Source organism: Streptomyces rhizoryzae, from assembly GCF_023155275.1.
Classification (GTDB): Bacteria; Actinomycetota; Actinomycetes; order Streptomycetales; family Streptomycetaceae; genus Streptomyces; species Streptomyces rhizoryzae.
Window position 1 is genome coordinate 54,964 of sequence record NZ_JALMUV010000013.1, and the last position, 56,705, is coordinate 111,668.

The window sequence follows — 56,705 nt, forward strand, 5'->3', positions numbered from 1 at the left end:
GCACGCCGACCCGGCCCGGCTGGACTCGCTGCGCCGGCTGCTGGCCACCCGGGAGCGACGCGAGGGCGACTGATCCCGGCAATCCCCCGCCGCCCGTACGGCGTACGGGCATAATCACCTTTCGTACCAGGACCGGTCTTGTCCGGACCGGGCCGGTCGGAAGCGGTCATCCGGCGGAAGCGGTCACCGAGCGGACGGAGGCAAGGCGATATGGCGTGGCTGCTGGTCGTGGTGGCGGGGCTGCTGGAGACCGGCTTCGCGGTCTGCCTCAAGCTCTCGCACGGCTTCACCCGGCTCTACCCGACCATCGCCTTCGCGGTCTTCGCCCTCGGCAGCTTCGGCCTGCTGACCCTGGCGCTGCGCAAGCTCGACGTCGGCCCGGCGTACGCGGTGTGGACCGGCATCGGCGCGGCCGGCACCGCGATCTACGGCATGGTCTTCCTCGACGACCTGGTCTCCACCCTGAAGATCGTCTCGATCACGCTGGTCATCGTCGGGGTGATCGGTCTCCAGCTGTCCGGTTCGGCGCACTGACCCCGCCGGGCCCCGGGCCGTCGCCGGCGCCCGCCGCGAGACCGGCGAACACGCCCCTGACCAGCCGGGACACCGCCTCCGCCTCGGGCTCCCGCGGCCCCCGCTGCCGGGGTACCGCCGGTGCGCCGCGGCCGGGCGGGCGCTCGGGGGCCGGCTCCGGGACCGCCGGGGCGATCACCCACGACAGCGTCAGCCGGACCGCGGTCTCGCACGCGGCGCCCAGGGCCGGCAGCTCCTCCCGGGGGCGACCGGGGGCCAGCGCCGCCACCGCCCGTTCGCACAACCGGCCCACCAGTTCGGCGGGCCCGGTCCGCCCGGCCGGCAGCCGGTCGTCCCAGCAGCCCGTCAGCGCCGCCCTGACCAGCGGGTTCGCGCGCGCGGTACGGACCGTCCAGGCAGCCGCGGCGGCCACCCGCGCGGCCGCGTCGCCGCCCGCCGCCCCGGGGCCGCCGGCGGCCAGCGCCCGCTCCACCCCGGCCAGATAGTTCTCGGTCTCCCGCCGGACCAGGGCGCGGGCCAGGCCGTCCTTGCCGCCGAACTCGTTGTAGAGCGTCTGCCGGGACACCCCGGCCGCGGCGGCCACCTCCACCATGCGGATGGCCGTCCAGGGCCGGGCCAGCAGCGCCGTGTACGCGGCGTCCAGCAGCGCCTCGCGCGCCGACGGCATCCGCCACCTCCCCGACCCCGCACCGAAAATGTGTGCCACGTCACAGAATTGACGTGCCGTCAGGGGCTGTCAAGGGCGGCCGGGGGCACCCGTGGAGCGGACCGGCCCCGGCGGCCGCCGCCGGACCACCCCACGGCCCCGGCATGGCCGTGTGGATCCCGCCCGGACCAGTGGATACTGTTCGCCCATGCCCGACTATCACGATGATCTCCGCCTCGCGCACGTCCTGGCCGACGCCGCGGACGCCGCGACCATGGAGCGGTTCAAGGCGCTCGACCTCAAGGTCGAGACCAAACCGGACATGACCCCGGTGACCGAGGCGGACAAGTCCGCCGAGGAGCTGATCCGCGCCCACCTCCAGCGCGCCCGGCCCCGGGACGCGGTGCTGGGCGAGGAGTTCGGCAACGAGGGCTCCGGGCCGCGCCGCTGGATCATCGACCCGATCGACGGCACCAAGAACTACGTGCGCGGCGTCCCGGTCTGGGCCACGCTGATCGCACTGATGGAGCGCGGCGAGGGCGGCGACCGCCCGGTGGTCGGCCTGGTCTCCGCCCCGGCGCTCAACCGCCGCTGGTGGGCCGCGGAGGGCCTGGGCGCCTTCACCGGCCGCAGCCTGACCTCGGCGTCCCGGCTCCACACCTCCCAGGTGGGCCGCATCGAGGACGCGTCGTTCGCGTACTCCTCGCTGACCGGCTGGGAGGAGCGCGGCGCGCTCCCCGGCTTCCTGGGCCTCTCCCGGGACTGCTGGCGCACCCGCGCCTACGGCGACTTCTGGCCCTACATGATGGTCGCCGAGGGGACGGTGGACATCTGCGCGGAGCCGGAGCTGTCGCTGTGGGACATGGCGGCCTGCGCGGTGATCGTCCAGGAGGCCGGCGGCCGCTTCACCGGACTGGACGGCAGGCCGGGCCCGCACAGCGGCAACGCCGCGGCGTCCAACGGGCTGCTGCACGAGGACCTGCTGTCATACGTCGGCGACAGCCGGGGCTGACCGCCGGCGGCCGGCCACAACCGGTCGCCCGCACATCCTGATCCCCGCCCGCACCGACTCCGACCTGCGCGGGGGCGGCTTTTCGGACGGCTGTCCAACAACTAACCCTTGTTGTGCGCCCGGGAGCATGTGAACATGAGAAACCTCCACTTTGTGAACTTGTGAAGCACTTCGCATGCTCACATACACCGAGGAGGTGGCTCCGCTCCATGCCCCAGCTCGTCAAAGACGCCATGAGCACGGTGGTCCTGACCATCGGGCCGGCTCACACCCTCCGCCAGGCGGCACGCCTGATGGCCGCCCGCCGCATCGGCGCGGCCGTGGTACTCGACCAGGACACCTGCGGCATCGGCATCCTCACCGAGCGCGACATCCTCAACTCCCTGGGTGCGGGCGAGAATCCCGACCGCGAGACCGCCCAGGGCCACACCACGTCCGACGTGGTCTTCGCGACCCCGGACTGGACGCTGGACGACGCGGCGGGCGCCATGGTGCGCGGCGGCTTCCGCCACCTCGTCGTCCTCGACGACCTCGAACCGGTCGGCATCGTCTCGGTCCGCGACATCATGCGCTGCTGGTCGGCCGTCCCGGAGCGGGCCGCCGCGGCGGCGTGAGGGGCGCCCGGCAGCCGGGCGCGGCGTACGCCCCGTAGCGCACGCGGGCGGGCGGACGCACGAAGAGGCCGGAGCCCCAGCGGCATCCGGCCTCTTCGGCATGTACGGCAAGCGGCGGCAGCGGCCACCGCGCGGCGGACCGCCGGCCCCGCGGGGACGGCGGCGCGCCGCGCGGGACCGTCAGCCGCGCAGGGCCTGGACCGCGGCCTCCAGCCGCTTGCCGTAGTCCGCGTCCGCCTGGCGGAAGTTCTCGATCGCGCGCTGGACGATGTCGTCGCGGGAGACCTTGGCGATGAAGCCCGCCAGGTTGTTGATCAGGCGCTCCTTCTCGTCCTCGGTCATCAGGCGGTAGAGGTTGCCGGCCTGGACGAAGTCGTTGTCCTCGGCGTGCACCGGGGCCGCGCTCTCGCCGGTCTGGCCGGTCACCGCGAACGGCTGCCACAGCGGCCGGCCGGTCTCGGTCGGACCGCCGAAGCTGTTCGGCTCGTAGTTCTTCTGGCGGCCGTGGCGGCCGTCGTAGAGCACGCCGTCGCGGCCGTGGGAGCGCGCCTCGGTGGCGTGCGGGCGGTTCACCGGCAGGTGGTCGGCGTTGATGCCGACGCGGTAGCGGTGCGCGTCGCCGTACGCGAACAGGCGGCCCTGGAGCATCTTGTCGGGGGACGGGCCGATGCCCGGCACGAAGTGGTGCGGGGAGAAGATCGACTGCTCGACCTCGGCGAAGATGTTCTCCGGGTTGCGGTTGAGCTCCAGCTTGCCGATCTCGATCGGCGGGTAGTCCGCGTGCGGCCAGACCTTGGTCAGGTCGAACGGGTTGAAGCGGTAGGAGGCGGCGTCGGCCGCCGGCATGATCTGGACCTGGACCGTCCAGCTCGGGAACTCCCCGCGCTCGATCGACTCGCGCAGATCGCGCTGGTGGCTGTCCGGGTCCTCGCCGGCGAGCTTGTTGGCCTCGGCCTGGGTGAGGTTCTTGATGCCCTGGTCGGTCTTGAAGTGGTACTTGACCCAGAAGACCTCGCCCGCCTCGTTGTTCCACTGGAAGGTGTGCGAGCCGAAGCCGTCCATGTGGCGGTAGGAGGCCGGGATGCCGCGGTCGCCGAACAGCCAGGTCACCTGGTGGGTGGCCTCGGGCGACAGGCTCCAGAAGTCCCAGACGTTGTCCGCCTCCTGCGAGCCGGTGTACGGGTCGCGCTTCTGGGTGTGGATGAAGTCGGGGAACTTGATGGCGTCCTTGATGAAGAACACCGGGGTGTTGTTGCCGACGAGGTCGTAGTTGCCCTCTTCGGTGTAGAACTTCAGCGCGAAGCCGCGGGGGTCGCGCACCGCGTCGGCCGCGCCGAGGTTGCCCGCGACGGTCGAGAAGCGCAGGAAGACCTCGGTCTGCTTGCCGATCTCGGAGAGGAACTTCGCGCGGGTGTACTGCGTCACGTCCGCGGTGACGGTGAAGGTGCCGTACGCGCCGGCGCCCCGGGCGTGCACGATGCGCTCCGGGATGCGCTCGCGGTTGAAGTGCGCGAGCTTCTCGATGAGGAGCTGGTCCTGGATGAGACCGGGACCCCCGACGCCGGCCGTCTCGCTGTTCTGGTTGTCCGCGACCGGGGCACCGGTCTCCGTGGTCAGCGGTCCGGTGATGCTCTCTACCGACACGTGCGCCTCCTGATGTCTTCTCCACCTGCCCTTGGCTTTCGCCGAGCCCGATCCTACATTGGACAGTGTCTAAGTCAAGAAGTGACCGAAAGTCGTACCCGATCCGGTGATGGACCACCGCTGCTACCCTGGTGTCTATCTGACTGATAGGTGATTGGCATGAGTGACCTGCTCGAACGACTCCGGGGACGCGGCTGGCGGCTGACCGCACAGCGCCGCGTCGTCGCCGAGGTCCTGGACGGGGACCACGTCCACTACACCGCCGACGAAGTCCACGCCAAGGCGTCCGAACGCCTCCCCGAGATCTCCCGCGCCACGGTCTACAACACCCTCGGCGAGCTGGTCTCGCTCGGCGAGGTGATCGAGGTGAGCACCGACGGCCGCGCCAAGCGCTACGACCCGAACGCCCACCACGACCACCAGCACCTCGTCTGCTCGCGCTGCGGCACCATCCGCGACGTCCACCTGCACGGCGACCCGCTCTCCGCACTGCCCGAGCCCGAGCGCTACGGCTTCGAGGTCTCCGAGGTCACGGTGACCTACCGGGGCATCTGCCCCAACTGCACCGCCGCCGCCTGACCCCGGCCCGGCCCCCGTCCGGGCCGCGCACCGGTCAGCCGCACCCCCTCCCCCGGCGACCGCCCGGCCCCTCCGCAGGAGCGCCCGGCGGCGCTTCGCCATGTCCGGCGGCCCGCGAACCCCGCCCGCGCACACCCCTTGCCGGTATCTGACGACCCGTCATATCGTCGGTGCAGCGCGCTTTTCGGCCATCGGGGCCGGCCGCACCCCGGGGCACCCGGGCCACCGGCCGGCCCCGGCGGCACGCCGTCCGCACTCCGCGAGGAGCCCCCGTGGGAGAGCCGCACCCGTCCCCCGCCCCGACGCCCCCGTCCTCCACCCCCGCCGGACCGCCCCCGCACCCCGGCCCCCGCACCCCGCCGTCCCCGCCCGCCCCGGCCCTCCGCGCCCGCAACCTGGCGCGGACGTTCGGCCGGGGCCGCACCGCACTGGCCGCGCTCGGACCGGTGGACGCCGAGATCGCCGCCGGGGAGTTCGTGTGCGTGGTCGGGCCCTCCGGCTGCGGCAAATCCACCCTGCTGCGGATCGCGGCGGGCCTGGTGCGGCCCAGCGCCGGGGAGCTGGAGCTGCGGACCGGCGCCGGCCGCCCGACCGCGATGATCTTCCAGGACTACGGCATCTACGACTGGAAGACCGTCCTGGCCAACGTCCGCTTCGGCCTCGACATCCAGCGCGTGCCCCGCAGGGAGGCCGACCGGCGCGCCCGGTCCTGGCTGGCCCGGACGGGGCTCGCCGACTTCGCCGGCGCCTATCCGTCCGCTCTCTCCGGCGGGATGCGGCAGCGCGTCGCGCTCGCCCGCGCCCTGGCCGTCGAACCCGGCCTCCTGCTGATGGACGAGCCGTTCGCCGCCCTGGACGCCCAGCTGCGGACCCTCCTCCAGGACGAACTGCTCGCCCTCACCCAGACCACCCGCACCACCACCCTCTTCATCACCCACAGCCTCGAAGAGGCCCTGGTCCTCGGCGACCGGGTCCTGGTGATGTCCGCCCGGCCCGGCCGGATCATCGCCGAGCGCCGCCCGCCGTTCCCCCGCTCGCGCACCGGAGAGGTCCGCGCCACCCCCGCATTCGCCGCGCTCAAGGCCGAGTTGTGGGAGCTGCTGCGCGGCGAGGTCGCCGGCCGGGACGCCACCGACCCCGAGGGGGCCACGCCCGCATGACCGCCGACCGGACGGACAGACCCGGCCCCGACCGCGTGGTGGTCCGCCGGCCCGGCCCCCGGGAGCTGCGGCCGGACCGCGCCCACCGCCGCCGGCGCGCCCTCGAAGTCGCCCTCGCGGTCGCCGTCCCGCTGCTGCTGGTCCTGTGGTGGCAGCTGGCCGCGGCCCGCTCCTGGATCGACGCCCGGGTCTACCCCGCGCCCGGCACGATCCTCGCGGACGGCTGGCACCGGGCGCTCGCCGGCGACCTGTGGCCGGATGTCCGCGCCACGCTCCAGCGGGTGCTCGCCGGTTACGCCGCCGGCACCGCCGGCGGCTACCTGCTGGGCCTGCTGATGGGCTCGCTCTCCCTGGTCCGGGCCGCCCTGGAGCCGCTCCTGGACGCCCTGTACGTGGTCCCCAAACTGGCCCTGCTGCCGGTCTTCCTCAACATGTTCGGGCTCGGCGAGGGCCCGCAGATCGCCCTGGTGGCCGCCACCGTCTTCTTCTTCGTGTGGATCTCCACGATGGCCGCGGTGCTCGCCGTACCGGACGGCCACCGGGACGCCGGCCGGGTCTTCGGCGCGAACCGGTGGCAGATGTTCCGGCACGTCCTGCTGCCCGCGTCGCTGCCCGCCGTCCTCGTGGGCGCGCGGATCGCCGCGGGGGTCGCCGTCCTGGTGATCGTCGCCTCGGAGCAGATCGCCGCGGCCGACGGACTCGGCCACCTGATCTTCGACTCCCGGGCGCTGTTCCAGAACGACGTGATGTTCACCGGCATCGTCTGCGTCGCCGTCCTGGGGGTGGTCTTCTCCGAACTGGTGCGGCTGGCCGGGCGGTTGCTCACCCCGTGGGCGCCGCGCGACCGCGGCCGCGGCCAGAGCTGACGCCCCGCCCGTACGCCGCCCCGGGCACCCCCAGGCCCCCGATCCCCGGTACACCGGCCCGCACGGAGGTCCCATGCGCACCCGCCCCCGCCGTCCCGCCCGCCGTCCCCGCACCCGCCGTACCACCGCCGTCCTGGCCGCCGCCCTGGCCCTCAGCGCGGGCTGCGCGGCCGGGCCGGACACCGCCGCCCCCGCCGCGCCCCGCACCATCAAGCCCGTACGCGGCTGCGGCGCCTCTTCCTGGACCGACCCCGCCGACCTCTCCCCCGGGCGCGCCCCGGCCCGCTGCGCCAGAGGGGCCCCGGCCCCCGTCCCGCTCACCGGGCACCGCACCCTGACGATCGCCACCGGCACCCTCACCGCCGAGTACACCGCACCGCTGCGGGTCGCCCTGGCCAAGGGCGAGTTCCGCAAGGAGGGCCTGGACGTCCGGCTCAAGGTGCTGCCGACCCCGGACGCCCTGCCGCTGCTGGCCCGGGGCGAGCTGGACGCGCTGTGGGCGGCCCCCGAGGCGGCCGTGGTCAACGGCGTGCACGGCGGCTTCGACATCCGCTGGGTGGCCGGGAACTTCTCCCCCGCCCCGGGTTCCCGCAGCGGCCTGTGGGTGCGGATCGAGAACGGGGAGCGCGCCTCGGCGGTCTCCCTCAAGGGCACCACGCTGGGCACCATGATCGGCAAGGGTTCGGTGATCATGTACCCGATGGCCAGGGCGTTCGCCGCACACGGCGCCGCCCTGGACGCGGTCACCTTCCGGCAGCTCGGCCCGGCCGACGTCCTCACCGCGCTGACCGGCGGCGGGGTGGACTCGGCCTGGCTGCTCGACCCCGTATGGCGCCAGGTCGACGGCAGCGCCCGGTACGCGTTCCTCGGCGGCCAGCCGCAGGGCGAACCGCTCGGCGGCGCGCTGTACGGCCCGAACCTCCTGACGAAGGACCCGGACGCCGGCGTCGCCCTCCTGCGCGCCTACGTCCGCACCGTCAACACCTACTTCGCCGGCGATTACAAGGCGGACAAGGCGTTCACCGGTGAGCTGGCGCGGCTGCTGGGCGTGGACCGGGCGGTCCTGGAGGCGGTGCCGGCGCTCCGGATGGACTGGGAGATCAGGAAGGGCACCACCGACCGCCTCCAGCGGGCCTACCGGGACGCGGGGGTGGTCAAGGGCGATCCGCTGCCGGAGAACCGGCTCGTCGACCGCCGGCTGTACGCGGAGGCGGTCGGGCACCGGATGTGAGCCGCCGCACCGGACCGCGGCGGCCGGGGCCCCGGCGACCGGAGCGCGGAAACACCGAAGGCCCGGATCCTGGGATCCGGGCCTTCGGCTTGCAGTAGCGGGGACAGGATTTGAACCTGCGACCTCTGGGTTATGAGCCCAGCGAGCTACCGAGCTGCTCCACCCCGCGTCGTTGTGTCTCAACTTTAACCCCACCGCGACGACCAGCGCAAATCCGTTCCGGCGGCCCAGGAGCGGGGCGGGCGGGCCGCCCCCGGGCACGGGCCCGCGGGCCCGTGCCGCCGTTACGCGCTCAGCTCCTCCTGGAGCGCCGTCCGCAGCCGGGCCGCCCGCTCGGCGACCTCCGGCGGCCCCAGCTCCACCGCCCGGGCGCACCACCGCTGCGCCTCGGCGAGCGCCCCGCGCCGGGCCGCGATCAGCGCCAGCCGCAGCGCCGCCCGGCCGTGGCCGCGCTCGGCGGCCCGCTGCCACCACAGGGCGGCCTCCGGGAGGCTGCCCTCCCGGGCCAGCAGCAGCCCGAGGTTGAAGGCGCCGTTGCGGCTGCCGGCCTCGGCCGCCTCGCGGTACCACGCCGCGGCCTCGGTGGCGTCCCCGCGAGCCGCCGCGAACATGCCAACCCGGACCTGGGCCCGGCGGTGCCCCTGCCGGGCCGCCCGCTCGTACCACTGCCGGCTCTCGTCGTCCCCGGACCGCTCGCCGTCCGCCTCCGCGGCCCGGCGGTCGAGCAGGTCGGCGAGCCGGAACGCGGCCTCCGCGCTGCCGCCCCCGGCCGCGCAGCGCAGGTTCCGCTCCGCTCCACCGAGGTCGCCGTCCCGCAGCTGCGCTATGGCGACCTGGAGCGCGGCATCGGTGTGCCCGGCGGCCGCCGCCCGCTCGTACCAGGCGCGCGCCAGCCGCTCCTCGCCGCGGCCGGCGAAGAGGATGCCGAGGTTGAACGCGGCGTCCACGCTGCCCGCTTCGGCCGCCTTGGAGAACCACGGCTCGGCCCCGGAGGCGTCGCCGCGCTGGAGCAGCAGGATGGCCAGCGCGTTGGCGGCCTCCCGGTGGCCCGTGTAGGCGGCGCGGCGGTACCACTGCTCGCCCCGGTCCGGGCGGCCCTGCTCGGCGCAGAGCAGGCCGAGGTTGTAGGCGCCGTTGACGTCCCCGGCGTCCAGGGCGGCGCGGTACCAGCGCTCGGCGGTCTGGAGCTCCCCGCGGTCGGCGTGCAGCGCGCCCAGCGCGTTGGCGGCGTTGCCGTCGCCGTCCTGGGCGGCCCGGCGCCACCACTCCGCCGCGCTCTCCTCGTCCCCGGCGTCGCGCAGCAGGAAGCCCAGCGCGCAGGCCGCGCGGGCCTCGCCGTCCTTGGCCGCGGAGAGGTACCAGCGGCCGGCCTCCTGGAGGTCGCCGCGCTCCTCCAGCAGCGCGCCGAGCTGGAGCGCGGCCCGCCGGTGGCCGCGCGCGGCGGCCTGGCGGTACCACTGCTCGGCCTCGGCCTGCTGGGTCAGCTCCCCGTAGGCGGGCACCGCGCGGCGGTCGGTGTCCCGGCCGTCCTCGATGAGCCGGGCCAGGCGGTACGCGGCCTCGCGGTGGCCGCGCTCGGCGGCGGCCCGGAACCAGCGCTCGGCGCCGATGTCGCCGCGGTGCTCCAGGAGGTCGGCGAGCGCGTACGCGCCCAGGCAGTGGCCGGACTCGGCGGACTGGCGCAGCCAGTACTCGGCGGCCGGTTCGTCACCGCGCTCGCGGTAGTGCCGCCCCAGGGCGTGCGCGGCGGCGGCGGAGCCGGCGACCGCGGCGATCCGCCACCAGCCGGCGGCCTCCTCGCCGTAGCCCCGCTGGTGCAGGAGGACGCCGAGGTTGTTGGCCGCGGCCCGGTCGCCGGCGGCGGCCGCGGAACGCAGATGGGGTTCGGCGCCGTCGAGGTCGGCGCGGCGCAGCAGCATCGCACCCAGGGCACTCATCGCGGCGGTGTCGCCCGCCTCGGCGGCGCGGCGGTAGCCGGACTCGGTCACCACATCGGACGCCTCGGCCGTCCCGTCGGCCTCCATCGCGTCCATCGCCATGTCGGAATCGCGCCCGTCGTCGGGCACCTGCACAAACCGGTCCGTCTCCAACAACCTTGCCTTGTCCCCCATAAGAACCATCGTCGCATCACCTGTAACCCGCGTACACCCGGTATACCGCAGCCGGTGAGGTCACTACAGCGGTTTGTCGACTTCCCGACACGGCGACATGCCAAACTCAAGCACACCGCTTTCCCTCAGGGGTTGTCCGACCCGCCGTCCCGCGGCTTCGACCCGAACGCATGACAAAGGCCCGGATTCTCAAGGAATCCGGGCCTTGGTCTTTTCAGTAGCGGGGACAGGATTTGAACCTGCGACCTCTGGGTTATGAGCCCAGCGAGCTACCGAGCTGCTCCACCCCGCGTCGTTGTGACTCCAACGTATCACGTCGCGGGGCCTGTGGTTGACACGCGGTGCCCGGTGACCGCCGGCACGGGCCGGCGGTCACCGGGGGCGGGGGCCCGCCGCGGCGGCTCAGCCGCCCGCCGCACCGCCCTTCCCGGACGCCTTGGCGGCCCGGTCCAGCGCGGCCTTCAGCTTCTTCTGGGCCTCGCCGTACGCGGCCCAGTCGCCCGCCACCCGCGCCTGCTCGCCCTCGTCGTACGCCTTCTCGGCGTCCGTCAGGGCCTGCTGGACGGTCTGGCCGGACGGCGGCGGCTGCTCGCCGGTCTGGCCGCCGCCGGGCGGCGGGGTCTGGCCGCCGGTGCTCGGCGCCTTCTTGCCGAACACGACGTCGAGCGCGTCCCCCAGGGAGTTCTCCAGGACGGGCTTGCTGTCGCCGTAGCTGACCAGCACCTTCTTCAGCAGCGGGTAGTTGGTGTTGGCACCGCGCAGATAGACCGGTTCGACGTAGAGCAGCCCGCCGTCCAACGGGACGGTCAGGAGGTTGCCGTACTCGATCTCCGAGTCGCCGAACTTCTTCAGGATGTTCAGCTCATTGGCGATCGTAGGATCGGAGTTGAACTTCGACTGGGCCAGCTGCGGGCCGGGCACCGGTGTCTGCGCGGGCAGCTTCAGCAGTCTGATCCGGCCGTAGTCGCCGCTCGTCGCATCGGCGTCGACCGCCATGAAGGCGCCCAGGTTGTCCTTCTTGTTGGGCGTGAAGGTGGTCGTCAGCGAGAACGCCCGGTCCTTCTGGTCCGGCATCTTCATGCTGAGGTAGTACGGCGGCACCGCGTTGCCCGACTTGGTGGTCGGGTCGCTGGGGATCTGCCAGCGCTCCGAACCGGTGTAGAAGGTGTCCGGGTCGGTGACGTGGTACGTGGTCAGCAGCTGGCGCTGCACCTTGAAGAGGTCCTGCGGGTAGCGCAGGTGGGCCAGCAGGTCCGGGCTGATGGCGCTCTTCTTCTCGACCGTGCCGGGGAACGCCTTCATCCAGGTCTTCAGGACCGGGTCCTTGGTGTCCCACTGGTAGAGCTTGACCGTGCCGTCGTAGGCGTCGACCGTCGCCTTGACGGAGTTGCGGATGTAGTTGACCTGGTTCTGCTGGGCCACCACCGCCCGCTGGCCGTTGGTGAGCGAGTCGGCGGTGCTGTCCCCCAGGGTGGTGCGGGAGGCATACGGGTAGCCGTTGCTGGTGGTGTACGCGTCCACGATCCACTGGATGCGGCCGTCGATCACCGCCGGGTAGGCGTCGCCGTCGATGGTCAGCCAGGGTGCGACGGACTCGACGCGCTCCTTGGGCGTGCGGTTGTACAGGATCCGCGAACCGTCGCCGATCGCGCCGGAGTAGAGGATCTGCGGCTCGCCGAACGCCACCGCGTAGGCGGCGCGGTTGAGCGGGTTGGACAGGCTGACCCCGCTCTTGCCCCGGTAGCGGTAGCTCTTCTCACCGCTGTCGTCGGAGTAGTCCAGCTCCTTCTGCGGGCCGCCCACGATGGAGTACTGGGTGGTCTTCTCGCCGTAGTAGACGCGCTGTTCGTACGTCGGGAGCTGGCCGCGGGAGGGGAGGTTGGCCTCGGTGTAGGCGGGGCCGCCGCCCTCGGCGGTCTCGGTGCCCTTGGCGGTCACCGCGCCGTAGCCGTGGGTGTACTTGAAGTGGTCGTTGATCCAGTTGCGCTCGGGGATGCCGGCGATGTTGAGCTCGCGCAGGCCGATGACGGTGTCCTGCTCCTTGCCGTCCTTGTCCTTGTACCGGTCGACGTCCAGGGTGGACGGGAACTGGTAGTAGGACCGCACCTGCTGCTGTTGCTGGAAGGCCGGGGAGACCACGTTCGGGTCGAGCAGCCGCATGCTGGCGGTGCTGTCGGCGGCGTCCCGCAGCCGCTGCTTGTCCCCGTCGGACCCGGGCTTGTAGTCGCCCTTGTAGGGCTTCACCTCGGCGTCCCGGATGTCGTACGCGTCCCGGGTCGCCTTGATGTTCTGCGCGATGTACGGCGCTTCCTTGGCCTGCTCGTTCGGCTGGACCTGGAACTTCTGGACGATCGCCGGGTACAGCCCGCCGATCAGGACGGCGGAGAGCACCATCAGGCCGAAGCCGATCACCGGCAGCTGCCAGGTGCGGCGCCAGAGGGTGGCGAAGAACAGCACCGCGCAGATCGCCGCGATGAAGAACAGGATGGTCTTCGCGGGGAGGTAGGCGTTGGCATCGACGTAGCGCAGACCGGTCCAGTTGTCGGCCGACTTCAGACCGCTGGACTTCACCGCCAGGCCGTACCGGTCGAGCCAGTACGCGACCGCCTTGAGCGAGACGAACACGCCCAGCAGCACCGAGAGATGGCCGGTGGCGGCGGCGGTGGCCCGCGAACCGGGGCTGGTCAGCCGCAGCCCGCCGTAGAGGTAGTGGGTGAGGGCCGCGGCCACCAGGGAGAGCACCGTGCAGGCGAAGCCGAAGCTCAACAGGAAGCGGTACCAGGGCAGGTCGAAGGCGTAGAACGAGACGTCCTTGTGGAACTGCGGGTCCGTCGTGCCGAACGGGACGCCGTTGACCCACTGGAGCCAGGTGCGCCACTCACCGGAGGCCGAGGCCCCGGCGATCAGGCCGATCACCGCGGTGACCGCGACCAGCGCCCACTTCTTGAACGGGGCGATGCCCATGCGGTAGCGGTCCAGGCTCTGCTGCTCCATGGACATCGCGCTGAGCGGCGGCCGCAACCGGTGCGCCAGCCAGATGTTGAGGCCCACGGCCACCGCCATCACGGCGCCGAAGGCGAAGAACAGACCGATCTTGGTCCACAGGGTGGTGGTGAAGACCGAGGAGAAGTGGACCGAGCGGTACCAGAGCCAGTCGGTCCAGAACCCCGAGAACATCACGAAGAGCATGGCCAGCACGGCCAGTACGCCCAGCGTCATGAGCAGGGTTCGGAACCGCCGCGACGGTCGGCCGACTCTGATCCGCGGCCCGGTGGGGCCTCCGCCGCGGTCCGGCATCTGGAAAGCCAAGGTGCGCACCTCGAAGTTCGCTGTCGTGTGGAGCAGGCCCGGCGATAGTAGGACCCAGTGATGCAACTTACGACGGCTTTACTCGGTTCCCGATTTCCGGGGTTCACAGGGCACGATGTTGGACATGACCAACCTCCCCGTTGACGGCACCCCCCTCGCCGCCGACCCGCTGACCCGCGCCGTGCTCGAAATCGACGAGTACGCCGCCGGGCTCGGCTGGGACCAGCCCGCCCGTTTGTTCGCCCTCGTCGACACCGTCAAGCTCCGTGAGCAGGAGCCCGCGCTCGCCGCGCAGCTCGGCATCGACGACTCCACCGGAAGTTCCCTGACCCCCATCGAGCAGGACGAGATCCCGGCCGGCGCCCCGCTGGACGAGTTCCTCGCCACCATCGCCTGGCCGGACGCCGTCACCGGCTGCGCGCTGACCGTGGAGCGGCTGATGCTCCCGCCCTCCGCCGAGGACGCCGAGCCGGCGGGCATGACCGAGAAGCAGCTCGCCGCGTGGGTGGCCGAGCACCCCGACCGGCAGGAGGTCCGGATGACGGTGGCCGTCCTGCGGGACGGCTCCCGGGAGTCGGCGCTGCGGCTGCGGGAGAAGGACTCCACGTCCGAGGTGCTGACCGGCAAGGCGCTGGTCCCGGGCCTCGCGGACGCGCTGGCGGCGACCTTCGAGGAGTGACCCGTGCCGGGCGGGCGGGCCGGCGGTCCGCCCGCCGGCGCGCTACCGGCCGGCTACCGGCCGGCCGGGCCGCAGCTCCGCAGGCCGGCGAGGTCGTTCTTGCGGATCTTCTCCAGGGCCTGCACGGCGTCCCCTATGGAGCCGACCTTGACCAGCCGCAGGCCGCCGGGGGTGTCCTTGGCGGCGGCGGCGCAGTTGTCCTTGGGCGTCAGGAAGAACTGGGCGCCCTTGTCCCGCGCACCGATCGTCTTCATCGAGATGCCGCCGATCGGGCCGACCTTGCCCTGCTCGTCGATGGTGCCCGTCCCGGCGACGAACTTGCCGCCCGTCAGGTCGCCACCCGGGGTGAGCTTGTCGACGATGCCGAGCGCGAACATCAGTCCGGCGCTGGGGCCGCCGACGTCGGCGAGCTTGACGTCGATGGGGAACGGGAAGATGTGGTCCACCTGGGCCTGGATGCCCACGATGGCGCGGCCGCCGTCCGCGGCGGTGGTGATCGAGACCTGCTTGGCGGGGCCCTCGGGCCGCCGGCCCTGCTTCTCCGCCGCGGCCGCCTCCTTGGCCGGGATGACGGTGAAGACCACCTTCTGGCCCGGCTTGTGGCGGGTGACGAGCTTGGCCACGTCGCCGGCCTGGCGGACCTCCTGGCCGTCCACCGCCTTGATCACGTCGCCGGCGTGCAGCAGCCCGTCGGCCGGCTTGCCCTTCACCACGGTGCCGACGACGGTCTGGGTGGCGACCGGGATGTGCAGCTGCTTGAGCGCCGCGGCCTTCGCGCTCTCCTGGGACTGGCTGAACTCCTCGGCGTTCTGCTGGTCGGCCTGCTCGGCGGTCTGCCCCTCGGGGTAGAGCGTCTTGTGCGGCACCACCGCGCTGTCCGGGTCCAGCCAGCCGTAGACCGCCTCGAAGAGGTTCATGCGGTAGTCCGGGCCGGTGACCCGGACGGTGGTCATGTTCAGATTGCCGGTCGTCGGGTACGTCTTCCGGCCGGAGATCTGGAGGACCGGCTCGCCGTTGTGCTCACCGAGCGTGTTGACCGTCGGCCCCGGGGACATCTCCGCGTACGGCACGGGAATCAGCACACCGGCGCAGAGCAGCGCGATCAGCATCAGGGTCGAGGCGAGCAGCGTCGCGGTGCGGCGTGGCATGGAACGACAGTACGGGACGGGTATGACAACCGGCCCGCGGGGCCGTCCGTACGGGTCCGGCGGCCGGCGGCGGTCCGGCACGCCGGGCGTCAGGCCGGGTCGGAGGCGTGCTCGGGGGCGGTCGCGGTGGGGGCAGGGGTGGTGTGCTGCTTCTCCATCGCGGCGCGGAAGCGGGCGTAGCCGGCCAGCTCCGCGACGTCCCCGGTCCTGCGGTTGCGCAGGGTCCAGCTGCTCCACAGGGCAGCGGCCAGCCCGGCCAGAACCGGAATCAGCAGCCAGAGGAGCGCTCCCATGGCGACCTCCCTCCACCGTGCGCCCGCGTTCGACGAATAAGCAGATTAACCATCCGCCCGGTCAACGCTGGTGCCGGGGAGCGGGTTACGCAACCGGAACACGACGTACCGGTTCGGCCGCAAGCGGGGGCGCGGGGCGGCCGTCAGGAGGCGACGTCCACACGATCACCGGAAGACGGCGCTACACGCCGACCCGCCCGCCCGTCACCCGACCACCACCCCCGGAAGACGGCGCTACGCGCCGACCCATTCTTCGGTGCCGTCCGAGAAGGTCTGGTGCTTCCAGATGGGGACCTCGTGCTTGAGGTCGTCGATGAGCTTGCGGCAGGCCGCGAACGCCTCGGCCCGGTGGGGGCAGGAGACCGCGACGACCACGGCCAGCTCGCCGATGGCCAGCTCGCCCACCCGGTGGACGGCGGCCAGCGCGCGGACCGGGTAGTCGGCGACGACCTTCTCGGCGACCCGGCGCAGCTCCTCCTCGGCGGACGGGTGCGCGGAGTAGCCCAGGCCGTCGACGTCGGAGCCGCCGTCGTGCGAGCGGACGGTGCCGACGAAGAGCGCCGTACCGCCCGCCGCCCGGTCCCCGACGGCCGCGAAGACCTCGTCCACGGACAGCGCGGTGTCGCGGATCGCCAGCAGGCGGATGGGGTCCTCGGCGCCCTGCTCGCCAGGGTGGTCGCGGCCGGTGGACGGACGGGAATGCGTGCCAGACATGGTCCCATCGTGCCGTACCGGGAGGGCCGCGGGGAATGGCCGTTTCCACCGGGCGTCCGCGGCCCCGTATGGAGGCTCGTACAGTCCTCCGGGCCGGGCGGGGCGCTCAGAGGCGGCGGCGGGCCTTGCGGGCGCGGCGGACCAGGGCCGCGGTGCCCAGCAGGGCGACCGTCGCGCCGGCGGCGCCCGCGGCGGTGGCGTCCTTGCGGCCGAGCCGGCGGCCGGCGACGGTGTGCCGTCCGGCGACCTCCTCCAGCAGCTCGGCGAGCACCTCCTCGTTCGTCCACCGGGGCCGCCAGCCCGCGTCGTGCAGCCGGCTGCCGCTGACCACCCAGGGGTGCATGGTGTACGCGAGGTCCCCGGCGGGCGAGGGGGTCAGGCCGATCCGGTGGAGGCGGGCGGCGGCGCCCAGCGCCACCGAGGACGGCAGCTCCATGCGCCGGATACCGGACAGCTCCTCGACCTCCTCCTGCTCCAGCCAGCCGTCGCAGCCCACCGCCAGCTCCCCGTCGACCTTCTCCAGGGCGGCGTACTCCAGGGCGCTGACCAGGTCCTCCACGTGGCAGAACTGCCAGGCCGGGCGGGACCCGGCGACGACCAGGAGGCGCGGCGACTCGAAGTAGCGGGTCAGCGCGGTGTCGGTACCGCCCACCAGGACGGCCGGGCGCAGCACGGTGACGTTCAGGCCGGGGTGGGCGCGCGGGGCGCGGCGGGCCAGGTGCTCGATCTCCAGCAGGTCGCCGACGCCGGTGGCGTCCGCGGTGGCGCGCAGCTCGGCGTCCTCGGCCAGCGGAACATCGTTGTCGGGCAGTGCCCCGTAGACCATCGCGGAGGTGCACAGCACCACCCGGTGGACGCCGGCGGCCGCCGCGGCGGTCAGCACGGTCTGGGTGCCGCGGACGTTGTACGCGGTGCGGGCGGCGGCGTCGGTCTCCAGGTCGAGGTCGAGCGCGAGATGGACGACGACGTCCGTTCCGCGCAGTTTGTCGGCGATGGCGGGGTCGCGGACGTCCAGGACGTGCCACCGGGCCTCGGCGACGTCACCGGGCCGCTCGTCGATGGCCACCACCTCCTTGACCTCGTCGGACGCGGCCAGGGCACGGGTGAGCAGCGCGCCGACCCCGGAGGCGGCTCCGGTGACGGCGACGACGGGGCGGCGCAGCGGCCGGCCGGCGCCGCTCACGGCGTGGTCGGCCTTCTCGGCGGTGGCGGCAGCGTTTCGCGCTGCGCGAACGGTCGGATCTGGGGAACTCACCGGGCGTCTCCAGCGGTTGTCTTCAGTGCGGGCCCGTCGTACGGGCCCGCACCAGGTGGCGTCCATCCTGCCGCAGCCACCGCGACAGCGAAGCACCGAGCCCCAGGGCGGCGCGAGTGTCTACGCTGGAGGTGATGTCGGGCAGCCGCCGTCGGCGTAGGGCCGGCGGCCCTACGAGCCGAGGAAACCCGTGAGTGACACCCCATTCGGATTCGGCCTTCCGCCGGAGGAGCCGGAGGACGGCGACAACGGCAAGCAGAAGGGCGGCCAGGGAGGTAGCCAGGGCCCCGCGAACCCCTTCGGGTTCGGTGGCGGGAGCGGCGGCGCGGACAATCCGTTCGCGGCGCTCTTCGGCGGCATGGGGGGACCCGGCGGCCAGATGAACCCCGGCGACCTCGGCGCCGCCTTCCAGCGCCTGGGCCAGATGCTCTCCTACGAGGGCGGGCCGGTGAACTGGGACATGGCCAAGGACATCGCGCGGCAGACCGTCGCGCAGGGCGCCGAGGACGGCAGCAAGGACGCCAGCGTCTCCCCCGGTGAGCGCTCGGCGGTCCAGGACGCCGTCCGGCTCGCCGACCTGTGGCTGGACGGGGTGACGTCGCTCCCGTCGGGCGCCGGCTCGGTGGTGGCCTGGAGCCGCGCCGAGTGGGTCGAGGAGACCCTGCCGGTGTGGAAGGACCTGGTCGACCCGCTCGCCGAGCGGGTCGGCTCCGCGATGGGCGACGTGCTGCCCCAGGAGATGCAGGCCATGGCCGGCCCGCTGCTCGGCATGATGCGCTCCATGGGCGGCGCGATGTTCGGCACCCAGATCGGGCAGGCACTGGGCGTGCTGGCCTCCGAGGTCGTGGGGTCCACGGACATCGGTCTGCCGCTGGGCCCGGCCGGCAAGGCCGCGCTGCTGCCGGCCAACGTCGCGGCGTTCGGCGCCGGCCTCGGCGTCCCGGAGGAGGAGGTGCGGCTCTACCTCGCCCTGCGCGAGGCCGCCCACCAGCGCCTCTTCGCGCACGTGCCGTGGCTGCGCTCGCACCTGTTCGGCGCCGTCGAGGGCTACGCCCGCGGCATCAAGGTCGACACCACCAAGCTGGAGGACATGGTCGGCCAGCTCGACCCGCAGCACCCCGAGGAGCTCCAGAACGCCCTCCAGCAGGGCATGTTCCAGCCCGAGGACACCCCGGAGCAGAAGGCCGCGCTGGCCCGTCTGGAGACCGCGCTGGCGCTCGTCGAGGGCTGGGTGGACGCGGTGGTGCACGCCGCCGCCAAGCCGCACCTGCCGTCCGCGGACAAGCTCCGGGAGACGCTGCGGCGGCGCCGGGCCACCGGCGGCCCGGCCGAGCAGACCTTCGCCACGCTGATCGGCCTCCAGCTGCGGCCGCGCCGGCTGCGGGACGCCTCCCGGCTATGGGCGTCGCTCACCGACGCCCGGGGCCTGGACGGCCGCGACGGCCTGTGGGAGCACCCCGACATGCTGCCGACGGCGGCCGACCTGGACGACCCGGACGGCTTCGTCCACCACGAGCACGCCGACTTCTCCGAACTCGACAAGATGCTGGGCGAGGCGGCCGGCGGCGGTGCGCCGGACCTGACCAAGCACGACGGCGGCACCCCCGGCCCGGAGGCCGCGGACGGCCGGGACGACGACGAGCCGCGCGGCCCCGAGGACGAGGGCAGGGGAGACGGCACCAAGTGAGCCTTCGGGAGGATGCGGCGCGGGTGCTCAAGGAGTGGCCCGCGCCGTCGGCGGAGCAGGAGCAGCTGCGGCTGGCCTATCTGGACCACCTCGCCGCCCACCGGGACGGCATGTGGAAGCCGTGCAAGGCCGGGCACCTCACGGCCAGTGCGCTGGTGATCGACCCCGCGGGCGGCCGGGTGCTGCTCACCCTGCACCGCAAGCTGGAGATGTGGCTCCAGATGGGCGGCCACTGCGAGCCCGGGGACGCCACCCTCGCGGACGCGGCGCTGCGCGAGGCCCGGGAGGAGTCCGGGATCGCGCACGGCCTGACGCTGGTGGGCGGCGCGCCGGTGCGGCTGGACCGCCACCGCACGCCCTGCGCGGTCCACCTGGACGTCCAGTACGCCGCGCTGGCGCCCGCCGACGCGGTGGCCGCGATCAGCGACGAGTCGCTGGACCTGCGGTGGTTCGGCTACGACGAGGTGCCCGCGGTCGCCGATGCGTCGGTGGTCCGCCTGGTGGCGGACACCCGGGCCCTCCTGGCCGCGACGGCCTGACGCCCGGTCACGTACGGTCCCACGGCGCCCGCCCCCTGCTCGGGGGCGGGCGCCGGCGCATGTGCGGGACGGGCCGCGGGGCGGCGGCCGCCGGTCTTGGTACCGCTCAGCGGCCGTGCCGCGGGTCGCCGCCCTGCGGATCCCCGGGAGCGGGGGGCGCCGCACCGGGGGCGCCCGGGTCCGCACCGTAACCAGGCCACGGGCCCGGAGCACCGTCCTGCGGGGCGGGCGCGCCCGGCCCCGGGTACGGGTCGTGCGGGGCCGGCCGGCCCGGGTCGGCGTACGCGCCGGGCGGCGGCGGGAGCGGCACCGGCTGCCCCTGCGGCACGCCGTACCCGGCGGGCGGCGGGGGCTGCTGCCCGTACGGCGGCAGCGGCGGGGGCTGCTGGCCGTACGGGAGCGGCGGGGGCTGCCGGCCCTGCGGCGGGAGCGGGGGCGGCTGCTGCCCGTACGGCGGCAACGGAGGCGGCTGGTGGCCGCCGGGCGCCTGGCCGTACGGGGGCGGGGGCGGCGGCCCGTGCACCGCGCCCGGGGGCGGGGGCGGCGGCGGGGGCGGGCCCTGGACGGCCGGGGGCGGGACCGTCCCGCCGGGCGGGACCAGCGGTGCCACCACCGTCGGGGCGCTGTGCAGCTGCGCGGCGGACGGCTGCGGCAGCACAGGCGGCTGCGGGTGGTACGCCGCCGGTGCGCGCGGGTCGGGCGCGGTCGGCGCCGGCGGGGCCGGGGCGGGCGCGGGCACCGGGGGCGGCACGGCGGACGGGACGGGCCCGGGAGCCGGCGGCGGCAGGGTGAAGTCGTCGCCGCCGGGTACGCCCTGCGCGGTAACCGGGGGCGCGGGCGGCGGCGAGGCGGGGGCCGCGGTGCCGGGGGCCGCGGTGTCCGGGAGCGCGGGCGCCTCGGCGGCCCCGCCGTCCGCGTCCTCCGCCAGGACCTCGCCGCCGAAGGCCGTCAGCAGCGCCTCCAGGCCGCCGTCGAAGCCCTGGCCCACCGCGGCGAACCGCCAGACGTCCTTGAGGTAGAGGTCGCCCAGCATCACCGCGCGCTCGGTGCTGAACTCCTCGCCGCTGAACGGGTACCGGGCGACCTCCTGGCCGCCGGCCACGATGCGCAGGCAGCCGGGGCCGATCCGGTCCATCCGCCCCTCGCCGTCGAGGGCCGCGGTGAACGTCAGCTTCCGGATGTGCGGCGGGATGCGGTCGAGCGCGACGCGGAAGGACTCGGTGTCGCCGTCCTGCGGCCCGAGCAGCCGGATCGCTTCCTCGGGCGTCGCGGGCTGGTTGTAGAAGACGAAGTAGCGGTCGTCGGTGAGCCGCTCGCCGGCGTCCAGGCCGAAGCAGCTGACGTCGATGACCAGTCCGGGACCGGCGATCCGCACCCCGACGTACAGGTCCCGCTCCGCCGTCAGATCGGCAAGCCTGGCCTTGTGGCCGCGCTGGAATTCCCTGGCCGTGGGCAACGCCCCTCCCCGCCTCGCGCTCAAGTCCCCGTCCCCGCCAGGCTAACCGCTGGCGCCGGCCGCGGGCGGGGCCGGGGCGCGCCGGGGAACGGCCGGCGCCGGGGCCGGGTCCGGTGCCGGGGTCCGGTCAGCGGCGGCGGGCGGCGGGCAGGTGCGGCAGCCGGTCGGCGGCGACCACGCCCTCCAGATAGCCGCGGGCCCGTTCGGTGCGCGGATACGACTCCAGGAGCTGCCAGAACTCCGGGCCGTGGCCCGGGACGAGCAGGTGCGCCAGCTCGTGCAGCAGGACGTAGTCGATGACGTACTCGGGCATGCCCTGGAGGCGGTGCGAGAGGCGGATGCTGCCCTCGGCCGGGGTGCACGAGCCCCAGCGGGTGTTCTGGTTGGTGACCCAGCGGACCGTCTCGGGCCGGGCCCGGCCGTCGAGGTACTGGCCGGAGAGCCGCTCGGCGCGTTCGGCGAGCTCGCCGTCGCCCAGTATCCGCTTGCTCTCCTGCGCGGCGAGCTTGTCCAGCATGACCGACACCCAGCGCCGCTCCTCGGCCTGCGACATCCGGGCCGGGATCAGGACGATGGTGCGGTCGCCCTCGCGGTACGCGGAGACCGTCCGGCGGCGCCGGGCGCTGCGCCGCACCTCCACCGGGCGGGACGGCGGGCTCGGCTCGGCCCCTCGCGGGCGGTCGCTGGCGCGGCGCAGGGGCGTCTCCCCGGGGCCGCGCGGGGAAGGGTCGGCGGGCACGCGCCCGACGTTACCCGCTGGCACGGCGGGAAGTCCCGCTCCCACGGACGGTTCGCCACCTGAACGCCCCCGGCGTGCACGGCTTGTACGACGAATGCCCGCCGCCTGTGGATAACTCCCGCGCCGGTCGCGCGTCCGGCGCATGCTGGAGGCCGGACGAGACGGACGGGGGGCGGATGACATGCATCCGATGCTCAAGCCCGCGCTGCGGCGCGGCTGGCGGGACCGGGAGACGGTGCGGTTCGGGGTGGCCCCGGCGCATGCCCGGGTGGTCGGCCCGGTCGACCTCGCGACCGCGTATTTCATCGAGCTGATCGACGGCACCCGCTCGGTGCCGCAGCTGGTCGAGGCGGCCGCGGGACTGGACGTGGCCCCGGAGCGGGCCCGCGGGGTGGTGGAGCGGCTCGGCGCGGCGGGGCTGCTGGAGGCCCCGGCGGCGGAGGGGCCCGTGGACGAGGCCGTGCGGGCGGACGGCCCGGCCGTCGAGCGGCTGCGGGCGGATCTGGCCTCGCTGTCGGTGCGGCAGCAGGGGCGGACGGCCGGGCCGCTCGCCCGGATCGGGGCGCGCCGGTCGGTGCGGGTGAAGGTGAAGGGGGCGGGCCGGGTCGGTGCCCAGGTCGCGGCGCTGCTGGCGGCCTCCGGGGCCGGCCGGGTGGACGTGGTGGACGGCGGCGCGGTCGAGCCGTGGGACGTGGTGCCCGGCGGGCCGGCGCCCGGGCAGATCGGCGAGCGGCGCGGCGACGCGGCCCGCCGCCTGGTCCGGGAATCCTCCCCGTGGAGCCGGCCGCCCCGCCCCGGTGGCCCGGTCACCGAGTCCGGCGAACCCGGCATCTCCCTGGTGGTGGTCGCCCCGCGCGACGGCCTGGGCGCCTACGCCCCCGATCCGGTGCTGGCCGAGCCGCTGCTCAGCGCCGGCATCCCGCATCTGTACGCGGGGGTGCTGGAGGGCACGGGCGTGGTGGGCCCGCTGGTGGTGCCCGGCGTCACCGCCTGCGCCGGCTGCGACGAGCTCCGGCGCACGGACGCGGAGCCGGCCTGGCCGCAGCTGCTGGCGCAGTGGCGTTCGGGGCGCGGGTCGCCGGCGGTGCCGGCCTGCGACGCCGGGCTGGCGACGGCGGTCGCGGGGCTGGCCGCCGTCCAGGCGCTGGCGTTCCTCGACGGGGAGCCGCCGCCGTGCGCGGGGGCGCGGATGGAGCTTCCGCTGCCGTGTGCGAGCGTGCGGACGGTGCGGATCGCCCCGCATCCGGAGTGCGGCTGCGGGGCCGCCGCCGTACGGGGTGTGCCCAACGCCTCGGTTCCCCGGCCGCGACACGCAACAATGACGGGGTAACCCCGGTAGGGGACGGTGTGAGTTGGAGGGGCGCATGTCTGATCTTCCCCGCAAGGCGGTCACCCGTACCGCCAAGCTGGCCGCGCTGCCACTGGGGTTCGCCGGCCGTGCCACCTGGGGCCTGGGCAAACGGCTCGGCGGCCGGTCCGCCGAGATCGTCGGCCGGGAGCTCCAACAGCGCACCGCGGAACAGCTCTTCAAGGTGCTCGGTGAACTGAAGGGCGGTGCGATGAAGTTCGGGCAGGCGCTGTCGGTCTTCGAGTCGGCGCTGCCCGAGGAGATCGCCGGCCCCTACCGCGCGGCGCTGACGAAGCTTCAGGAGGCGGCGCCGCCGATGCCGACGAGCACGGTGCACTCCGTGCTGGCCGAGCGGCTGGGCGCGGACTGGCGGGAGCTGTTCGAGGAGTTCGAGGACAAGCCCGCCGCCGCGGCGTCGATCGGGCAGGTGCACCGGGCCGTGTGGCACGACGGCCGCGAGGTGGCCGTCAAGGTGCAGTATCCGGGGGCCGGCCGGGCGCTGCTGTCGGATCTGGCGCAGCTGAGCCGGTTCGCGCGGCTGCTCGGGCCGCTGATCCCGGGCATGGACCTCAAGCCGCTCATCGCCGAGCTGCGCGACCGGGTCGCGGAGGAGCTGGACTACGCCCTGGAGGCCGAGGCCCAGCGGGCGCACGCCGCGGAGTTCGCCGGCGATCCGGACGTGGTGGTGCCGGCCGTGGTGCACCAGGGCGAGCAGGTGCTGGTGACGGAGTGGCTGGCGGGGGTGCCGCTGTCCGAGGTGATCGCGGACGGCACCGAGGAGCAGCGGGACCGGGCCGGGCAGCTGCTGGCCCGCTTCCTCTTCTCCGGCCCGGCGCGGACGGGCCTGCTGCACGCCGACCCGCATCCGGGCAACTTCCGGCTGGTGCCCGGCCCGGACCCGGACGGCCCGGTGTCCGCATGGCGGCTGGGCGTCCTGGACTTCGGCACGGTCGACCGCCTGCCCGACGGGCTGCCGCCGACGATCGGCGCCTCGTTGCGGCTGGCGCTGGACGGCGAGGCCGACGCGGTCTACCGCATGCTGTGCGAGGAGGGCTTCGTCAAGGAGTCGGTGGAGCTGGATCCGGACGCGGTACTGGACTACCTGCTGCCGATCATCGAGCCCGCGCAGGTGGCGGCGTTCCCGTTCGCCCGGGACTGGATGCGCCGGCAGGCGGCCCGGATCGGCGACCCCCGCTCCCCCGCGTACCAGCTGGGCAAGCAGCTCAATCTGCCGCCCGCCTACCTCCTGATACACCGGGTGACGCTGAGCACCATCGGGGTGCTGTGCCAGCTGGGGGCCACGGTCCGGCTGCGCGACGAGCTGGAGGCGTGGATGCCGGGGTTCCTGCCGGACCCGGCGGAGGACACCGGCGGCACCACCGGGGCGGCGGATCCGGACGGGCCGGACGCGGACGGGCCGGACGCGGACCCGGACGGCGCCGCGGGGAGCCCGGCGGCGAGCCCGGCCTGACCCGGGCCGGCCCCGCACCGGCGTCAGGAGCGGGTCGGGGCCGGGAGCCGGGCCGCCGTCACCACCAGGTGGAGTCCAGCCGCCCCTCGATGGCGCGGATGTTGTCCCGGGCGCAGTCGTCGCAGAAGTAGCGGCGCTCGCCGTTCTCCACCGAGCAGGTCCAGGTCGGCGGGGCGCCCTCGGCCACCGCGCCGCAGCGGGCACACACCGTGCCGTCCGAGGCCCGCTCCGCCTGCCGATGCGTCACCTGGTGATGCGTCATCCGGTCCACCGTCCGACGATATCCCCGCGGATGCCGCGAAAGCGCCACGCAACGCAGCACGGGGCCCGTCCGGCGACCGGACGGACCCCGTGGTGGCGGCTCAGAGTGCGGTGCCGGCCGGGCCGGTCACTGCATCACGGCCATGGCCAGCGCGCGGCGGGCACGCAGCGACGCGCGCTCGGCGCGCCGCTGCATCCGCCGCGCGGCGGCGAGCCGGTGGCCCCTGCGTTCGGACTCCGCCTCCTGGAGGCGTTGTTGGACATGGGCCCGGGCCAGGGCTTCTGGCATGAGTTGCATCGCGAGGTTCCTGTTCTGGCGCGACTTCAGGGCGCCGGAGGTGGTCGGGGCGGGGGTCTCGGTGAGAGTCGGGTTCATCGCTGGGTCCTGCTTCTGGGGGTCCCGGGTGAGGGGACGGTCGATCGTTCCTGTGCGCGCGGTGTTCATGCCACGACCGGGTTCTTGCGCGGACGGCCCCGGGGACGCTTCCGCGGGACGACGACGCCCTGGACGAAGAGCTCACCGCCCCACACGCCCCACGGCTCGCGGCGTTCCTTGGCGCCCGCCAGGCAGGCGTCCCGCACCGGGCAGGTCTGGCAGAGGGTCTTGGCGTACTCGACGTCGGCCGGGGACTCCGCGAAGAAGACCTCGGGGTCGTACGTGCGGCAGGGGACGGCGGTGCCGAGGCGGTCGATCTCGTCGTCGAGCTCGGTGAGGGGCAGCAAGGCGTTCTCCTGGGGGTCGGGCGGAGGGATCAGGTCGGTGGCTACGGACGGGGTGTGCGTGGTGAGTTGCACGGTGGTGTGTTCCTCGTCTGTTCCGGCCCGGCTGGTGGCGGGCGGGTTGGGCAAAACAAAAGGACCGCGGATCCCGGTGTGGGTTCCGCGGCCCTGGAAGGTGCCGACCTGATCGCCGATCAGGCTGGATCTCTCCAGGGTTCGAGGCCGCGGTAGGCCCACATGTCATGCTGCTGCTCGTACTGCTTCCGGGATTCGGCACCATTGGCCGCCGCCGCGAAGGCAAAGGCGTTCGCCGCTGCCGTCGCCACCGCTGCCGCGGGTGCCTCGGTCGGTCGCTCGACCCGCTCGCCGGCCGTCAGGACGGCAGGGGCGCCGGGACGCACGACCTCGGTACCGGACAGGCGGCCGGAGCCGGACAGACCGGTGCCCAGGAGCGAGGTGCCGAGAGCGCAGGGGGCGACGACCGAGAGATCGGTCATTTTGTTGGTCTCGATGAAGCTGATCACTGGGCTCGCCTCCTCTCGGCGTCTCGGGGACCGGTACGCAACCGGTCCAGGGTGTTCAAGTACAGCACGGAACCATCGGATCTCGGAAGTTCCGTTGTTTCCGTCGCTTCCGAAGGCTATGGGGATGCGCTCCGCGGGCGCAAACTATTTTTCCGACGAGTTTTCCGCGGCCCCGGCGGCCCCCTCGGCGCCCTCCTCCGGGCCGCGCGCCGGGCCCCCGTCCGCGGCGTCCCCGCCGGGCTCCGCACCGGCGCAGAGCGCCAGCACCTCGGCGCCGAAGCGGTCGAGCTTGCGGCGGACCACACCGGGGATCACGGCCAGCTCCTCGGCGCTCGCCGGGACCGCCTCGGCGATGGCCATCAGGGTCTTGTCGGTGAAGACGCAGTAGGCGGGCTGCCGGGTCCGGGCGGCCTGCTCGGCGCGCCAGTCCCGCAGCCGTTCGTACAGCGCCTCGTCCAGCTCGGAGGGGCAGTCCTCGCAGCGCATCAGCTTCATCTCGCCGGGGTCGGTCAGCGTGCGGCGGCAGACCCGGCAGCGGGCCGGGCTGCGGTGCGCCCGCCGGGGCCGGCCGGGGGCCGCCGCGGACCGGCCGCGCTCCACGCCGCCACCGGGCCCGCCGGCGGGGCGGCGGTGCCCGGCCGGCGCCCTGCCGGAGCCGGGCCGCAGGCCGTCGAGGAAGCGGCTGGCGCCCCGGGAGGGCCGGCCGCCGGGCGAGCGGGCCAGCGACCAGGACAGCGCGAGGTGGCGGCGGGCACGGGTGATGCCGACGTAGAGCAGCCGGCGCTCCTCCTCGATCTGCTCGTCGGTGCGGGCGTGGTGGATCGGCAGCATGCCCTCGGTGAGGCCGACCAGGAAGACCGCGTCCCACTCCAGGCCCTTGGCGGCGTGCAGGGAGGCGAGGGTGACGCCCTCGACGGTGGGGGCGTGCTGCGCGGCGGCGCGCTCGTCCAGCTCGGCGACCAGGTCGGCGAGGGTGGCCGCGGGCCGGGCCCGGGCGAAGTCCTCGGCGAGCCGGACCAGGGCGGCGAGCGACTCCCAGCGGTCGCGGACCGCGCCGGAACCGGCCGGCGGGCGGTCCGTCCAGCCCATGTCGCTGAGCACCGCGCGCACCTCGGACGGCAGGTCCACCGCGCCGGCGAGCAGGGTGTCGTTGGCGCCGAAGCGGGCCGCGCCGCGGAGCTTGACACCGGCCTCGCGCACCTCGGGCCGCTCGAAGAACCGCTCGGCGCCGCGGAGCTGGTAGGGCACCCCGGCGTCGGCGAGGGCCTGCTCGTAGACCTCGGACTGGGCGTTGATGCGGAAGAGGACGGCGATCTGGCCGGCCGGGACACCGGCGTCGATCAGCTCGCGGATCCGGCGGGCGGTGCCCTCGGCCTCGGCGGGCTCGTCGGCGTACTCGGTGAAGACCGGTTCGGGGCCGGGGTCGCGCTGGGAGACCAGCTCCAGGCGGTGCTCGGCGGCCCGGCCGCGGGCCCGCCCGAGCAGGCCGTTGGCGAGGTGGACGACCTGGGGGGTGGAGCGGTAGTCGCGGACCAGCCGGACGACGGTGGCGTGCGGGTGGCGGGCCCGGAAGTCCAGGAGGTGGTCGGGGGTGGCGCCGGTGAAGCTGTAGATGGTCTGGCTGGCGTCGCCGACCACGCACAGGCTGTCGCGCTCGCCCAGCCACAGCTCCAGCAGCCGCTGCTGGAGGGGGCTGACGTCCTGGTACTCGTCGACGACGAAGTGCTGGTACTGGGCGCGGACCTGCTCGGCGATGTCGTGCCGGTCCTGGAGGACGCCGACGGTGAGCAGCAGCACGTCCTCGAAGTCGATGCTGCCGCGCTCCCGCTTGAGCTGCTCGTAGGTGCCGTATATCTGCCCGATCTCGGCGGGGTCGCGGGGCGCCTCGCGGCCGGCCTTGGCGACCGCGGCCGGATAGTCGGCGGGCACCGTCTGGGTGACCTTGGACCACTCGATCTCGGCGGTGACGTCGCGCAGCTCGTTGCGGTCCAGGCGGAGGCGGCAGCGGGCGGCGGCCTCGGCGACCAGCGGGCCCTTGCGGTCCAGCAGCCGGGGCAGCTCGCCGCCGACCGCGCGCGGCCAGAAGAACTGGAGCTGGCGCAGGGCCGCGGAGTGGAACGTGCGGGCCTGCACCCCGGTGGCGCCCAGCTGCCGGAGCCGGCCGCGCATCTCGCCGGCCGCGCGGGCGGTGAAGGTGACCGCGAGCACACTGGCGGGCTGGAGGATGCCCGCCCGGACCCCGTAGGCGATCCGGTGGGTGATGGCGCGGGTCTTGCCCGTCCCGGCGCCGGCCAGCACGCAGACCGGGCCGTGCAGCGCGGTGGCGACCTCGCGCTGCTCGGGGTCGAGCCCGTCGAGCACTCCGTCCGGCCCGCTCGGCGGCGGCGCGTACGGAGCGTCGCCCGGGGCCTGCGGGAAGGGAGTGTCCGTTGCTGCGCTCACCCCGCCATGCTGCCAGGTCCGCGGCGGCACCCGGGAACGCCGTCCACAGCGGCCGGGGCCCGGTCGTACCGGCGGGGCCCTCCCGTGGACGGCGGCGGGGCGGCCGGCGGGGGCGGGAATGGTCCGGGGGCGGTGCGCGTTGTGCTCCTCGGTGCCACGACGCCGCGCAGGCGGGTGGCACATGATCACGATCACCACCGAGCTAAGGAGCACGGGACGCATGGCGGGCACTGTGACGATGTACAGCACGACCTGGTGCGGTTACTGCCGTCGGCTGAAGAGCCAGATGGACCGCGAGGGCATCGCCTACACCGAGATCAACATCGAGCAGGACCCGGAGTCCGCGGCGTTCGTGGAGAAGGCCAACGGCGGCAACCAGACCGTGCCGACCGTGCTCTTCGCCGACGGCACGACGCTGACCAACCCGTCCCTGGCGCAGGTCAAGGAGAAGGTGGCCGCGGCCTGACGGCCGGGCGCACCGCCCGCAGCCGGGTCGCCGGCCGGTCCGTGAGGGAGCCGGCCGGCGGCCCTGTGGCGTCCGCGGCCGGGGCCGCGGCGCGGGTCACGGCTTGGGCAGCGGCTTGCCGTACCACAGCTCGATGAGCCGGGCCGCGATGGAGATGCCGTAGGGCGGCAGCACCTCACCGGAGGCGAACGCGGCGGCCAGGTCGTCGCGGGAGAACCACCGGGCCTCCTCGATCTCCTCGCCGTCCACCTGGATCTCCGAGGAGGTGGCGCGGGCCATGAAGCCCAGCATCAGGCTGGAGGGGAAGGGCCAGGGCTGGCTGGCGACGTACTCGACGTCGCCGACGACCACACCGGCCTCCTCGTAGACCTCGCGGGCCACCGACTGCTCGATGGACTCCCCCGGCTCGACGAAGCCGGCCAGGGTGGAGAAGCGGCCCTCGGGCCAGTGGACCTGGCGGCCGAGCAGGGCGCGGTCCTGCTCGTCGGTGACGAGCATGATCACGGCCGGGTCGGTGCGCGGGTAGTGCTCGGCGCCGCAGGCCGGGCAGCGGCGGATGTGGCCGGCCGCCGCGATGACCGTCCGCTCGCCGCAGCGCGAGCAGAAGCGGTGCATCCGCTGCCAGTTCTCCAGCGCCACGGCGTGCACGAGCAGGCCGGCGTCGCGCGGGGAGAGCAGCAGGCCGGCCTCGCGCAGGCCGGCGGCGCGCGCGGACTGGTCCAGGCGGCCGGGCAGCGCGTCCTTCTGGAGCGCGAAGTAGCTGACCCCGTCCTCGTCGGTGCCGAGGTAGTAGCGGTGGGCCTCGGTCAGCGGCGCCTCGAAGGACGGCGTCATGATCAGTTCGGTGCGGCCGTCGGGGGTGTCGTCGATCAGCGCCTGGCCCCCGGACACGACGAAGACGCGCGTCGTCGGGTGGCTCCAGGCCGCCGCCAGCCACGCCTCGTCCAGACGGTGGTGGGCGGAGCGGTCGATCCCGCTCGGCGCGCTGAAGGTGATCGGCCGTTCGGCCGTGCGGTCGGTCCAGGTGGTCACTGGTGTTTCCAACTCCCCCTATACGTGGGCGGGTGCTGTGGACGGGCGCGGAGCGGTGCGGGCGGGCGGGTCAGGACGGGCGCCAGTTCCCGGCGAGGTCGCCCCAGAGGTGGGCGGCGGTCTCGACGCCCTTCATCAGGAGGTCGAGCTCGACCTTCTCGTTCGGCGCGTGCCAGCCGTCGGAGGGCACCGAGATGCCCAGGAAGAGGACCGGGACGCCGAGGACGTCCTGGAGGTCGGCCGCCGGGCCGGAACCGCCCTCCCGGGTGAAGCGGATCTTCGTGCCGAACGCCCGCCCCATGGCGCGCACCACGGACTGGAGCGCGGGGTGGTCGAGCGGGGTCAGGCACGGGCGGGTGGCGCCCCAGAAGGTGATCTCGTGGCGGATGCCGGCCGGGAGGCGGTCCGCGACCCAGTCCCGGACGGCCTGCTGGACGGCGCCCGCGTCCTGTCCCGCGACCAGCCGGAAGGAGAGCTTCAGCTGGGCGGCGGACGGGACGATGGTCTTGCCGCCGGGGCCCTGATAGCCGCCGGAGATGCCGTTGACCTCGGCGGTCGGACGGGCCCAGATCCGCTCCAGGGTGGTGGTGCCGGCCTCGCCGAGGGTGGCGTGCGAGTGCGCGGTGCGCAGCCAGCGCTCCTCGTCGAAGGGCAGCTCGGCGAAGAGCTCCCGCTCGCGGTCGGTGAGTTCGATCACGCCGTCGTAGAAGCCGGGGATCGCGACCCTGCGGTCGGTGTCGTGGAGGGCGGCGGCGAGCCGGGCGGCCTCGGTGGCGGGGTTGGGCACCGCGCCGCCGAACGAGCCGGAGTGGATGTCCTGGTCCGGGCCGAACAGGTCGATCTGGCAGTCGGTCAGACCGCGCATACCGGTGCAGACGGTGGGGGTGTCCGGGCCCCACATGCCGGTGTCGGAGACGATCACCGCGTCGCACGCCAGGCGGTCGGCGTGCCGCTGGACCAGCGCGGGGAAGTTCGGGGAGCCGGACTCCTCCTCGCCCTCGATGATCAGTTTGAGGTTGACCGCGGGGGCGGTGCGGCCGGTCGCGGCCAGGTGCGCCCGGACGCCGAGGGTGTGGAAGAACACCTGGCCCTTGTCGTCGGCGGCGCCGCGGGCGTAGAGCTTGCCGTCGGCGGTCACCGGCTCGAAGGGGTCGGTGTGCCAGCCGTCCTCGCGGGCGGCGGGCTGGACGTCGTGGTGGCCGTAGACCAGGACGGTCGGGGCGGCCGGGTCCCCGGAGGGCCATTCGGCGAAGACCGCGGGCAGGCCGGCGGTCTCCCAGACCTCGGTGACCGGGAAGCCGGTCTCCGCGAGCTTGGCGGCGAGCCACTCGGCGCTGCGGCGCACATCGGCGGCGCGGGCGGGGTCGGCGGAGACGGACGGGATGCGCAGCCACTCCGCGAGATCGTCGAGGAAGGCGTCGCGGTGGCCGGCGAGGTACGCGCGGACGGCGTTGTCCGGGGTGGTGCTCATGGGCCCGAGCCTATCGGCCTTCCGGGGGATACCGGCCGGGGGTCTCGCCCCGCAGGATCCGCTCCAGCGCCGCCCGGCCCGGCAGGCGCGCGGGTCTGACCACCTCACCGGTGCGGACGAAGAGGAACGCGGCGCCGACCTCGGAGGGCGCCAGGCCGTACCGCTCGGCCCAGGCGAGGCGGTAGACGGCCAGCTGGAGGGGGTCCGCGCCGCCGGCGCCGCCGGGGAGGGGGCGGCCGGTCTTCCAGTCGATGATCTCGAAGCGGTCGCCGTCCGGGCCCGGCTCCTTGTAGACCGCGTCGATCCGGCCGCGGACCACCCGCCCGGCGAGCGTCATCCGGAACGGCACCTCCACCCGGAACGGGGTGCGGGTGGCGTACGGGGTGCGGGCGAACGCCTCCTTCAGGGCGGCCAGGTCCTGGTCGTCGGTGATCTCGCCGTGCTCGCCCGGCTCGGCGCCGGGCAGTTCGTCGGGGCCGAGCAGCGGCAGCGGCAACTCCTCGAAGCGGGACTGGACCCAGGCGTGGAAGCGGGTGCCGCGGCGGGCCGCGGGCTGCGGCGGGCGCGGCATCGGGCGGGCCAGCTCGCGGGCGAAGCCGTCGGGGTCGGCGGCGACGTGCAGCAGCTGGGTGGCGGTGAGCGAGGCGGGCAGCGGGACGTCCCGGACCCGGGCGCGGGAGCTGCGCAGCTCGGCGGCGAGCGCCTCCAGATCACGGTCCCAGGAGGCCACGGTGCGGCGCTCCTCGGGGAGCAGCGCGGTATCGGCGGGGGCGGCGGGGTCCGCCGGGTCGGTGGGGCCCTCGGGGTCGGTGGGGCCGGCCGGGGCGGGCTCGGGGGTGCGCTGGGCGATCAGGCGGGGACGGGCACCGGGCGCGGGTCCGGGTGCCGGCTCGTGCGGGACGTCGTGCGGTACGTCGTCGAAGGGCGCCTGCTCGGGCACGTCAGCGAACGGCGCGTCCTCGAAGGGCGCGTCCTCGAAGGGGGCGTGCGGGGGCTCGCCGTACGCCGCCTCCTCGTAGGGAGACTCGTCGTAAGGGGGCTCGTCCTCAGGGAGCCCGCCGCCAGGGAACCCGGCGTGGGCGGGCTCGGCGTACGGGTCGTCCTCGGGGGCGGCGGGCCAGTCGTCGTCGGCCGGGGGCGGGGGCCACTCCGGGTCGTGGGCGGGGGCGGGCGCCGGGGCGCCGGGGGCCGGGGCGTGGCGGGCGAGGTGGGCGCGGACGGCGGCGGCGGCCGCGCGGCGGCGGGCCAGCGCCGCCTCGTCCAGCGGCAGCGGCCAGGGCTGCTCGGCGGCGGCCGCGGCCAGGGCGGGATTCTCCGCGCCCTCCTCCGGGGCGTCGGCCCAGACCTCGATCTCGCCGTGCCCGGCCTCGCAGTGCTCGCGCAGCGCGGTGAGGAAGGCGGACGGGCCGCGCGGGCGCTTCTGGCTGGGGCCCCACCAGTGGCCGGAGCCCAGCAGCAGCGAGCGGGGGCGGGTGAAGGTGACGTAGCCGAGGCGGAGCTCCTCGGTCTCCTGGTGGTGCTTCATCGCCTCCTTGAAGTCCTTGACGCCGCGGGCGGTCCACTCCGCCACACCGGGCAGGGTGGCGGCGTCGCCCCGGAGGGCGTGCGGCAGGACCTTGGCGCGGGCGAGCCAGGACTCACGGGCCTGCTCGCTGGGGAACTGCTTGGCCACCAGGCCGGGCACCGCGACCACGTCCCACTCCAGGCCCTTGGACTTGTGGGCGGTGAGCACCTTGACGGTGTTCTCGCCGCCGGGGAGGGAGCTGTCCAGGCCCTTCTCGTACTGGACGGCGGTGCGCAGGAAGCCCAGGAAGGCCAGCAGGGTGGCCTCCCCGTCCAGGGCGGCGCCGCCCTCCTTGGCGGCGAATCCGGCGGCGATGTCCAGGAACGTGCCGAGCGTCTCCCGCCGGCGGGCGGCCAGGGCGTGCGGGGACGCGGACAGCTCGACCTCCAGACCGGTGACGGCGAGGATCCGGTGCAGCACGTCCATCAGCGGGTCGGCGAGCGAGCGGCGCAGCTCGCGGAGCTCGGCGGCCAGGCGGGCGAAGCGGACCCGGGCCTCCGGGGAGAACGGCAGGCCGTCGTCGGGGCCGCCGCCGGACTCCAGGAAGGTGTCCAGCGCGTCGGCGAGCGAGACCGTCTCGGCCGGGTCGGTGCCCTCGACGGCCGCCGCGAGCCGCCGCTCGGGGTCGTCGCCGGCCGGTGCGGCGTGGTGGGCCAGGGTGCGGGCGCGGCGGCCCAGCAGCGCCAGGTCGCGGGGGCCGATCCGCCAGCGCGGGCCGATCAGCAGGCGGACCAGGGAGGCGTTGGCCGTCGGGTCCTGGAGGACCTCGCAGACCGCGACCAGGTCGGCGATCTCGGGCAGGTGCAGCAGCCCGGAGAGGCCGACGACCTCCACGGGGACGTCCCGGGCGACCAGTTCGCCCTGGATGGCGGCGAAGTCGGCGGCGGTGCGGCACAGCACCGCGATGCCGCCGGGCGGGGTGCCGGTGCGGACCAGGTGGGCGAGGGAGTCGGCGAGCCAGGCCAGCTCCTCGGCGTGGGTGGGCAGCAGGGCGCAGCGGACCACGCCGTCCCGCTCGGCGCCGGGGGCCGGGCGGAGCGCCTCGACGCCGGCGTGCATGGCGCGCAGCGGCGCGGCGAGGCGGTTGGCGAGGTCCAGGAGGCGGCCGCCGCTGCGGCGGTTCTCGCTGAGCGCGAAGCGGCGGGCCGGAGTGCCGTCGGCGAACGGGAAGTGGGCGGGGAAGTCGTCGAGATTGGCCACCGAGGCGCCGCGCCAGCCGTAGATGGCCTGGCAGGGGTCGCCGACGGCGGTGACGGCGTGCCCGGTGGGCGCCCCGGTGCCGCCGGCGCCGAAGAGGCCGGAGAGCAGCAGCCGCTGGGCGACGGAGGTGTCCTGGTACTCGTCGAGGAGGACGACCCGGAACTCCTCGCGCAGCAGCGCGCCGACCTCGGGGCGGGTGGTGGCCAGGGTGGCGGCCAGGGCGATCTGGTCGCCGAAGTCGAGCAGGTCGCGCCGGCGCTTGGCGGCGCGGTACGCGGCGACGAGGTCGAGCAGCTCCAGCCGGGCGCGGGCGGTCTCGGGGACCTTGCGCAGGTCGGCGTTGCTGAGCTTGGCGCCGTCCAGCGCGGCGAGCAGCGCGGTGTCGTGCTCGGCGAGGTCGGCCGGTGTCACCAGGTGCTCGGCCAGCTCGGCGTCGAGCGCGAGCACGTCCTCGACCAGGGTGGGCAGCGAGGTGGTGAGCGCGGGGTACGGGCCGGGGGCGGCGCGCAGGGTGCGGGCGGCGAGCTGGAAGCGGGTGGCGTCGGCGAGCAGCCGGGCGCTGGGCTCCAGGCCGATGCGCAGGCCGTGGTCCTTCAGCAGCTGCCCGGCGAAGGCGTGGTACGTGGAGATGCGCGGCTCGCCCGGGGGCGGTCCGTCGCCGGCCGGGCCCTCGGGGAGGGCGTCGGGGTCGGTGACGCCGGCGGCCAGCAGGGCCGCCCGGACCCGCTCGGCCAGCTCCCCCGCCGCCTTGTTGGTGAACGTCAGCCCGAGGACCTGCTCGGGGGCGACCTGGCCGGTGCCGACCAGCCACACCACCCGGGCGGCCATCACCGTGGTCTTGCCGGAGCCGGCGCCGGCCACGATGACCTGCGGGGCGGGCGGGGCCGTGATGCACGCCGTCTGCTCCGGGGTGAACGGGATGCCCAGCAGCTCCTTGAGCTGCTCGGGGTCGGTGATGCGGGCTGACACATCGGACACCGTAGCGGCCGCCACTGACAACGCCCGCCCGCACACGGCATCCGCGCAGGTCAGCGCGGTGCACGGGTCGTGGGCGGCTCACTCGACGATCTGGCGGCCCTCCGGCCGGGCGCTGCACGAGGCGTGGAAGGCGCAGTGCCCGCAGTGCGCGCCGGTGGTGGGCGTGAAGCGCTCCTCCAGGACGCGGCCGGCGGCGGTGGCGAGCAGGTCGCCGACCCAGTCGCCGTCCGGGGGCGGCTGGCGCTGGACGGCGGGCAGCGCATCGCCGCCCTCCTTGCGGGGCGCGCCCAGCCGCAGATGGACCAGTTCGGCGCCGCCCGGCTCCGGCCGCTGCCCCCCGAAGGCGTCGTCGAGGGCACCCTCGCGCACCGCGAGCTGGTAGACGGCCAGCTGCGGATGGCGTTCGACCTCGGGACCGGTGGGCTTCTGCTTGCCGGTCTTGAAGTCGACCACGTAGGCGCGGCCCAGGGCGTCCCGGGAGACGTGGTCCATGCTGCCGCGGATGCGGACCTCGTAGGCGCCGGCGCCGAGGGTGACGTCGAAGCCGTGCTCGGTGGCGACGGTGTCCCGGCCGAGGGTCTCGCGCTCCATGACGTGCCAGCGCAGGAAGCGCTCCAGGGCGGCGCGGGCCTGGTCCTTCTCCTGGCGGGACTTCCAGGGGGCGTCGAAGGCGAGCGCGTCCCAGACGGAGTCCAGCCGCGCCATCAGGACGGCCAGGTCGGCGGGGGTGCGGCCGGAGGCGACCTCGTCGGCGAGGACGTGGACGACGTTGCCGAAGCCCTGGGCGGCGGTGGCCGGGGCGTCGGCCTTCACCTCGCGGCCCAGGAACCACTGGAGGGCGCAGGTGTTCGCCAGTTGGTCGAGGGCGCTGCCGGAGAGCGTGACGGGCAGGTCGCGGTCGCGCAGCGGGACCGCGTTGTGGGTGGGGTCGTCGAGGCCCCACCAGCTGTCCGGGTGCGCGGCGGGCACCAGGGGGTGGCCGTCGTCGTCGCGCAGCGCGGCCAGTCTGGCCAGCCGCTGGGCGGCCGCCTCGCGCAGCGCGGGCGCGGCCTCCGGGTCGACGGTGGTGGCGCGCAGCTCGGCGACGAGCGCGGCGACGGTCAGGGGGCGGCGCGGGCGGCCGGTGACGTCCTGCGGGGTGACGCCCAGTTCGGTCAGGAACCGGGACGGCTGGTCGCCGTCCTCGGCCGCGGCCTTGACGGCGGTGACCACCAGGCGCTCCCGGGCCCGGGTCGCGGCCACGTAGAACAGCCGGCGCTCCTCGGCGAGCAGGGCGCCGGGGGTGAGCGGTTCGGCCAGGCCGTCCCGGCCGATCCGGTCGGCCTCCAGGAGCGAGCCGCGGCGGCGCAGGTCGGGCCACAGGCCCTCCTGGACACCGGTGACGACCACCAGCCGCCATTCCAGGCCCTTGGCGCGGTGCGCGGTCATCAGGCGCACCGCGTCGGGGCGGACCGTGCGGCGGGTGAGGGTGTCGGCGGCGATGTCCTGGGCGTCCAGCTCCTCCAGGAAGTTCAGGGCGCCGCGGCCGCCGGTGCGCTCCTCGGCGCGGGCCGCGGTCTCGAAGAGGGCGACGACGGCGTCCAGGTCGCGGTCGGCGTTGCGGCCGGCGGCGCCGCCGCGGCGGGCGGCCCGCTCCAGCCGTCCGGGCCAGGGGGTGCCGTCCCACAGCTCCCACAGCGCCTCCTCGGCGGTGCCGCCGCCGGCGAGGAGTTCGCGGGCCTTGCGCAGCAGCAGGCCGAGCCGCTGGGCGCCGCGGGCGTAGCGGGGGTCGTGGGCGACCAGGCGCTCGGGCTCGGCGAGGGCGCGCGCGATCAGCTCGTCGGAGGGCGCGGGCAGCGCCCGGCCGGCCGCCCGCTCCTCCTCGCGCAGCGCCCGGCCCAGCCGCCGCAGGTCGGCGGCGTCCATCCCGCCGAGCGGGGAGGTCAGCAGGTCGATGGCGGTCTCGGGGTCGAGCGCCGGGGCGGGCGCCGCCGCCTCCGGGGGGCCGGCGTCCGCAGCGGTGTCCGCACCGCCCTGCGACCCGGTGTCCACAGGGGCCTGCGGGCCCCCCTCCGCACCGGCTTCCGGACCGGTCTCCGGCTCCGGACCGGCCTCCGGCTCCGGACCGGACCCTGTGCCGTCCTCCGCGTCCGCTGCCCCGGCGCCCCGGTCGCCGTCCGCCGCCTCCGGGGAGGCCGCGGGCCGCGGCACCCTGGGGGCACCCGGCGCGCCCGCCACCACCCGCAGGGCCGTCAGCAGCGGGGCGACCGCCGGTTCGTGGCGGAGCGGGAGGTCGTCGCCGTCGATGTCGAGGGGGATCCCGGCGGCGGTGAGCGCCCGGCGCACGGCGGGGATGGAGCGCCCCCCGGCGCGCACCAGGACGGCCATCTCGCGCCACGGCACCCCCTCCTCCAGATGGGCGCGGCGCAGCAGGTCCGCGACGTTGTCGAGTTCGGCGCCTGCCGTCGGGTACGTGTAGACCTCGACCCGGCCGCCGTCCCGTACGGGCGCGGGGTCGCGGTGGACGCGGACCGCGTCGGCGGGCAGCCGGGTCAGCGGCATCCGCCGGGTGATCAGGCGGGTGGCCGCCAGCAGGGCGGCGCCGGAGCGGCGGGAGGTGCCCAGGACGGCCACCGGGGCGGGGCCGCCGTCGGCGCGCCGGAAGGTCTCCGGGAAGTCGAGGATGCCGTTGACGTCGGCGCCGCGGAAGGCGTAGATCGCCTGGTCCGGGTCCCCGAAGGCCAGCAGCGTACGGCCCGGCGAACCGGGGGCGGCCGGCGCGCCCCGGTTACCGGCGAGCGCGTGCAGCAGCCGCACCTGGGCGGCGTCGGTGTCCTGGTACTCGTCCACGTAGACCGCGTCGTAGGCGCCGGCCAGCCGGGCGGCGACCTCCGGCCGCTCGGCCAGCAGCACCGCGCGGTGCACCAGCTCGGCGTAGTCCAGCACGCCCTGGGCGTCCAGCACGTCGAGGTATTCGGCGAGGAAGGCGGCGGCGGCCTGCCAGTCGGGGCGGCCGGTGCGGCGGGCGAAGGCGCCCAGCGCGTCCGGACCCAGGCCCAGTTCGCGGCTGCGGGCCAGGACCGCGCGGACCTCGTCGGCGAAGCCGCGGGTGGTCAGGCAGGCGCGCAGCTCGTCCGGCCAGCCCACCCGGGCCAGTCCGGCCCCGGCCAGCTCCGCCTGGCCCTCCAGCAGTTCGCGGACGACGAGGTCCTGCTCGGGGCCGGACAGCAGCCGCAGCGGGTCGGCGAAGAGGTCGGCGTCCTGGTGGGCGCGGACCAGCGCGTAGCAGAAGGAGTGGAAGGTGGTGGCCTGGGGGACGCCGGGGCGGCGCCCGGTGGCCGGCTCGTCCGGGTCGGCCAGGCGCGCGGCGAGCCGGTCGCGGAGGGCGACCGCGGCCTTCCGGCTGAAGGTGAGGACGAGGATCCGCTCCGGGTCGGCGCCGTCCCGGACGCGGCGCACCACGGACTCCACCAGCGTCGTGGTCTTGCCCGTACCGGGTCCGGCGAGCACCAGCAGCGGGCCCCCGCGGTGCGCCACCACGGCGCGCTGGGCGTCGTCCAGGACCGGCGGCCGGGTCCGCTCCGGCGGGGTGCGCACCAGCCGGTACGCGCCGGGGGCGGCCCGTCGCGCCGCCTCGCGGGACTGCGCGGCCGGGCCGGCCGGGAAGGAGGAACTCACGTGGATCGCCGGTCCTGGGGAGGAGGTGCTGGTCGGATGCGGTGCCGCCGGGCGGCGCGGCCGTCCGGGGCACGGGGCGGCCGGCGCGGCGGAACGGCCGGCCCTGCGACCGTACCGGCTCCGGGAACAGGACCGAAAAGCCGGAGGCCAGGACCGGCGACCCCGGAGGCCGGCCCCCCGAGGCCGGGCCCCGAAAGCCGGAGGCCGGGCCCCGAAAGCCCCCGCCCCCGTCACCCACCCCCCGAAGCGCCCCCGCCCCCGTCGCCGTCGCCGTCCCCGTCCCACCGCGCCCGCCGCATGTCGATGCGCGGTAGGTGGCCCCCGGCCGCCGCGCCGGGGCCGCGCAGGGGGGTGCCCTCGTCGCGGTAGTGGGCCAGGGCGCGCAGCTCGCTGCCGGGGAGCAGGACGCCGTCCGCGCGCACCACCCGCCACCAGGGCACCGCGCCGCCGTAGAGGGCCATCACCCGGCCCACCTGCCGGGGTCCGCCGCGCACCGGCGGCTCCTCGCTCCGCAGCCACTCCGCGACGTCCCCGTACGTCATGACCTTGCCGGGCGGGATCAGCTCGGCGACGCCGAGGACCCGCTCCGCGTAGTCCGGGAGCTCGGCGGTGACGGCCGGCGGGCCGCCCGCCGGGCCGGCGCGGTCGCCGGCCGGACCGGCGCCGTCCGGGTCCCCGGTCCCCTTCGTTCGGCTCGTTCGGCTCATTCGGCCCATCCTGCCGCACAGCACCGACAATGGGGGTGGACGTCCGGTTCCGCACCGGCCGGGGCGGGCGGCCGGCGACCGTCCGCGGTGGGGGTGGTTCCACTTCCCGTGGCCGCCAAATGCACCCTGATGCCTCCCCGGACCGGACGGCCGTGCCACCATCTTCCGGACGGTGACTGGTGATACGAGATCAAGAAGAGACGGCCGAGCAGCAGGGTGCGGCGCCTCCACGGGAGGCGGGCGCCCCTGACGCGCTGGCCGGCGGCACCGGCACCGCCCCGGGTCCGACCGCAGGAGCCGCCCGGCCGCAGGGGCCGCGGACCGCGGACCAGGGGAAGCAGCGACGGGAGCCGGCCCCGGCCCCCGCTACCGAAAAGGCGAGCACGATCGAGAAGGCCGAACGACCCGAGGCGTCCGCGAGGCCGGGCCGGCCCACGGCGCCCGAGCCACCCGAGCGGCAGCAGCCCGCCCGGCGGACGGAGGAGAGCGCACCGGCCGACGCGTCGGCGCCGCTCCCCGACGCGCCGCCGGAGCACCACAAGACCGCGGACGGCGCCCCCGGGGGCCCGCCCCGCGGCGGCGCGCACCGCGCCGAGGGCGGCCCGCCGGACACCGGCGAGTTCGACGTCGACCGCCTCGCGGTGGACGAGCCGCTGCTGCCCGCGCGGGTGCACCGCCCCGCCGACCTGCTCCGGCTGCTGCTCGGCATCGCCGGGATCGCGCTGGTGCTGGCGCTGGCGACGTTCGCGCACGGCACCACCCAGGGCCTGAAGAACGACATCGGGCAGGGCGCCGGCGCGGCCCCGCCGCTGCTGATCAACCTCGCCGGACTGGCCTCCAGCGTCCTGGTGCTGATCGTGCCGGTGGCGTACGCGGTGGAGCGCCTGATCAAACGGGACGGGCTGCGGATCGCGGACGGGGTGCTGGCCGCCGTCCTGGCGCACGGGGTCTCGCTCGCCACCGACCTGTGGGTCGCCGAGGCCGCGCCCGCCTCGATCCGCAGCGCGCTGACCCAGCCGCTGGCCAACGGGGCGCTCTCCGCCCCCGTCCACAGCTACCTGGCGCCGGTGATCGCCTATATGACGGCCGTCGGGATGTCCCGGCGGCCCCGGTGGCGGGTGGCGATGTGGTGCGTCCTGCTGCTGGACGCGTTCGCGGTGCTGATCGGCCGGTACACCACGCCGTTCGCCATCGTGGTGACGGTGCTGATCGGCTGGACCGTGGCGTTCGGCACCCTCTACGCGGTCGGCTCCCCCAACGTCCGCCCCACCGGGCAGAACCTCCTCGCCGGCCTGCGGCGGGTCGGCTTCCGGCCGGTCAGCGCCCGCCGCGCGGAGGACGCCGGCCCCGAGCACGCCGACCGGGGCCGCCGCTACCTCGTCACCCTGGAGGACGGCCCGCCCATCGACGTCACCGTGGTGGACCGCGAGCAGCAGGCCCAGGGCTTCTTCTACCGCGTGTGGCGGCGGCTGTCGCTGCGCGGCATCAACCAGCGCCGCAGCCTCCAGTCGCTGCGCCAGGCGCTGGAGCAGGAGGCGCTGCTGGCGTACGCGGCGATCGCGGCGGGTGCCGCCGCCCCCAAGCTGATCGCCACCTCCGAGCTGGGCCCGGACGCGGTGATGCTGGTCTACGAGCACATCGGCGGCCGCACCTTCGACCAGCTCGCGGACGAGGAGATCACCGACGAGCTGATGCACAGCGCCTGGCGGCAGGTGGCCGCGCTCCAGTCGCGGCGGATCGCGCACCGCAGGCTGGTCGGGGACGCCCTGCTGGTGGATCGTTCCGGCAACATCGTGCTGACCGATCTGCGGGGCGGCGAGATCGCCGCCGGTGATCTGGTGCTGCGGATGGACATCGCCCAGCTGCTGGCCACCTGCGGGCTGCGGGTGGGGGCCGAGCGGGCGGTCGCCGCGGCGGTGGAGGTGCTCGGTCCGGACGCGGTGGCCGACAGCCTGCCGCTGCTCCAGCCGATCGCGCTCAGCCGCACCACCCGCGCCACGCTGCGCCAGCGGGCCCGGGAGCGCTCCGCGCGGGAGCGCGAGGCGGTGCTCGCCGCCTCGCAGGCCGCCAAGGAGGCGCGGGCCCAGGAGGCGCAGGGCCCCCAGGACCGCAAGGCGCTGCGGGCCCAGCGCAACGCCGAGAAGACCGCCGAGAAGCGGGCGCTGGAGGAGGCGTCGGAGGAGGCCCTGGAGGAGGACCTGCTCGCCCAGATCCGCCGCCAGGTGCTGCTGGTCCGGCCGACCGCGGTGATCGAGCCGGCGAAGCTGGAGCGGCTGAGCCCGCGCATCCTGATCAGCTGGATCGCCGGCGCGTTCGCGGCCTACGTCCTGCTGTCGCAGCTCACCAACTTCAACCTCGGCGATGTGATCAACCAGGCCCGGTGGGTGTGGGTGCTGGTGGCGGCGTTCTTCTCGGCGCTGACGTACGTCGCGGCGGCGATGAGCCTGCTCGGCTTCGTCACCGAGAAGGTCTCCTTCCTCCGGACGCTGAACGCGCAGGTGGCGGGCGACTTCGTGAAGCTGGTGGCGCCCACCGCGATCGGCGGCGTGGCGCTGAACACCCGCTTCCTCCAGCGGGCCGGGGTGCGGCCGGGCCTGGCGGTGGCGAGCGTCGGCGCGTCCCAGCTGTTCGGGCTGGGCAGCCACATCGTGCTGCTGCTGGCGTTCGGCTATCTGACCGGCACCGAGCACGCCCCGCAGATCTCGCCGTCCCGGACGGTCATCGCCGGTCTGCTGACGGTGGCGGTGCTGGTGCTGGTGGTGACCGCGGTGCCGGTGCTGCGCAAGTTCGTGGTGACCCGGCTGCGATCGCTGTTCGCCGGGGTGGTGCCGCGCATGCTGGACATCCTCCAGCGGCCGCGGAAGCTGGTCACCGGCATCGGCGGGATGCTGCTGCTGACCGCGGCGAACGTGATGTGCCTGGACGCCTCGATCCGGGCGTTCGGCGGCGGCGACCAGATCAGCTACGCCGGTATCGCGGTGGCCTTCCTGGCAGGCAACGCACTGGGGTCGGCGGCGCCGACCCCGGGCGGGGTGGGCGCGGTGGAGGCCGCGCTGATCGGTGCGCTGACCTTCGGCGGGCTGCCGGCCGACACCGCCCTGCCGGCGGTGCTGCTCTTCCGCCTGATGGTGTTCTGGCTGCCGGTGCTGCCGGGCTGGATGGCCTTCACCTTCATGACCCGCAAGGGCGAGATCTGACACCGGCCCCCCGGGGCGCACCATGCGGAAGGCGCCGGTCCGTCGCAGACGGACCGGCGCCTTCCGCACAGTCGGCCGAGCGGAACGGCCGCCGTGCCCGGCCTAGTAGACCGGCTTCTCCGGCTCGATGGTGTTGACCCAGCCGATGACGCCGCCGCCGACGTGCACCGCGTCGGCGAAGCCCGCGGACTTCAGGACCGCGAGGACCTCGGCGGAGCGGACGCCGGTCTTGCAGTGCAGGACGATCTTCCTGTCCTGCGGGAGGTCCTGGAGGGCGGTGCCCATCAGGAACTCGTTCTTCGGGATCAGGCGGGCGCCGGGGATCGAGACGATCTCGAACTCGTTGGGCTCCCGGACATCGATGATGTCGATCTTCTCGTCGCTGTCGATCCACTCCTTGAGCTGCTGCGGAGTGATCGTGGAACCGGCCGCCGCCTGCTGGGCCTCCTCGGAGACCACCCCGCAGAACGCCTCGTAGTCGATCAGCTCGGTGACCGTCGGGTTCTCGCCGCAGACCGCGCAGTTGGGGTCCTTGCGGACCTTGACCTGGCGGTACGTCATCTCCAGCGCGTCGTAGATCATCAGGCGGCCGACCAGCGGCTCACCGATGCCGGCGAGCAGCTTGATGGCCTCGTTGACCTGGATCGAGCCGATGGAGGCGCACAGCACACCGAGGACGCCGCCCTCGGCGCAGGACGGCACCATGCCCGGCGGCGGGGGCTCCGGGTACAGGCAGCGGTAGCAGGGGCCGTGCTCGCTCCAGAACACCGACGCCTGGCCGTCGAAGCGGTAGATGGAGCCCCAGACGTACGGCTTGTTCAGCAGCACGCAGGCGTCGTTGACCAGGTAGCGGGTGGCGAAGTTGTCCGTGCCGTCGACGATCAGGTCGTACTGCGCGAAGAGCTCCAGCACATTGCTGGAGTCCAGGCGCTCCTCGTGGAGGTTGACCGTGACGTACGGGTTGATGCCGAGCACCGTGTCCTTGGCGGAGGCGGCCTTGGAGCGGCCGATGTCCGCCTGACTGTGGATGATCTGGCGCTGGAGGTTGGACTCGTCGACCTCGTCGAACTCCACGATGCCGAGCGTGCCGACGCCGGCCGCCGCGAGGTACATCAGCGCGGGCGAACCCAGGCCGCCGGCGCCGACACACAGCACCTTGGCGTTCTTCAGCCGCTTCTGCCCGTCCATCCCCACGTCGGGGATGATCAGGTGGCGGGAGTACCTGCGGACCTCGTCGACGGTGAGCTCCGGAGCGGGCTCGACCAGGGGTGGCAGCGACACGGGGACTCCGTTGGTCGGTCTCGATGGGGTTCCCCCGCCCCGGCCGGAGCCGGGAACGGCGGAGACGGTTCTTCCCCGTAACACTGCCACGCCCTTCTTCATTCCGAGACACCCGGTCCGGTGTGCGAGACGGATTCGTCCCAGCAGCCGGGCAGCGGCCGCCCGGCACCCGCGGCCGCCCCGGCAGGCCCGGCGCCCCCCCGGGTACGGCGGCCCGGCGCCGTCCGCACCCGCCCACCCCTACCCGGCGGACCCGCACCCGGCGTCCCACCATGCGGACACCCATCTCACACACAGCGGGCGGCGGGCCGGGCGGCGGGGCCGCGGCCGGGCCCCGGTCAGATGCGGCAGGCGGCCTCCATCCAGATGTCGGCCAGCGACTCCTCCAGGACGATCCGCGGCCGCCAGCCGAGCCGGTCCCGGGCGGTCCGCACATCGGCCTGCTGCCAGGTGCCGCAGCCGTCCGGGTACGGGTACGCGGTGGGCGGCGCGGACGCCGGGTGCCCCTCGGGGGCCGGTGCCGGGATCACCAACCGGGCGGGCGGGGAGTCCAGTTCGTGCAGCGAGCCGCCGAAGCCGGCCACCCGGGCGAGCACCGCGGCCGCCTCCCGCAGCCGCACCGCCCGCCCGGTCCCGATGTTCACCACGCCCTGCGCGGCGGACAGCGACGCCGCGTGCACCGCCCGCGCCACGTCCCGCACGTCGACGAAGTCCCGCTGGACGCCGAGCCCGCCCAGCTTCAGCTCGCTGTCCCCGGACTGCATCGCCCGGCGCATCGCCTCGGCCAGCCGGCCCAGCGGCGACCCGGCCGGGGTGCCGGGCCCGACCGGCGAGAAGACCCGCAGCACCACCGCGTCGAGCCCGGAGCCCAGCACCAGTTCGGTGGCGGCCAGCTTGCTGACCCCGTAGGGGCCGCCGGGCCGCGGCACCGCGTCCTCGGCGGTGGACGAACCGGGCTGCGAGGGGCCGTACTCCGAGGCGCAGCCCAGGTGGACCAGGCGGGCGCCGCAGCCGCTGCGGCGCAGCGACTCGCAGATGGTGGCGACCGCGACGGTGTTGTGCCGGGTCAGCTCCCGGGCGCCGCCGCGGGTGGTGCCCGCGCAGTTGACGACCACGCCGGGGTGCACCGCGTCCAGGAACCGGGTCAGCGCCCCGGGGCTCCCGGTGGCGAGGTCGAAGCGGACGTCGGCGTCGTCGCCCCGGCCGAGGGCGGTGAGCTGGACGGCGGGGTCGGCGAGCAGGCGGTCGGCGACATAGCGGCCGAGGTACCCGTTGGCACCGATGAGCAGCACCCTCATCGTGCGGCCCCCCTGCGCGCGTGCGGTGTGGTCGGGTGGACGTTCATGTGTCGACTCCTCGTGCGGATCGGGAAAAGCGGGTGGCGTCCGCCGGCTCCGGCCGCGGCTTCGGCCGCCCGTGGGGGCGGGCCGGGTGGGGGTGGGTCCGCGGCGCGGGGACCGGCGCCTGCGGGGCGGCGGCGGGGCGCCGCCCCGCGAGGGGGGAAGCGGAGCACTCGGGCCCGCAGGGCCGGGTGGGGCGGGTCATGACCGGTCCGCCCGCACCGCCCCGGCACCGGGGGCGGACGGGTGCGCGCAGGCGCCGGTCAGCACCCGCAGCGCGTGGCCGAACAGGCCGAGCGCGGCGGCGGTGCAGGCCACGGCCGGGACCGCGGCCGGTCCGGCGGCGGTGACCAGCGCCGCGACCGGTTCGCCCAGCGGTTCCAGCCCGGGCAGCCGGGCGGCCAGGACGAGGGCCAGGGCCGCCGCCTCCAGCGCGGCCGCCGCTCCCGTCCCGGCCGCGGCGGCCCCGGGGAAGCCGTGAACGGTGAGCAGCCGGGCGAGGAAGAGCAGGACGCCCAGTGCGGCCACCGCGGCCAGGGACCACCGGCCGCCGCTGCCGGTACCGGCGGGCAGCAGCCGGGCGGCGGCCGGCAGCGCCACCGCCGCGCCCAGGAAGAGCAGGGTGACCGCGGCCAGCAGCGGGCGTACCCGGCGGGCGAGTTCGGCCAGCCCGCGACTGGCGGCCAGCCGGCGCCGGGCCCCGGCCGCGAACCATCCCGCGCATGCCGCCGCCGGCGCCACCGCGCCCAGCAGCGCGACGGCGTCCGCGACCGCGACCGCGGGGAGCGGGCCCGGCACGTCCGGCCCGCCGGAGAGCAGCTGGTCCAGCAGCCAGTCGCCGCCGAGCGCGTAGCCCACCGTCCAGAGGGCCCACAGCGCGCCCGTACGGGACCGGCGCCCGCGCCGGGGCCGCAGCGGCCCGTGCCGCAGCGCGAGCCGCACCGCCAGAACGGTCAGCAGCAACCCGGCGGCGTCAACCCCCGCCCGCTCCGCGGTACTTGGCGACCGTACGGCGGCGTGCGCGGCGAGCGCGGCCAGGCCGACCGCACCGGGCAGCAGCTGCACCACCGCACGGGCGGTACGGGGGCCGGCGGCGGGCGCGGCGGTGCCGGCGGGCCCGGGGGTGGCGTCCGGTCGTTCCGGTGGCTCCGCCGGGCCGTCCGGCGGCCGGGCGGCGGCGTCGGTGCGCGGCACCCGGGCGTACAGCTCCTCGGCGAGCGAGAAGACGTCGCGGTGCCGGAAGCGGGCGGCGGCGCGGTCGGTGACCCCGTCCGCCTCCAGGACGGCGGCGATCTCCAGGGGATCGACGGCCCGTTCGCACACGGCACGGTGCCGGTGGATCAGCACCTTGACCGGGTCGGCCGGGCCGTGCCGCGGTGCGGTCCGGGCGGCCGGGGCCGCGGTCCCGCTCTCGGCGGCGCTCATGCCCCCTCCCCTCTCCCGCGGCCCCCGGGACAGCCCCCGGCGGACCGGACGCCGCGGCCGGCCGGCGGGGGCCCGGCGGACCGGACGCGGCCCGTCCCGCCCGGGCTCCCGCCGCGTGCCACGTCGGCCATCCCCGTCACCAGGGCCGCGCCCACCACGCCCAGCGCGCAGAGCACGTCCAGCGCCCCGGTCAGCACCTCTGCCGTCATCTCGCCCACCTCACCCTCGCCCCGCCTGCCCGGCGGCCGCCTCGCCGGCCGCCCCGTACCGCGCCCGCCGGGGCCGTCCGCAGCCCCCGTCCCCGTCCGCCCAGCTCGGGGTCCGGACGGCCCCGGCCGCGGGCCCGGCGGGCACCCGGGACTCGGCGGGCCGGGCGAACGGCCGCGGGACCCCGCCCGCGGTCCCGGTGCCCGCCGGTGCCGCCGGGGCCCGCGCGATCAGCTCCAGGTAGATCCCGCGGAAGGCCGCGGCGTTCCGCTCGTCGGTGAAGAGTTCCAGCGCCCGGGCGCGGGCCGCGGCGCCGAGCCGGGCGCGCCGCCCGGGGTCGGCGAGCAGCGCCCGGCAGGCGTCGGCCAGCGCCCGAGGATTGCGCGGCGGGACGACCAGGCCGGTGCCGCCGATCACCTCGCGGACCGCGCCGGTGTCGGTGGAGACCGTGGCCCGGCCGCAGAACATCGCCTCCACCAGGGCGCGCGGGAACCCCTCGGTCCCGCTGGAGAGCACCAGCACCGTGGCGGCGGCGCAGGCGTCGGCGGGGGTGGGGGCGGCGGGGCCGCCGAGTTCCTCGAAGCTGACCGGGTTCTCGCCGGCGCTGCGGTCGTCGGCGGCCTCGTCGGGGAAGAGCTGGGCGGCCAGCGCCCGGCACTGCGCGCGGTACGCGGCGGCCTCCGGGCCGGCGTCCGGGCCCGCGACGATCCGCAGGGTGGCGGCCGGGTGGTCCCGGCGCACCTCGGCGAAGGCGTGCAGCAGCCCGATGAGGTCCTTGTCGGGGGCGAGGGCGCCGGTCCACACCAGGGTCGCGGAGTCGTCCGGCGCGGCGTCCGGGACCGCCGCGAACGGGCCCGCGTCCAGGCCCGGCGGGACCGTGCGCAGCCGGGCCGGGTCGGCGCCGCAGCGCTCCTGCCAGCGCCGCGCCCGCAGCCCGCCGGAGGTGATCAGGTCCGCCCGGGCGTACGTCTCGGCGGCGAGCGCACGCCGGAAGGCGGTGAGCAGGGCGTGCACCGGGCCGTTCCGGGACGCACCGGACGGCGCGAGGTAGTGCTCGCGCAGCCGTACGCCGTACTCGGTGACCAGCAGCGGCGTCCCGAAGAAGCGTTTGGCCAGCAGTCCCGGGAGGGCGGCGGCCCCGGCCGAGGTGGCGTGGCAGAGGTCCACCGCGGCGAGCCCGCCCGGGCCGTACCAGTCCAGGGCGAGCGGCCGCAGCTGGGCCTCCAGCCCGTCGGCGGCCGTCACCAGATCGGTGACCCGGGCCCCCTGGACGGCGGAGGCCGCCCCGGCCCCGTGGCACCCGGCCTCCAGCAGCCGCAGCGCCTCCTCGGACCGGAGCAGCGCGGACAGCGGGACGCCGTCCCGCGCGAGGTCGGCGAGCCCGCCGAGCCCCCTGGCGAAACGGTCCGCCCGGTCGGTTACGCCCTGCCCGGCCGCGCAGACCGCCACCAGGTCCCCGAAGTGCTCCGCGAACCGCCGCCGGGCCCGCCGCCCGGCGGACCTCCCGTCCGCCCCCGGCGCCGGCCCCCACAGCCGTCCCCGCCCCAGCACCCGTGCGTTGCCCGGGAGTTCCGCGAGTCCGCGGCCCTCTTCCGCGGGCTGCGCACTGAGCGCGTAGCACGCGAACTCATGCCCCGCGAGGCCGTGCACCAGCCGCTCGCACCACCTGTGCGCCTCACCGGACGCATAGGGATAACCACCCTCGGTGAGCAGTCCCACGCGCACGACGGCACCCCCGTCCTCCCATATCGGCGTCCCGGCGCGGGAGACCCCCGCCACCTGCGGAAGAAGCTACGCAAAGGCACCGGTGGCGGGGGGGGGGGGGGGGGGGCGATGGACGGTTGTCCATCGCGCCACCGGAAGGGGTGAACACGCGTAACTTTCCACCCCTGGGGACGTTTCGACGCGCTATGGGGGCGTTCCGTCAGACGGCCAACGCCCCGCCCTTCACCGCCTCGACGAACGCCGCCCAGCGGCCGGCGGGAAAGACCAGCACCGCCCCCTCGGGGTCCTTCGAGTCACGCACGGGGACGGAGGCGGGGATACCGGGGGCGATTTCCACGCAGTTGCCGCCGTTGGCTCCGCTGTAGCTGCTCTTGATCCATGCAGCAGCGGTGAGTTCGTGGCTGTCCATGCTGCCCGTACCTTCCCATCACTTCTCTGATCAGAGCGGCGGAATCGCGGGCTGACAGGACATCCGCCCGCAGCACATCATAGGTCTGGCTGTGTCGCCCGAAGACGGCCGGATCATCGCTGAAGTGCCCCCTGTCCAACGACTCCGAGTAGACCCACTCCTTCCCGTCGGGCAGCTTGATCAGCGACATCGACGTCTCCGGGACAGCAGGCCGCGGATCGGCCGCCAAGGCCACCTGCACACGAATGTTGGGACGTTGACCCGCAGCCAGCAGATGTGCACATTGGCCGTACATCACCGCCGGGCTGCCGATGGCGTTGTGCAGGCAACTTTCGGCCAGCACAACCATGTACGACGGGCCATCCGGCGAGAAGAAGCGCTGCTGTCGGCTCAGCCGAGCCCTGACGCGTTCATCCACTTCCTCGCCGCTCAAGATGCTGGAGAACAGCGCATGAGCGTAGTCCTCCGTCTGCAACAGCCCTGGCATTACCCCCGTCTGGAACTCCCGCAGGGCCACGACCTCCGCGTCCATCTCCGCCCGGCGCTCGAACCAGTCCGGATGCTGCACCTCCGGGTACCAGTCGATCCTGCCCCACAACTTGCCCAACACCCCGCCCGTGCCCAGCACTTCGTCGCATTTCTTCGCGAACGTGTGCTGCGGCACCCGCGTACCCGCCTCGATCCGGGCGACCTGGGAACGGTCGCACGGGATCAAGCTCGCCAGGTACTCCTGGGTGTAGCCCGCCAGTTCGCGGTAGTGCTTCAGGACCTCCCCGAACACCGCGGCCGAACTGGCCGCCGCCCCCTCCGTGCCGTTACGGCGCTTCATGCTCATGCCGACCCCTTTGTGACAGATCGCAAGTGTCACGCGCTGAGCGTTGTGCCCGGCCGGTTCGCTGGGCAACGCTGTGCCTACCGAACGTAATCAGCGGCGCGGGTCGGTGGCGAGTCCCTCGAACGGGTGGTCTATCGCGCCCGCTCCCGAACGCTGGCCCCTCAACCCCTGCAAGGAGCGCCGCCATGGCCTGCCGTCTCGCCTTACTCCTGCTGCCGCTGCTGCGGCTCCTGTTCCCGCCCACCGGGCGCCACCGCTGGGCCCCCAAGTCCTGCCCGGCGCCGCCGCGTTACGAGGGCTCCCCCACGATGAAGCTGTCCGTCGCCCACCCGCCGTCCGGCCCACCGGCCCGTACGCCCGCCCGTCCGCCGGTGCTGTTGCGGGACGAGGACCCCGCCTTCGTCCGCCCCTACGTCCTGACGGCGGACGAACGCCGGGTGCGGCGGGCGCAGCGCGGGCGGCGGCGCGCCCTGTGGCTGGCCGTGCACGGCGTCGACGTCGGTCCGCGCCGGATCCACGGAGTGGAGGTGGCGGCGTGAGGACGAGCCCGGCGAACGGGGCCGCACCCCGGCTGCTGCCCTGGTCGGGCCCGGACGGGAAACCGTGCTACCTGCTCCCCGGCGACGGGACCGGTTACGTCTCCCGCCTCGCGGACCGGATGGAGGCCGAGCAGCTCGGGTCCGCCGACGCCCTCATCGCGGAGGCGCAGAAGATCCTGCGCGCGCGGTGCTGGACACCCGGTGAGATCCACCTGCTCGCCGAGGACCTGACCGCCTCCCTCATCACCGTGCGCCGGGTCGCGGAGAGCCGCGGGGCACGGCTGCCCGTACCGGCGCACGACGAGGACGAGGGCCACGGCAGGGACGACGCGGCGGGCGGTGGTGCCGTCCGGGCTCACTGACCGGTCGGGTACGGCCAGGAGTTGGGCCGGCAGGTCACCCCGTCCGTGGTGAGGAACTTGGTCTGCTGCATCATCACCGGGGCCGGCGCGCCCTGCCGGGAGCAGATGGCGTGGTTGTGCCCGAGCCGGTGCCCGACCTCGTGGTTGATCAGCATCTGGCGGTAGGCCAGCATCTTGTCGGGACCGTAGGTCTGGGCACCCTGCGCCCACCGGTAGGCGTTGATCATCACGCGTTCGGTGGCCGCCGAGTCGCAGGAGACGTTGTCCTGGGTGGTGTCCAGGCCGGACTTGGCGCACCACTTGGCGGTGGTGCCGGGGCTGGCCAGCGAGATCACGAAGTCCGCGTCCCCCGACGCCACCCGCTGGAAGGCGTACCGCCCGCCGTGCGCCCAACTGCGGTCGTCGTTGAGGGTCTTGTGCACGGCCTCGGCGAACAGCTCGCCGTCCAGCGGCAGTCCCTCCTCGACGTCCACGCGGTAGCGCTTCACCGTGCCGTGGCCGGGCGCGGCGGCGTCCCCGCCGACCGGCCGGAAGCGTCCACTGGCGGTCAGCTGCGGGTCGAGCGGGAAGACCTGGGCCATCTGCGTGACGTAGTCGGCGGGTTTGGCGTCCTGACCGGACCGGGTCTGCGAACGGGTCGCGGCCTCCGCGCCGCCGTCGGCGCGGTCGTCACCGCCGCGGGCCTGCGGGGCGCTGCCGTCCCGCTGCTGGTCGGCGACCTGTCCGGCGATCACGACGGCGAGCGCGGTGGTCACCGCCGCGGCCGCCGCGCCGGTGAGCATCCGCGCCTTGCCGCCCTTGCGGGGCGTGCGCGCCGCAGCACCGGCCGGCTCCCCGGCCGTCGGCCCGGCGTCCGCGCCACCGCCGTCACCATCACGGCGCGCGCCCCGAGTTGGGGCGGGCACGCCGGTTGCGGCGGGCACGCCGGGCCCGGCAGCCGCCCCGCCCGCGGCAAAACCGGAAGCGGAAGCGGAAGCGGAACCTGAAGGCGCAGGGGAAGCGGAACGGGGACCGGGGGCGGTGCCGGCGTGCCCGCCGGGCGCCCGGCCCGGACCGGCGGCCTCGCCGTTCCGGCCGTCCGCGCCCTCGCGGCGGTCCCTACCGCCCACGGCGCGCGCACCCTCCGCGGCGAACGCCGCCAGGTACTCCGGCCGCGGCCCCGGCCCACTGCCGGGCGCGCTCACCACCGGCCCGCCGAAGGGGGGCGTACCGAACGCGGGGGTCCCGTATGCAGGGGTCCCGTATGCCGGAGTCCCGGACGCAGGGGCCCCGGACGCGGGCGTTCCGGACGCCGGGACCCCGGCCGGGCCCGGCCCCGGCACTCCGCGCTCACCGGCCCGCGGCCGCGGGATCCTGGGCCCGCCACCGGCCGGTCCACCGCTGACGGGTCCACCGACGGCCGGTCCGGCCCCGTACGCCGCGTCCGGTACCGCGCCCCAGCCGCCGCCCGGCTCGTGCTGCTCGGGATGGCCGCCGCGCACCGGCCCGCCGGCCGCCGGCGCCCCGCCGGCCCGCCGGCGGCGTCCGGTCCCCGGCGCATACGGCGTACTCCCCGCGCTCCCCGGCGCGTACGGCGCACCGCCCGCATCCTCCGGCGGGTACGGCGCACACCCCTCGCTCTCCGGCGCGTACGGCGTTCTGCCCGCGGTCCCCGCGGTGTCCCCGGAGGGGCTCTGCGGCCCGCTCCGGCGGCTGTGTCGTCCCACGGGCCCCGTCAGCTCCTGTCCGCCGCGGGCGAGGTGGCACCGGGCCGGGAGGGGGTGCGGGCGGCGGGGGCCGCGCCGCGCTCCGGCGCCGCGGCGGCGTCCGCCAGCTCCCGCACGGCCCGCGCCACCGCCTCTGGGTACTCCATCATCGCCACGTGCCCCGCCTCCGGAAGGGTCAGCATCCGCGCGCCGCGGAACGCCGCGGCCGCCCGCCGCGCCATCCGGATGGAGACCAGGCGGTCGCGTCCACCGTAGACGAGAAGCGTGGGAGCCAGGACCCGTTCGGCCTGGCGCCAGAGGTTGTGCTGGCCGCTGAGCGTGTAGGAGCCCACCACGGCGCGCGCCGAACGCTCCATCACCTCCCAGAAATACGGGAGTTCGAGCCGGCGGGCGTACTCCTCGACGGCCGTGGCGAAGCCCTCGGGGGTGACCCGGGCCGGGTCGCCGTAGCAGAGCGCCAGCACCTCGCGGGTGCGCTGCTCGGGCGTCCGGTCGCGGGTGAGCCGGCTGAACAGCCGGGCCACACCGGGGACGGCGAGCAGCGCGGTGGGCACCGCGGTGCGCTGCGGCCGGAGTTCGGGCAGCGCGGGCGAGACCAGGGTGAGGGTGCGGACCAGGTCGGGGCGGGCCGCGGCGATCCGGGTGGCGACCGCGCCGCCCATGGAGTTGCCGAGGAGGTGGACCGGGCCGCGGGCGGCCGCGTCGAGGTGCCGGATGACCGCGCGGGCCTGTGCGGAGACGGAGTAGTTGCGGTCGGCGGGCGGCGGCGACTCGCCGAAGCCGGGGAGGTCGAGCGCCTCCGGGTCCAGCCGGTCGGCGAGCAGCGGCATCAGGGCCGACCAGTTGCGCGAGGAGCCGCCCAGGCCGTGCAGGCACAGCGCCGGCTCGCGGTCCCGTCCGCCGGTGCCCGCCGGGGCGCCGTCCGGCCCGGGGGCGCGGAGGGTCAGCGTCAGTCCCGGCAGCGCCACCCGCCGGACCGCCTCACCGGCGGGATCCGGGGCCCCGGGACCGCCTGGCGGCACCGGCAGGGCGGCGGCTGTCGCGGCGTCCGGCGACTCGCTCGAAGACATGCTGACGATGTTACGAGACGATCACGCCCCCGATTGTGTGTTCGCGGTCACACACCGCATCGCGCGCCCGCAACCGCTCTCCTAGGCTCGTAGCTGGGGCGGTCGCCCCGACGGGCCAGGCCCCGTACGCACCGGAAAGGGAGCCACCATGCGCGTCGACCCGACAGACCCGGACACCTTCGAGGAACCGGCCGGCGGGCCGGCCCTCACCCAGATCGACGTGGAGGCGCCGGAGGCCGACGCCGCCGAGCAGCACGCCGATCTCGCACCGCACCGCGACGAGGCCGTGACCGGCGGCGACTACTCCGCCAACGAGGCGGACCGCGCCGAACAGGCCCGCGTCGTCGAGCTCAACGAAGACGAATACCGATGACCTGGGAGGTTATGTCGGCTTCCGGGAACGGGGCCGGGGAGAATTTCTCGCTGCGGACCGCCCACAGGCCCGTTACCCAAAAGTACGATGACGGGCGCGGTGCACCACCTTGTACGGACCGCGAACGGAACGATTTCTGGGAGGCAGCGTGAGCGCCATCGAGCAGACCGAGGCGGCGCGCCCGCGGGGCACACGCCTGCCACGCCGAGCCCGGCGCAACCAGCTCCTGGGCGCGGCCCAGGAAGTCTTCGTCGCACAGGGCTACCACGCGGCCGCGATGGACGACATCGCCGAGCGGGCGGGCGTCAGCAAGCCGGTCCTCTACCAGCACTTCCCCGGGAAGCTGGAGCTGTATCTGGCCCTGCTCGACCAGCACTGCGAGGCGCTGCTCCAGTCGGTGCGCGCGGCCCTGGAGTCGACCAGCGACAACAAGCAGCGGGTGGCGGCCACCATGGACGCCTACTTCGCCTACGTGGAGGACCCGGGCGGCGCCTTCCGGCTGGTCTTCGAGTCGGACCTGACCAACGAGCCGGCGGTCCGCGAGCGGGTCGACAAGGTGTCGCTGGAGTGTGCCGAGGCGATAAGCGCGGTGATCGCCGAGGACACCGGGCTGTCGCGGGACGAGTCGATGCTGCTGGCCGTGGGCCTGGGCGGGGTGTCCCAGGTGGTGGCGCGCTACTGGCTGTCCTCGGAGAGCAAGGTGCCGCGGGACACCGCCGTGCAGCTGCTGACCTCGCTCGCCTGGAAGGGCATCGCCGGCTTCCCGCTGCACGGCACCGACAACCACTGACCGTGTTCGCTGCGGGCGTGGCCGCGGACGCCGTCTCCGTCCCCGTACCGGGCTAATGTGTGCTGCGTACCGCGCGGCCGGCCGCGCACATCACCGACCGTCGGAGGGACATAAGCCGTGGAGGTCAAGATCGGCGTGCAGCACTCGCCCCGCGAGATCGTGCTGGAGAGCGGGCAGTCTGCCGAAGAGGTCGAGCGTGCCGTGGACGAGGCGCTGACCGGCAAGTCCGAGCTGCTGAAGCTGGTGGACGACCACGGTCGCAAGGTCCTGGTCGCCGCGGACCGGGTGGCCTACGTGGAGATCGGCGAGCCGACGACCCGCAAGGTCGGTTTCGGCACGCTCTGAGCGGCGACCGCCCGGCGCGCAGGCGCCGGGACACGCGAACGGAAGGGCGGCGGCCCGGAGAACGGAATCTCCGGGCCGCCGCTCCGTGCTGTCCGGCGCCGGGACCGCCCCACCCCGCTGCCGTTTCCCTGTCCTCCCCCTTGCCTTCCGCTGCGGTTCCGCCGCTGTCCACAGACCGGACACTCCGGCGGAAATTCCTTGCCCGATGGCCGGATGAAGGCGCACGCTGAGCGGACAAGCGGGTCGACGACCGGAGGGTTGCTGCCGGTGACCCCTGGGTACGACCGCCTACGACCGATTTGTTCGTCCGATCGGCCTCGTCACGCGGGAGGGAACAGCATGATCTGGGAAGCGCTCGGCGCCGTGATCGTCGGATTCGCCATCGCCCTGTCCGCCCGGCGCTGGCTTCCGGAGCGGTTCCCGTCCCCCGCCCTGACGCTGGCGACCGGCCCGGCCGCGGCGCTGCTCGGCGCGCTGCTGACCCGCTCGATCCTCGGCCCCGGCCACCCCGTCCAGGTGCTGGTCGCCGCGCTCGCGGTGGGCTCGGCGCTGCTGTCGGTGCTGGTCCGGCCGCCGCGCAGCCCGGTCCGCCGGCCGGCCGCCCCGCTCAAGCGCCACCGGACGGCCTGCTGACCGCCCGGTCCGCGCGTCGCGGCGGCGCCCGGCCCGCCGGTGCGGATCCGGCTCAGGCCGCCAGGCCCAGCGCCGCCATCCGCTTGGTGTGCGCCTCGGTGATCCGGGAGAACATCCGGCCGACCTCGGCCAGGTCGAAGCCGTCGGCGACCCCGCCGACCAGCATCGTGGAGAGCGCGTCGCGGTCCGCGACCACCCGCTGCGCCTGCGAGAGCGCCTCACCCATCAGCCGGCGGGCCCACAGCGCCAGCCGCCCGCCGACCCGCGGCTCGGCCTCGATGGCGGCCCGCACCTTCTCCACCGCGAAGGTGGCGTGGCCGGTGTCGTCCAGCACCGCGAGCACCAGGTCGCGGGTGTCGGAGTCCAGCCGGGCCGCGACCTCGCGGTAGAAGTCGCTGGCGATCGAGTCGC

General features: G+C 75.2%; 49 protein-coding genes, 2 tRNA genes and 1 pseudogene (2 of these 52 only partly in view). 21 read left to right on the plus strand and 31 right to left on the minus strand.

Annotated elements, in window-relative coordinates:
- On the plus strand, positions 1–73 hold the 3' portion of the coding sequence (rsgA, locus tag MUU72_RS13235; protein ID WP_248013401.1) for a ribosome small subunit-dependent GTPase A. It extends 935 nt beyond the left edge of the window; only the last 73 of its 1,008 coding nucleotides appear in the window; the start codon falls outside the window, past its left edge; the stop codon is at positions 71–73.
- Between the two features lie 137 nt (positions 74–210).
- Positions 211–534, plus strand: a complete 324-nt coding sequence (locus MUU72_RS13240; protein WP_248013402.1) for a DMT family transporter — start codon at positions 211–213, stop codon at positions 532–534.
- Here the strand turns inward: MUU72_RS13240 and MUU72_RS13245 are convergent.
- On the minus strand, positions 488–1,201 hold the full coding sequence (locus MUU72_RS13245; protein WP_248013403.1) for a TetR/AcrR family transcriptional regulator: 714 nt from the start codon (positions 1,199–1,201) through the stop codon (positions 488–490). The two genes, MUU72_RS13240 and MUU72_RS13245, sit on opposite strands and share 47 nt — an antisense overlap.
- Before the next feature lie 187 nt (positions 1,202–1,388).
- Here MUU72_RS13245 and hisN point away from each other — a divergent pair, with 187 nt between their 5' ends.
- Positions 1,389–2,192 (plus strand): histidinol-phosphatase, encoded by an 804-nt coding sequence (hisN, locus tag MUU72_RS13250; protein ID WP_248013404.1) that lies wholly within the window; start codon positions 1,389–1,391, stop codon positions 2,190–2,192.
- A 209-nt stretch (positions 2,193–2,401) separates the two neighbouring features.
- Complete coding sequence (locus tag MUU72_RS13255) at positions 2,402–2,806, plus strand: CBS domain-containing protein (protein ID WP_248013405.1); 405 nt, start codon at positions 2,402–2,404, stop codon at positions 2,804–2,806.
- A 180-nt stretch (positions 2,807–2,986) separates the two neighbouring features.
- Here the strand turns inward: MUU72_RS13255 and MUU72_RS13260 are convergent, their stop codons facing one another.
- Positions 2,987–4,450 (minus strand): catalase, encoded by a 1,464-nt coding sequence (locus tag MUU72_RS13260; RefSeq protein WP_248013406.1) that lies wholly within the window; start codon positions 4,448–4,450, stop codon positions 2,987–2,989.
- Positions 4,451–4,609: 159 nt separating this feature from the next.
- Between MUU72_RS13260 and MUU72_RS13265 the strand changes: the two genes are divergently transcribed.
- The 4 genes from MUU72_RS13265 to MUU72_RS13280 all read left to right on the plus strand — a co-directional run bounded on the left by MUU72_RS13265 (position 4,610) and on the right by MUU72_RS13280 (position 8,286).
- Entirely contained in the window at positions 4,610–5,029 is a 420-nt protein-coding gene (locus MUU72_RS13265) for a Fur family transcriptional regulator (protein WP_248013407.1), read from the plus strand.
- Between the two features lie 395 nt (positions 5,030–5,424).
- Positions 5,425–6,189, plus strand: coding sequence for an ABC transporter ATP-binding protein (locus MUU72_RS13270; protein WP_248013481.1), 765 nt, complete (start codon positions 5,425–5,427; stop codon positions 6,187–6,189).
- Positions 6,186–7,055 (plus strand): ABC transporter permease, encoded by an 870-nt coding sequence (locus MUU72_RS13275; RefSeq protein ID WP_248013408.1) that lies wholly within the window; start codon positions 6,186–6,188, stop codon positions 7,053–7,055. The genes MUU72_RS13270 and MUU72_RS13275 overlap by 4 nt, the downstream gene beginning before the upstream one ends.
- A 73-nt stretch (positions 7,056–7,128) precedes the next feature.
- Positions 7,129–8,286, plus strand: coding sequence for an ABC transporter substrate-binding protein (locus MUU72_RS13280; RefSeq protein ID WP_248013409.1), 1,158 nt, complete (start codon positions 7,129–7,131; stop codon positions 8,284–8,286).
- 95 nt (positions 8,287–8,381) lie between these two features.
- Here MUU72_RS13280 and MUU72_RS13285 read toward each other — a convergent pair.
- The 4 genes from MUU72_RS13285 to MUU72_RS13300 all read right to left on the minus strand — a co-directional run bounded on the left by MUU72_RS13285 (position 8,382) and on the right by MUU72_RS13300 (position 13,694).
- Positions 8,382–8,455 (minus strand) — tRNA-Met (locus MUU72_RS13285).
- A gap of 115 nt (positions 8,456–8,570) precedes the next feature.
- Entirely contained in the window at positions 8,571–10,406 is a 1,836-nt protein-coding gene (locus tag MUU72_RS13290; RefSeq protein ID WP_248013410.1) for a tetratricopeptide repeat protein, read from the minus strand.
- A gap of 209 nt (positions 10,407–10,615) precedes the next feature.
- Positions 10,616–10,689 (minus strand) — tRNA-Met (locus MUU72_RS13295).
- 110 nt (positions 10,690–10,799) lie between these two features.
- Positions 10,800–13,694 carry a UPF0182 family membrane protein gene (locus MUU72_RS13300; protein WP_248013482.1) on the minus strand — a complete coding sequence of 965 codons (2,895 nt, stop codon included), beginning with the start codon at positions 13,692–13,694 and terminating at the stop codon, positions 10,800–10,802.
- Positions 13,695–13,830: 136 nt separating this feature from the next.
- On the opposite strand from MUU72_RS13300, the gene MUU72_RS13305 reads away from it, so the two are divergent.
- Positions 13,831–14,385 (plus strand): PPA1309 family protein, encoded by a 555-nt coding sequence (locus MUU72_RS13305; RefSeq protein ID WP_248013411.1) that lies wholly within the window; start codon positions 13,831–13,833, stop codon positions 14,383–14,385.
- 53 nt (positions 14,386–14,438) lie between these two features.
- On the opposite strand, the gene MUU72_RS13310 is transcribed toward MUU72_RS13305, so the two are convergent.
- The 4 genes from MUU72_RS13310 to MUU72_RS13325 all read right to left on the minus strand — a co-directional run bounded on the left by MUU72_RS13310 (position 14,439) and on the right by MUU72_RS13325 (position 17,795).
- Positions 14,439–15,533, minus strand: coding sequence for a YlbL family protein (locus MUU72_RS13310; protein ID WP_248013412.1), 1,095 nt, complete (start codon positions 15,531–15,533; stop codon positions 14,439–14,441).
- 89 nt (positions 15,534–15,622) lie between these two features.
- Positions 15,623–15,826 carry a hypothetical protein gene (locus MUU72_RS13315; RefSeq protein ID WP_248013413.1) on the minus strand — a complete coding sequence of 68 codons (204 nt, stop codon included), beginning with the start codon at positions 15,824–15,826 and terminating at the stop codon, positions 15,623–15,625.
- 234 nt (positions 15,827–16,060) lie between these two features.
- A complete protein-coding gene (locus MUU72_RS13320) occupies positions 16,061–16,540 on the minus strand; it encodes a molybdenum cofactor biosynthesis protein MoaE (RefSeq protein WP_248013414.1) in 480 nt (159 codons plus the stop codon).
- 106 nt (positions 16,541–16,646) lie between these two features.
- The gene (locus MUU72_RS13325; RefSeq protein WP_248013415.1) at positions 16,647–17,795 is read right to left on the minus strand and encodes an SDR family oxidoreductase; all 1,149 of its coding nucleotides are present in this window, start codon (positions 17,793–17,795) and stop codon (positions 16,647–16,649) included.
- 190 nt (positions 17,796–17,985) lie between these two features.
- Between MUU72_RS13325 and MUU72_RS13330 the strand changes: the two genes are divergently transcribed.
- Entirely contained in the window at positions 17,986–19,482 is a 1,497-nt protein-coding gene (locus MUU72_RS13330) for a zinc-dependent metalloprotease (protein ID WP_248013416.1), read from the plus strand.
- Complete coding sequence (locus MUU72_RS13335) at positions 19,479–20,021, plus strand: NUDIX hydrolase (RefSeq protein ID WP_248013417.1); 543 nt, start codon at positions 19,479–19,481, stop codon at positions 20,019–20,021. The genes MUU72_RS13330 and MUU72_RS13335 overlap by 4 nt, the downstream gene beginning before the upstream one ends.
- Positions 20,022–20,328: 307 nt before the next feature.
- On the opposite strand, the pseudogene MUU72_RS35285 reads toward MUU72_RS13335, so the two are convergent.
- Positions 20,329–21,477 (minus strand): annotated as a pseudogene (locus MUU72_RS35285) (TerD family protein); the annotation flags it as partial.
- Between the two features lie 127 nt (positions 21,478–21,604).
- A complete protein-coding gene (locus MUU72_RS13345) occupies positions 21,605–22,216 on the minus strand; it encodes a M48 metallopeptidase family protein (RefSeq protein WP_248013418.1) in 612 nt (203 codons plus the stop codon).
- A 190-nt stretch (positions 22,217–22,406) separates the two neighbouring features.
- On the opposite strand from MUU72_RS13345, the gene MUU72_RS13350 reads away from it, so the two are divergent.
- Together MUU72_RS13350 and MUU72_RS13355 are read left to right on the plus strand one after the other, a co-directional pair.
- Complete coding sequence (locus MUU72_RS13350; protein WP_248013483.1) at positions 22,407–23,546, plus strand: ThiF family adenylyltransferase; 1,140 nt, start codon at positions 22,407–22,409, stop codon at positions 23,544–23,546.
- A 34-nt stretch (positions 23,547–23,580) separates the two neighbouring features.
- Positions 23,581–25,035, plus strand: a complete 1,455-nt coding sequence (locus MUU72_RS13355; RefSeq protein ID WP_248013419.1) for an ABC1 kinase family protein — start codon at positions 23,581–23,583, stop codon at positions 25,033–25,035.
- Between the two features lie 58 nt (positions 25,036–25,093).
- Here MUU72_RS13355 and MUU72_RS13360 read toward each other — a convergent pair whose 3' ends face one another.
- From MUU72_RS13360 to MUU72_RS13380, 5 genes are all read right to left on the minus strand, one after another.
- Positions 25,094–25,297: a hypothetical protein gene (locus tag MUU72_RS13360; protein WP_248013420.1), complete on the minus strand. Its 204-nt coding sequence runs from the start codon at positions 25,295–25,297 to the stop codon at positions 25,094–25,096.
- Between the two features lie 126 nt (positions 25,298–25,423).
- A complete protein-coding gene (locus MUU72_RS13365) occupies positions 25,424–25,741 on the minus strand; it encodes a putative WhiB-interacting protein (protein ID WP_248013421.1) in 318 nt (105 codons plus the stop codon).
- Positions 25,738–26,091, minus strand: a complete 354-nt coding sequence (locus tag MUU72_RS13370) for a WhiB family transcriptional regulator (RefSeq protein WP_248013422.1) — start codon at positions 26,089–26,091, stop codon at positions 25,738–25,740. The genes MUU72_RS13365 and MUU72_RS13370 overlap by 4 nt, the downstream gene beginning before the upstream one ends.
- 119 nt (positions 26,092–26,210) lie before the next feature.
- Positions 26,211–26,540: a hypothetical protein gene (locus tag MUU72_RS13375; RefSeq protein WP_248013423.1), complete on the minus strand. Its 330-nt coding sequence runs from the start codon at positions 26,538–26,540 to the stop codon at positions 26,211–26,213.
- A gap of 144 nt (positions 26,541–26,684) precedes the next feature.
- Positions 26,685–28,982 (minus strand): ATP-dependent DNA helicase UvrD2, encoded by a 2,298-nt coding sequence (locus MUU72_RS13380; RefSeq protein WP_308403811.1) that lies wholly within the window; start codon positions 28,980–28,982, stop codon positions 26,685–26,687.
- A gap of 220 nt (positions 28,983–29,202) precedes the next feature.
- Between MUU72_RS13380 and MUU72_RS13385 the strand changes: the two genes are divergently transcribed.
- A complete protein-coding gene (locus MUU72_RS13385) occupies positions 29,203–29,448 on the plus strand; it encodes a mycoredoxin (protein ID WP_018536228.1) in 246 nt (81 codons plus the stop codon).
- Between the two features lie 96 nt (positions 29,449–29,544).
- Here MUU72_RS13385 and nudC read toward each other — a convergent pair whose 3' ends face one another.
- The 5 genes from nudC to MUU72_RS13410 form a co-directional block, all read right to left on the minus strand.
- Positions 29,545–30,480 (minus strand): NAD(+) diphosphatase, encoded by a 936-nt coding sequence (gene nudC / locus MUU72_RS13390; protein ID WP_248013424.1) that lies wholly within the window; start codon positions 30,478–30,480, stop codon positions 29,545–29,547.
- Between the two features lie 70 nt (positions 30,481–30,550).
- Positions 30,551–31,951: a dipeptidase gene (locus MUU72_RS13395; RefSeq protein WP_248013425.1), complete on the minus strand. Its 1,401-nt coding sequence runs from the start codon at positions 31,949–31,951 to the stop codon at positions 30,551–30,553.
- Between the two features lie 10 nt (positions 31,952–31,961).
- Entirely contained in the window at positions 31,962–35,684 is a 3,723-nt protein-coding gene (locus MUU72_RS13400) for an ATP-dependent helicase (protein ID WP_248013426.1), read from the minus strand.
- A gap of 87 nt (positions 35,685–35,771) precedes the next feature.
- Positions 35,772–39,350: an ATP-dependent helicase gene (locus MUU72_RS13405; RefSeq protein ID WP_372503095.1), complete on the minus strand. Its 3,579-nt coding sequence runs from the start codon at positions 39,348–39,350 to the stop codon at positions 35,772–35,774.
- A gap of 230 nt (positions 39,351–39,580) precedes the next feature.
- The gene (locus tag MUU72_RS13410; RefSeq protein ID WP_282504041.1) at positions 39,581–40,057 is read right to left on the minus strand and encodes an MGMT family protein; all 477 of its coding nucleotides are present in this window, start codon (positions 40,055–40,057) and stop codon (positions 39,581–39,583) included.
- A 179-nt stretch (positions 40,058–40,236) separates the two neighbouring features.
- Here MUU72_RS13410 and MUU72_RS13415 point away from each other — a divergent pair, with 179 nt between their 5' ends.
- Positions 40,237–43,254, plus strand: coding sequence for a lysylphosphatidylglycerol synthase transmembrane domain-containing protein (locus MUU72_RS13415; protein WP_248013428.1), 3,018 nt, complete (start codon positions 40,237–40,239; stop codon positions 43,252–43,254).
- Between the two features lie 102 nt (positions 43,255–43,356).
- Here the strand turns inward: MUU72_RS13415 and moeZ are convergent, their stop codons facing one another.
- The 6 genes from moeZ to MUU72_RS13445 all read right to left on the minus strand — a co-directional run bounded on the left by moeZ (position 43,357) and on the right by MUU72_RS13445 (position 50,470).
- Positions 43,357–44,535, minus strand: coding sequence for an adenylyltransferase/sulfurtransferase MoeZ (moeZ, locus tag MUU72_RS13420; RefSeq protein WP_248013429.1), 1,179 nt, complete (start codon positions 44,533–44,535; stop codon positions 43,357–43,359).
- Between the two features lie 338 nt (positions 44,536–44,873).
- Positions 44,874–45,833 (minus strand): NAD-dependent epimerase/dehydratase family protein, encoded by a 960-nt coding sequence (locus tag MUU72_RS13425; protein WP_248013430.1) that lies wholly within the window; start codon positions 45,831–45,833, stop codon positions 44,874–44,876.
- Between the two features lie 243 nt (positions 45,834–46,076).
- Positions 46,077–47,300, minus strand: a complete 1,224-nt coding sequence (locus MUU72_RS13430) for a hypothetical protein (protein WP_248013431.1) — start codon at positions 47,298–47,300, stop codon at positions 46,077–46,079.
- Between the two features lie 219 nt (positions 47,301–47,519).
- Entirely contained in the window at positions 47,520–49,232 is a 1,713-nt protein-coding gene (locus MUU72_RS13435) for a DUF3492 domain-containing protein (protein ID WP_248013432.1), read from the minus strand.
- 199 nt (positions 49,233–49,431) lie between these two features.
- Complete coding sequence (locus MUU72_RS13440) at positions 49,432–49,569, minus strand: DUF397 domain-containing protein (RefSeq protein WP_248013433.1); 138 nt, start codon at positions 49,567–49,569, stop codon at positions 49,432–49,434.
- Positions 49,526–50,470, minus strand: coding sequence for a helix-turn-helix domain-containing protein (locus MUU72_RS13445; protein WP_248013486.1), 945 nt, complete (start codon positions 50,468–50,470; stop codon positions 49,526–49,528). The genes MUU72_RS13440 and MUU72_RS13445 overlap by 44 nt, the downstream gene beginning before the upstream one ends.
- A 191-nt stretch (positions 50,471–50,661) precedes the next feature.
- Here MUU72_RS13445 and MUU72_RS13450 point away from each other — a divergent pair, with 191 nt between their 5' ends.
- Positions 50,662–51,015, plus strand: a complete 354-nt coding sequence (locus MUU72_RS13450; RefSeq protein ID WP_248013434.1) for a hypothetical protein — start codon at positions 50,662–50,664, stop codon at positions 51,013–51,015.
- Positions 51,012–51,377 (plus strand): hypothetical protein, encoded by a 366-nt coding sequence (locus tag MUU72_RS13455; RefSeq protein ID WP_248013435.1) that lies wholly within the window; start codon positions 51,012–51,014, stop codon positions 51,375–51,377. Before MUU72_RS13450 ends, MUU72_RS13455 begins: the two co-directional genes overlap by 4 nt.
- Here MUU72_RS13455 and MUU72_RS35610 read toward each other — a convergent pair.
- Both MUU72_RS35610 and MUU72_RS13465 read right to left on the minus strand, forming a co-directional pair.
- Positions 51,371–52,699 carry a DUF3152 domain-containing protein gene (locus MUU72_RS35610; RefSeq protein WP_443743061.1) on the minus strand — a complete coding sequence of 443 codons (1,329 nt, stop codon included), beginning with the start codon at positions 52,697–52,699 and terminating at the stop codon, positions 51,371–51,373. The two genes, MUU72_RS13455 and MUU72_RS35610, sit on opposite strands and share 7 nt — an antisense overlap.
- A 392-nt stretch (positions 52,700–53,091) precedes the next feature.
- Positions 53,092–54,153 carry an alpha/beta fold hydrolase gene (locus MUU72_RS13465; RefSeq protein ID WP_248013437.1) on the minus strand — a complete coding sequence of 354 codons (1,062 nt, stop codon included), beginning with the start codon at positions 54,151–54,153 and terminating at the stop codon, positions 53,092–53,094.
- A 148-nt stretch (positions 54,154–54,301) separates the two neighbouring features.
- Here MUU72_RS13465 and MUU72_RS13470 point away from each other — a divergent pair, with 148 nt between their 5' ends.
- From MUU72_RS13470 to MUU72_RS13485, 4 genes are all read left to right on the plus strand, one after another.
- On the plus strand, positions 54,302–54,526 hold the full coding sequence (locus tag MUU72_RS13470; protein ID WP_248013438.1) for an Rv3202a family protein: 225 nt from the start codon (positions 54,302–54,304) through the stop codon (positions 54,524–54,526).
- Positions 54,527–54,674: 148 nt separating this feature from the next.
- Complete coding sequence (locus tag MUU72_RS13475; RefSeq protein WP_248013439.1) at positions 54,675–55,316, plus strand: TetR/AcrR family transcriptional regulator; 642 nt, start codon at positions 54,675–54,677, stop codon at positions 55,314–55,316.
- A gap of 117 nt (positions 55,317–55,433) precedes the next feature.
- Positions 55,434–55,661, plus strand: coding sequence for a DUF3107 domain-containing protein (locus tag MUU72_RS13480; RefSeq protein WP_248013440.1), 228 nt, complete (start codon positions 55,434–55,436; stop codon positions 55,659–55,661).
- Between the two features lie 339 nt (positions 55,662–56,000).
- Positions 56,001–56,294, plus strand: coding sequence for a hypothetical protein (locus MUU72_RS13485; protein ID WP_248013441.1), 294 nt, complete (start codon positions 56,001–56,003; stop codon positions 56,292–56,294).
- Positions 56,295–56,346: 52 nt separating this feature from the next.
- On the opposite strand, the gene MUU72_RS13490 is transcribed toward MUU72_RS13485, so the two are convergent.
- Positions 56,347–56,705: the 3' portion of a ferritin-like fold-containing protein gene (locus MUU72_RS13490; protein ID WP_248013442.1), read on the minus strand. The gene runs 379 nt beyond the window's last position; the window shows 359 of its 738 coding nt (coding positions 380–738); its start codon lies off the right edge, out of view — the gene reads right to left on this strand; it ends in the stop codon at positions 56,347–56,349.

What these genes read in the sequence shown, in the direction of transcription:
- MUU72_RS13240 (WP_248013402.1), top strand. Translation starts at nt 211, where the DNA reads ATGGCGTGGCTGCTGGTCGTGGTGGCGGGGCTGCTGGAGACCGGCTTC.
- MUU72_RS13465 (WP_248013437.1), bottom strand. Translation starts at nt 54,153, where the DNA reads ATGTCTTCGAGCGAGTCGCCGGACGCCGCGACAGCCGCCGCCCTGCCG.
- MUU72_RS13355 (WP_248013419.1), top strand. Translation starts at nt 23,581, where the DNA reads ATGTCTGATCTTCCCCGCAAGGCGGTCACCCGTACCGCCAAGCTGGCC.
- MUU72_RS13280 (WP_248013409.1), top strand. Translation starts at nt 7,129, where the DNA reads ATGCGCACCCGCCCCCGCCGTCCCGCCCGCCGTCCCCGCACCCGCCGT.
- MUU72_RS13255 (WP_248013405.1), top strand. Translation starts at nt 2,402, where the DNA reads ATGCCCCAGCTCGTCAAAGACGCCATGAGCACGGTGGTCCTGACCATC.
- hisN (WP_248013404.1), top strand. Translation starts at nt 1,389, where the DNA reads ATGCCCGACTATCACGATGATCTCCGCCTCGCGCACGTCCTGGCCGAC.
- MUU72_RS13485 (WP_248013441.1), top strand. Translation starts at nt 56,001, where the DNA reads ATGATCTGGGAAGCGCTCGGCGCCGTGATCGTCGGATTCGCCATCGCC.
- MUU72_RS13310 (WP_248013412.1), bottom strand. Translation starts at nt 15,533, where the DNA reads ATGCCACGCCGCACCGCGACGCTGCTCGCCTCGACCCTGATGCTGATC.
- MUU72_RS13470 (WP_248013438.1), top strand. Translation starts at nt 54,302, where the DNA reads ATGCGCGTCGACCCGACAGACCCGGACACCTTCGAGGAACCGGCCGGC.
- MUU72_RS13385 (WP_018536228.1), top strand. Translation starts at nt 29,203, where the DNA reads ATGGCGGGCACTGTGACGATGTACAGCACGACCTGGTGCGGTTACTGC.
- MUU72_RS13450 (WP_248013434.1), top strand. Translation starts at nt 50,662, where the DNA reads ATGGCCTGCCGTCTCGCCTTACTCCTGCTGCCGCTGCTGCGGCTCCTG.
- MUU72_RS13305 (WP_248013411.1), top strand. Translation starts at nt 13,831, where the DNA reads ATGACCAACCTCCCCGTTGACGGCACCCCCCTCGCCGCCGACCCGCTG.
- MUU72_RS13425 (WP_248013430.1), bottom strand. Translation starts at nt 45,833, where the DNA reads ATGAGGGTGCTGCTCATCGGTGCCAACGGGTACCTCGGCCGCTATGTC.
- MUU72_RS13320 (WP_248013414.1), bottom strand. Translation starts at nt 16,540, where the DNA reads ATGTCTGGCACGCATTCCCGTCCGTCCACCGGCCGCGACCACCCTGGC.
- MUU72_RS13360 (WP_248013420.1), bottom strand. Translation starts at nt 25,297, where the DNA reads ATGACGCATCACCAGGTGACGCATCGGCAGGCGGAGCGGGCCTCGGAC.
- MUU72_RS13410 (WP_282504041.1), bottom strand. Translation starts at nt 40,057, where the DNA reads ATGAGCCGAACGAGCCGAACGAAGGGGACCGGGGACCCGGACGGCGCC.
- MUU72_RS13315 (WP_248013413.1), bottom strand. Translation starts at nt 15,826, where the DNA reads ATGGGAGCGCTCCTCTGGCTGCTGATTCCGGTTCTGGCCGGGCTGGCC.
- MUU72_RS13365 (WP_248013421.1), bottom strand. Translation starts at nt 25,741, where the DNA reads ATGAACACCGCGCGCACAGGAACGATCGACCGTCCCCTCACCCGGGAC.
- MUU72_RS13290 (WP_248013410.1), bottom strand. Translation starts at nt 10,406, where the DNA reads ATGGTTCTTATGGGGGACAAGGCAAGGTTGTTGGAGACGGACCGGTTT.
- MUU72_RS13265 (WP_248013407.1), top strand. Translation starts at nt 4,610, where the DNA reads ATGAGTGACCTGCTCGAACGACTCCGGGGACGCGGCTGGCGGCTGACC.
- MUU72_RS13395 (WP_248013425.1), bottom strand. Translation starts at nt 31,951, where the DNA reads ATGAGCACCACCCCGGACAACGCCGTCCGCGCGTACCTCGCCGGCCAC.
- MUU72_RS13245 (WP_248013403.1), bottom strand. Translation starts at nt 1,201, where the DNA reads ATGCCGTCGGCGCGCGAGGCGCTGCTGGACGCCGCGTACACGGCGCTG.
- MUU72_RS13300 (WP_248013482.1), bottom strand. Translation starts at nt 13,694, where the DNA reads ATGCCGGACCGCGGCGGAGGCCCCACCGGGCCGCGGATCAGAGTCGGC.
- MUU72_RS13445 (WP_248013486.1), bottom strand. Translation starts at nt 50,470, where the DNA reads ATGAAGCGCCGTAACGGCACGGAGGGGGCGGCGGCCAGTTCGGCCGCG.
- MUU72_RS13430 (WP_248013431.1), bottom strand. Translation starts at nt 47,300, where the DNA reads ATGAGCGCCGCCGAGAGCGGGACCGCGGCCCCGGCCGCCCGGACCGCA.
- MUU72_RS13275 (WP_248013408.1), top strand. Translation starts at nt 6,186, where the DNA reads ATGACCGCCGACCGGACGGACAGACCCGGCCCCGACCGCGTGGTGGTC.
- MUU72_RS13350 (WP_248013483.1), top strand. Translation starts at nt 22,407, where the DNA reads ATGCTCAAGCCCGCGCTGCGGCGCGGCTGGCGGGACCGGGAGACGGTG.